The following is a 56704-nucleotide window of genomic DNA, read 5'->3' as shown; positions in this document are numbered from 1 at the left end:
CTTGAACGGCAGCAGCAGGCGCGACAAAAAGCCGCCCTCGGCCGACAGCACCAGCCCGGTGCGCACCAGCACCACACGAATATCCATCGCTTCGGCGCGTTGCGCGGTTTCCTCCCAGGCGATGCACAACTGGCTGGCGAAATCGTCGATCACCGGCGGCGAGTCTTCGGTCAACTCGCGCTCGCCGCCGTCACCGTACCAACCCACGGCCGAACCCGAGATCAGCAGCGACGGTTTCTGCCCGCGATGTTCCAGCCACGCCAGTAACGATTCGGTCAGCGTAATCCGGCTGCTCCACAACAATGCCTTTCGCCGATGGGTCCACGGCCGGTCGGCAATCGGCGCGCCGGCGAGGTTGACGATCACGTCGACCGGCTCGTCGCCAAGTTCTTCCAGACGCGCAATACCACGCACCTGGTCGCCACAGATTTTCGCGACTTTTTCCGGACGACGACTCCAGACCGTCAGGCGATGACCCTGCCCGGACCAGTGCCGGCAAAGCTGACGTCCGATCAATCCAGTACCGCCGGTCAGCAATATGTGCATGACTTCTACCTCGCGTGGCGTTTTACCCCGATCACTAGTCTATTTTTATAAACAGGGATCTTTTCTATCGGGCAGACTCTATTGTTTAACCATAGGCCAAGCTGTCAGAACCAGAACGCTGGAAGTTATACCAAAAAACAGAATTGTACAGGTTTCATCCACGGCGTAGTCTGTACAGAAAGGTAAACGAGGCCCCTATGACTGTACCTATCGCAATCATTGGCACCGGCATCGCCGGACTCTCCGCCGCCCAGGCCCTGACGGATGCCGGGCATACCGTTCAGTTGTTCGATAAAAGCCGAGGCAGCGGCGGGCGCATGTCGAGCAAGCGCAGCGATGCCGGCTCGCTGGACATGGGCGCGCAATACTTCACCGCCCGTGACCGACGCTTCGTGACCGAAGTCCAGCGCTGGCAAAGCAAAGGCTGGGTCGCCGAATGGGCACCGCAGCTCTACACCTTTCATGGCGGGCAATTGAACCTGTCACCGGACGAACAGACCCGCTGGGTCGGCACGCCACGCATGAGCGCCATCACCCGAGGCCTGCTAGACGGACTGGAAGTGCAGTTCGCCTGCCGGATCACCGAGGTCTATCGCGGCGAAGAACACTGGCACCTGCAGGACGCCGAAGGCTTCACCCACGGGCCGTTCAGCCACGTCGTGATCGCCACGCCGGCGCCTCAGGCCACCGCCCTGCTGGCCGCCGCGCCGAAACTCGCCGGTGCCGCCGCCGGGGTAAAAATGGATCCGACCTGGGCGGTCGCCCTCGCCTTCGACACGCCGCTGGATACGCCGATCGAAGGCTGCTTCGTCCAGGACAGCGCCCTCGACTGGCTGGCCCGCAACCGCAGCAAACCGGGACGCGACACCACGTGCGACACCTGGGTCCTGCACGCCACCAGTGCCTGGAGCCGGCAGCACATCGACTTGCCCAAGGAAGCGGTGATCGAACAATTGCACGGCGCCTTCGCCGAATTGCTGCACAGCGCCATGCCGGCCCCGACCTTCAGCCTCGCCCACCGCTGGCTCTATGCCCGGCCGGCCAGCAGTCATGAATGGGGCACCCTGGCCGATGCCGATCTGGGCCTGTACGCCTGTGGCGACTGGTGCCTGTCGGGTCGGGTCGAAGGGGCGTGGCTCAGTGGTCAGGAGGCTGCAAGACGCTTGCACGAACACCTGCAGTGAACCGTATCAATCCGCGCAAATTGCTGCTGTCGAAATGGACAGCAGCCCACCCGCAAAACCGTGAAAAGCATTTTCTGGTGACCGAACTGTTCCGCGACGAAGAAGGTACGGTGCTGGCGATCGAATTGCAGGCGGTGCTGACCCGGCGTACCGAGCAATGCGACTGGCAGGTCCTGCAGGATGACTCACGCTGGAAAATGGGCTGGCGCTAAAAACCTCAAAAAAACTTATACAAACAATTTGACTTGTACACCCATGAATCTATGCTGAAGGCATGTTGTACAGATCAGTTTGTCTGTACAGGTTTAGATTCGAGGTTGCTGCATGTCCGACTCATCGACGTCCCTACCGAAAATCGCCATCAGCGCCTGCCTGATGGGCGCCGAGGTCCGCTACAACGGCGGACACAAGGAATCGCGGCTGTGCAGCCGCACCCTGGCCGAGCATTTTGAATTCGTTCCCGTCTGTCCTGAAGTAGCGATCGGTCTGGGAATTCCCCGCGAGCCGATTCGACTTGTGGGCGACCCGGCCAAGCCTGAAGCGGTCGGCACCGTCAATCCGTCGATTAACGTCACCCAGCCACTGGCCGCTTACGGCGAGAAAATGGCGGGGGAACTCAGTGACATCTGCGGCTACATCTTCATGCAGCAATCGCCCTCCTGCGGTCTGGAGCGCGTGAAGGTCTACCACGCCAACGGTGCACCGGTGAATGGTGGCGGGCGTGGCATTTACGCCGAGGCGTTCTGTGCGCAGCATCCGGATCTGCCGGTGGAGGAAGCCGGGCGCCTGAACGATCCGGTGCTGCGGGAAAACTTCATCACCCGCGTGCTCGCCTACCGCGAATGGCAGCAGGTGCTCGAGCAGGGCTTGAGCCGCCGTGCACTGACCGAATTTCACTCGCGCTACAAATACCTGCTGATGGCCCATAACCCGGTGCAATACAAGACGCTGGGCAATCTGCTGGGCAACATGGGCCAGACAGCGCCGGACGAGCTCGGCCCGCGCTATTTCAGCGAACTGATGGCGGCGCTGAAAAAATGCGCCACCCGCCGCACCCACAGTAATGTCCTGCAGCACATCAGTGGCTACCTGAAACAGGTCATCACCCCCGAAGACAAACAGGAAGTGCAACACATCATCGGCCAGTACCGGCACGGCATCGTGCCGCTGGTGGTGCCGCTGACGCTGCTCAAGCATCACTTTCGCCTCCACCCGGATCCCTACATCGCGCAGCAGGTGTACCTGCAACCGCATCCGGAAAACCTCAGCCTGCGAAACGCCATTTGATGAACGACTCACCCGACACCAGCGCCCGTGAAGACCTCGGCGCCGACTTCAAGAAAGCCCTCGACGAAGGCTGGCTGCCGATCCGCGAAGTCGCGCGCCAGACCGGCGTGAATGCCGTGACCCTGCGCGCCTGGGAAAGACGCTATGGGCTGATCGTCCCGCAGCGCACACCCAAGGGCCATCGCCTGTACAGCGCCGAGCATGTGCAGCGCATCCAGAACATCCTCACCTGGCTCAACCGCGGCGTGGCGGTCAGCCAGGTCAAACCGCTGCTCGACACGGCACAGGCGTTAAACGAACCGGTGGAAGACGAATGGCGTCCGCTGCGCCAGGCTGCTTTGCTGGCGGTCACTCACCTGAACGAGCGCAGCCTCGACGACAGCATCAACCAGGCGATGGCGTTGTATCCGCCACGCACACTCTGCGAGCAATTGCTGCTGCCGCTGCTGAGCGATCTCGAACAGCGCTGGCAGGGCCAGTTCGGCGCGCAGATGGAGCGCGTGTTCTTTTTTGCCTGGTTACGCAGCAAATTCGGCGCACGCATCTACCATAACAACCGTCAGTTGCGCACCGCGCCGCTGCTGCTGATCAATCACTCGGATTTACCGCTGGAGCCGCACCTTTGGCTCTGCGCCTGGCTGATCAGCAGCGCCGATTGCCCGGTGCAGGTGTTCGACTGGCCGCTGCCGGCCGGAGAGCTGGCACTGGCAACCGATACCCTGCAAGCCCGTGGCGTACTGCTGTATTCCAGCAAAGCCCTGAACCTTGCGCAGCTACCGAAACTGTTGAATGGCGTCAGCTGCCCGAAACTGATTGCCGGACCCACGGTGTGCATTCACCACGCCGAGTTGTCCGCAAAGACTTCCGACTTCGCTGATCTGCTCCTGGCCGAAGATCCTCTTTCGGCGCATCGGGTACTCATTCAGCGTGGGTTGATTTAATGATTCAGACAGAGACCGACATGCAATTGATCTGGCTGCGCAGCGACCTGCGCCAACACGACAACACCGCCCTCGCGGCCGCCGCCGAGCGTGGCCCGACCGTGGCTGTGTACCTGTTGAGCCCGCTGCAATGGCAGGAACATGACGACGCGCCGTGCAAGATCGATTTCTGGCTGCGCAATTTGCGCGATTTGAGCAAAAGCCTGGGTGCCCTGAACATCCCGCTCCTGATCCGCACCGCGCCTCACTGGGATCAGGCACCCGCCGTGCTGCTCGAACTGTGCCAACAACTGAAGATCGAGGCCGTGCACGTCAACGAGGAATACGGCATCAACGAAAGCCGTCGCGACGAGGCCGTTGCCGAGGCGTTGCAAGCCGAAGGCATCACCTTCCACAGCTACCTCGACCAATTGCTGTTCAAACCCGGCAGCGTACTGACCAAAACCGGCACTTACTTTCAGGTGTTCAGCCAGTTCCGCAAGGTCTGCTACGAGCGCCTGCACCGCTCGATGCCGTCGCTGAAACAGGCCCCGGGCAAACAGCAAGCGCTGAACATCGCCAGCGATCCCGTACCAGAAGCCATCGAAGGGTTCCCGACACCGGTCGAATCCCTGCGCGCCCTGTGGCCCGCCGGTGAAGCCGAGGCCCGACGCCGCCTCGACACGTTCGCCGATGCGCAGATCGACTACTACAAGAGCGAACGCGACTTCCCGGCCAAACCCGGCACCAGCCAGCTCTCGGCTTGTCTGGCCGCTGGCGTGATCTCCCCGCGCCAATGCCTGCACGCCGCCCTGCAAAGCAATCAGGGCGAATTCGAAAGCGGCAAGGTCGGGGCTGTCACCTGGATCAACGAACTGCTGTGGCGCGAGTTCTACAAACACATCCTCGTCGGTTACCCACGGGTTTCACGCCATCGCGCATTCCGCCCGGAAACCGAGGCCCTGGCCTGGCGCGATGCGCCTGCGGATCTGGCCGCCTGGCAGGAAGCCCGCACCGGTTTGCCGATCATCGACGCGGCCATGCGCCAATTGCTGGAAACCGGCTGGATGCACAACCGCCTGCGAATGGTGGTGGCGATGTTTCTGACCAAGAACCTGCTGATCGACTGGCGCGAAGGCGAGCGTTTCTTCATGCGCCACCTGATCGACGGCGACCTGGCCGCCAACAACGGCGGCTGGCAGTGGAGCGCCTCGACCGGCACCGATTCGGCGCCGTACTTCCGGATCTTCAACCCGGTCAGTCAGTCGGAAAAATTCGACAGCGAAGGCTTGTTCATCAAGCACTGGCTTCCGGAACTGGCCGGCCTGAACAAGAAAGAAGTCCACAACCCGGCCAGTGCCGGCGGTTTGTTCGGCGTGGCGGACTATCCGGCGCCGATCGTCAATCTGAGCGCATCACGGGAACGGGCGCTGACAGCGTTCAAGAACCTGCCGTCACGCGCGTCTCAAGGAGAGAGCGATGAGTGAATTTCTGCGCAGTTTCGCCCAGCGGTTCGCACAGTTGAACAAAGACAACTTGCGCACCCTGGACGAGCTGTACAGCGAGGACATTCATTTCACCGACCCGCTACACGAAGTGCAGGGGCTGACGAACCTGCGCGCTTACTTCAGTGAGTTGTACGCCAACGTCAACGAACTGCGCTTCGATTTCCACGGCTTCGACCAGATCAGCGACGGCGAAGGCTATCTGCGTTGGGTCATGAGCTACCGCCACCCGCGTCTGAGCGGTGGGCAACTGATACGCGTCGCGGGCTGCTCGCACCTGCTCTGGAGCGACAAGGTTTACCGCCACCGGGATTACTTCGATGCCGGAGCGCTGCTTTATGAACATTTACCCGTATTGGGCCGGGTGATCGCCTGGCTGAAAAGGAGATTGGGATGAGTCGTACAGCTCCACGGCGATATTGGCTGACCGGTGCCAGCAGTGGCATCGGTGCAGCATTGGCAGAAGAAATCCTCAAGACCGGTGCACATCTGGCGGTGAGTTCCCGTCAGGTCGCACCGCTCAAAGTGCTGTCGCAACGTTATCCGGGACAGGTACTGGTGGTGCCCGGCGATCTGACCAACAGTCAGACCGTGCGTGAAATCGGCGAACAGATCGCAGCGGACTGGGGCTCGCTGGACTCGGTGATCCTCAACGCCGGCACCTGCGAATACGTCGACGCCCGTCAATTCGACGCGTCGATCATCGAACACGTAGTACGCACCAACCTGCTCGCCAGCAGCTATTGCATCGAAGCCGCCCTGCCGTTGCTGCGCAACGGTACGGCACCGCATCTGGTGGGGATGGCCAGCTCGGTGACCTATGTGCCGTTGCCCCGCGCCGAAGCCTATGGCGCGTCGAAGGCCGGGCTGCGCTATCTGTTCGAATCCCTGCGCATTGACCTGGCGGCCGAAGGCATTGAAGTCACGGTAATCAGTCCAGGCTTCGTCGACACGCCCCTGACCGCCAAAAATGACTTCCCGATGCCGCTCAGTTGGCCTGTGGATAAAGCCGCGCGGCATATCTTCGCCAAGCTGAAGGACCGGCCGCTTGAGATCGCTTTCCCGGCGCTGTTCATCGCGGCCCTGTGGCCACTGTCGAAAATGCCCGCGCGGGTACAACTGGCGATCGGCAAGCGCATGGTGCGCAGCAACCCGCCGCTCAAGGATGCAACATGAAAATCGCCATTATCGGCAGTGGCATCGCAGGATTGACCTGCGCATACCTGCTTGCTCGCCGACATGACATCACCGTGTTCGAAGCCGACGCCCGGGTCGGCGGTCATACGCACACGGTGCCGGTCACCGTGGACGGGCGCGAGTATGCGGTGGACACCGGCTTCATCGTGTTCAACGACTGGACGTATCCGAACTTCATTCGTTTGCTCGGCCAGTTGGGCGTGGCCTTCAAGCCCACCGAGATGAGTTTTTCGGTCAACGATCCGGACACAGGCCTGGAATACAACGGCAACAACCTCAACAGCCTGTTCGCCCAACGCAGCAATCTGCTGTCCCCCGGATTCTGGGGCATGTTGCGCGATATCCTGCGTTTCAATAAAGAAGCCCGGCGCGACCTTGTCGAACAGCGGATCACCGCGGACACCACACTCGACGATTACCTCAAGGCCGGCGCTTACGGCGAGCGCTTCATCCTGCATTACATCGTGCCGATGGGCGCAGCGATCTGGTCGATGCCGATGGCCGAGATGCTCAATTTTCCATTGCAGTTCTTCGTGCGGTTTTTTGAGAATCACGGATTGCTGTCGGTCAGCAACCGTCCGCAATGGCAGGTCATCGAGGGCGGCTCCAGTGCCTACATCGCGCCGCTGACCGCATCGTTCAAGGAGCGTATCCGCCTGAACTGCCCGGTGGGCCGGATCGATCGCGATGCGCACGGCGTGGTTATCCACAGCCCGGCCGGCATCGAACGTTTCGACAAAGTGGTGCTGGCCTGCCACAGCGACCAGGCACTGCGACTGCTGGGAAATCCTGACGATAAAGAACGGGAAATCCTCGGCGCCCTGCCCTATGCCGACAACGAAGTGGTGCTGCACACCGATACCCGCCTGCTGCCCACACGCAAACGGGCCTGGGCCAGCTGGAACTATCGCCTCGGCGGAGCCGGTCATACCCGGGCGGCCGTGACCTACGACATGAACATTCTGCAAGGCATCCAGAGCGACACCACGTTCTGCGTCAGCCTCAACCAGAGCGCTGGCATCACGCCGTCCAAAGTGCTGGCGCGCTTCACCTACGCCCACCCGCAATTCAGCCTCGCGGCGGTGACGGCACAGCAGCGCTGGGCTGAAATCGACGGCGCGCAACACACGCATTACTGCGGCGCCTATTGGGCCAACGGTTTTCATGAGGACGGCGTGGTCAGCGCCCTGCGCGTGGCCGCAGCCTTTGGAGAAAGTCTGTGAACAGCGCGCTCTACAGTGGCTGGATTGCCCATCGGCGATTCGCACCGCGCCGTCATCAATTCCGTTACCGGATCGGCATGCTGTATCTGGATCTGGCTGAACAGGAAGCGGTGCTGGGCCTGTCCCGACTGGCAGGCGCCAGCCGCTTTGCACCGTTTTCATTCCGCGAAACCGATTACCTGAAAACCTTCACCGGCCGGGGCGTGCGCCTGAGCGATGCGGTGCGCCAGCTTGTCGGCGAAGCCCTGGGCCATGCGCCGCAAGGTTCGATCTGCCTGCTGACCCAGCCACGCAGCTGGGGCCTGTCGTTCAACCCGGTGAGTTTTTTCTATTGCCACGAGGCCGACGGCCAACTGGCGGCGATTCTCTGCGAAGTCAGCAATACCCCGTGGCGCGAGCGTTTTCACTACGTGTTGCCGGCCAGAGCGCCCAGCAATCTGCAGGACTTTCACCAGCACTTTGCCGTGGCCAAGGCCTTTCATGTGTCGCCGTTCCTGCCGCCGGATCTGGAATACCGCATGAGCTTCAGCCCTGCCGCGCAGGTCCTGGGTGTGCACATGGCCGACTGGCAAGGCGAGCAAAAACTGTTCGACGCCACCCTCGACCTGCGACGTGAACCCCTTGATCGACACCACTTGCACCGGCACCTGTGGCGCTTTCCCTGGATGACCGCCAAGACCGCGCTGGCGATCTATTGGCAGGCGTTGCGCCTGTTGCTCAAGCGCACCCCGGTGTTTGCCCACCAGCGCGCCGACGACCGTTTTCGAACCGCCACCGTACCGACCGAGGAACGCCACCATGAAATCCACTAGCGTCTCGGCCAGAGCCAGCCTGCTCAGCCCCCATGGCCTGAGCGGTTCGCTGCTGCGCCGGGGAGTACTGCGCCAGCTGGAGCAGCTCAAACAGGGCCAACTGATCGTCATCGAGGACGGCGAGCGCCACGTCTTCGGCACGCCGGGCAGCGCCCTGGTGGGCGAGATTCAAGTTCTGGATCCGGCCGTCTGGGGCCTGGTCGCCGGCAATGGTTCGATCGGTGCGGGTGAAGCTTTCATCCATGGCTACTGGCGCTCGCCGGACCTGACGGCCGTGGTGCGGGTCTTCGTCAGCAACCTTGAAGTGCTCGACGGGATGGAAGGTGGCCTGGCCCGGCTCGGTCGCCCGCTGGTGCGCGGGCTGCACTGGCTCAACCGCAATACGCGCAAGGGCTCGCAGAAAAACATCGCCGCTCATTACGATCTGGGCAATGACCTGTTCGAGCAGTTTCTCGACCCGACCATGATGTATTCGGCCGCGCAGTTCCTCAGCCCTGACGACAGCCTGGAGCAGGCGCAACTGAACAAGCTGGAGCGGATCTGCCAGAAACTCGCGCTCAAGCCCGGCGACCATCTGCTGGAAATCGGCACCGGTTGGGGCAGCATGGCGCTTTACGCAGCGCAGCACTACGGCTGCAAAGTCACCACCACGACGCTGTCGAAGGAGCAGTTCGCCTTCACCGCGGCCCGCATCGAACGCCTCGGCTTGCAGGATCAGGTGACGCTGCTGCTCAAGGATTACCGTGATCTCACCGGCCAGTACGACAAACTGGTGTCGATCGAAATGATCGAGGCGGTCGGCCACCGCTTCCTGCCGACCTATTTCAAGCAATGCGCGCAGCTGCTCAAGAGCAACGGCCTGATGCTGCTACAAGCGATCACCATCCGCGAACAGCGTTACGAACAGGCCCGCCGTGGCGTGGACTTCATCCAGCGCTACATTTTCCCCGGCGGTGCCCTGCCCTGCGTACAGAAAATGCTCGAAATCGTCGGCCGCGACACCGACATGAACCTGCTGCACATGGAAGACTTCGGCCTGCATTACGCCCGCACCCTGCGTCTGTGGCACGAGAACTTTCGCCATGCTCACGGCCGTCTGACCGAACTGGGCTATGACGATTACTTCCTGAGGCTGTGGGAGTTCTACCTGTGTTACTGCGAGGGCGGATTTCTCGAACGCACCATTGGCACTGCACAGCTGGTGCTGGCGAAACCGGCGGCAATGACCGCGCCTTTGCTGGGCCGTTTCGATGCTTGAACGGTTGGCCAACGCGGTGCTATTCCAGATCGGCTGGCTGGCCTGCGTGCTCGGTGGTAACAGTTTGTGGTTGCTGCTGGCGCTGACGGTGCTGGTGATTCATCTGTGCTGGATCAGCAGTTGGGCGCAGGAAGGCCGATTGATCCTCAGCGTGGTGATCATCGGCACGGCGGTGGACAGCGTGTTGCGCGGTTTCGGGGTTTTCGAGTTCAAGGACCTGTCACCGCTGATTCCGCTGTGGCTGATGTTGTTGTGGGCGTTATTTGCCACGACATTGCGTCATTGCCTGCAATGGAGCGCGAGTCCGTGGTGGCTGGCCAGCCTGCTGGGGGCGGCAGGTGGCGCGCTGTCCTATGGCGCCGGCGGACGACTCGCCGGCGTGCAGTTTCCTTTCGGTGAGTTACCGACTCTGATCGGCATCGCGCTGCTGTGGGCGTTGCTGTTTCCGCTGCTGCACCAATTGTCCCGACGGCTGGCGCGCTAAACGCCTGTCAGGCCTTTCACACGCTCACCGGCCACTGCCGTACACTGGCGCCATGAAAACCATTCCCCATCGGCAAATCGCCGAGCCCGTGGTCACCTGCTCGACCTGCGCAGCCTGTTGTTGCCAGCTCGAAGTGATGCTGATCACCGACACCGGCGTACCCGAGCGTTTTATCGATACCGACGATTGGGGTGGTGAGGTGATGCTGCGTCTGGACGACGGCTGGTGCGCGGCGCTGGATCGCGACACGATGATGTGCACGATTTACGAGAAGCGTCCGCTGATCTGCCGCGAGTTCGAAATGGGCGCACCGGAATGCATCGACGAACGCCAGGGAATTGCCACGGCGTATCGCTGAATAAAAAAAGGAGCGCCAGGCGCTCCTTTTTTATGGGGCTTACTTTCTGGGGGCTTATAGCGGCATCGTGTAATGCAATGCGTAGCTTTCGACCCCATCGTTGTCGCTGCTCAGACCGGCGTTGGAATAGTGCGTCGCACGGATCCCCACCTCATGCCCGCCATTGAAGCGCAGGCCGAAACCGATACGGTCTTCGAACTGGAAAGAACCGCCGAGCTTGTTGTCTTCGTACTCGGTGTTGGAGAACAGCGCCACGCCGATCCCCGCCTCGACATACGGTTTGACCGACTGACCGGCAAACTCGTAAACAAACACCGGCGAGAACGACAGGCTGTTGTTGCTGGAGGTCTTGTCACCTTCCCAATAGGTATAGGCGCCGCTCCAGTAACCGGTCAGACGACCGACGTCACTTTGCAGCCAGCTCTTGTCCCAGTCGAAATTCATGCCCAGGCGATAAGTCATCGTCGAATCGCTGGTGGCACCCACTGCAAACTCGACGCCAGCAGCCTGTGCGGTAAAACTTTGCCCCATCAGTGCAGCCGCAATCGCGGCCAAGCAGAATAGTCGCTTCACGTTGAAACTTCCTTTTCCGGAACGATCGTTTGGTTTTTCTAGGTCACTCTGCGCTATAGAAATCTGCGCTTGGTCAGAAGTTCAGCTGACTTTTTAGATATTTCACATTTTTTTTACAAGGTGAATTTTTCGACGTCGCCGGCGACTTGGCCCAACAGGGCCAGCGTGTTGCGCAAAGACTCGGGATCGGCGCTGGTCCAGAATCTGACCGGTCGGTTCGGCCCTTCGGCGAGCAGATCCCGCTCGGCCAGCAGCCGCTGCAATTGGCGGGCTACTGCCGCGCCGGTGTCGATCAGGCTGATGCTCTCGGGGATCATCGACTTGAGCATCGGCTTGAGAAACGGATAGTGGGTGCAGCCCAGAATGATCGTGTCGCAACCGTTCGCCAGTAGCGGATCGACGTAGTGCTTGAGCAATGCACGCAACTCGGGGCTGTGAAGATCGCCGCTTTCAATCCGCTCGACAAGTCCGGGGCACGGCTGCGTGATGACCCGCACATCCGTGGCAAAACGATCGAGCAGCGCTGCAAACTTCGCACTCTGCAAAGTGCCGGTAGTGGCTAGCACGCCCACCACGCCGCTGCGGGTGGCGGCGGCGGCCGGTTTGACCGCCGGCTCCATGCCGACAATCGGCCACTCGGGAAAGTCCCGGCGCAAATCAGCGACGCCGGCCACGGTCGCGGTGTTGCACGCGATCACCAGCGCCTTGGCGCCCTGCTCGCGGAAAAAACCGGCCATCACGCTGCAACGCTGGCGGATGAATTCCGGAGTTTTCTCGCCATAAGGAATATGGCCGCAATCGCCGAGGTACAGCAGCGATTCATTCGGTAGCAGTTGCTGGATTTCCGCCAGCACCGACAGACCGCCGACGCCGGAATCGAAGACGGCAATCGGCGCTTCACGCATGCTGCGAACCACAGACGCTGCAACCCGGATCGCGCTTGACCCGCAGCTCACGGAATCGCGAGCCCAGCGCATCGATCAACAGCAGACGACCCACCAGTGGCTCGCCAAAATCTGCCAGCAACTTCAAGGCTTCCAGCGCTTGCAGGCTGCCGACCAGACCGACCAGCGGCCCGACCACGCCGGCTTCGCTGCAAGTCAGTTCGGCTTCGCTGCCGTGGCCGTACAGGCAGTGGTAGCACGGGCTCTCGGCGCGGCGCGGGTCGAACACCGAAAGTTGTCCTTCGAGGCGAATCGCCGCGCCGCTGACCAATGGCTTGCGCGCGGCCACGCACGCGGCGTTGACCGCTTCGCGGGTGGAGAAATTGTCCGAGCAGTCGAGCACCAGATCCACCGACGCCACGGCTGCGGCGAGAGAATCTTCGTCCAGCGCCTGACGATGGGGCACCAGTTTGATTTCAGGATTGATCGCGCTCAGGCGCTTGAGCGCCGAGTCGACCTTGGTCATGCCGACGCTGTCGGTGTCGTGAATGATCTGGCGTTGCAGGTTGGTCAGGTCGACCGTGTCGAAATCCGCCAGGTGCAATTCACCAACACCCGCCGCCGCCAGGTACAGCGCCACCGGCGCGCCGAGACCGCCGAGGCCGACGATCAATACCCGGCTGTCCTTGAGCTTCAACTGGCCATCGATGTCGATGTGTTGCAGCAGGATCTGCCGACTGTAGCGCAACAATTCCTGATCATTCAGCACGGCAGGCGCCCCAGGCTGATCCGTTGATGGCCGCCCAGATCGGTGCGGCTGTGGACTTCGTCGAAACCGTGCGTCAGCAACAGATCGCGCACGGCTTCGGCTTGATCATAGCCGTGTTCGAGCATCAGCCAGCCGCCGGCTTCCAGATGGGCCGGCGCCTGGGCGATGATCAAGCGCAGATCGTCGAGCCCGTCGATGCCGGCCACCAAGGCGCTTTCCGGCTCGAAGCGCACATCGCCTTCCACCAGATGCGGATCGGCCGCGCGAATGTACGGCGGGTTACTGATGATCAACTCGAAACGCTTGCCTTCGAGGGCGCTGAACCAGTGGCTGCTCAGCACCGTGGCGTTGTTCAAGTGCAGGCGCTGGCGATTGCGTTCGGCCAGGGCCACCGCTTCCAGCACGCGATCCACGGCGGTGACTTTCCACGCCGGGCGCTCGCTGGCCAGAGCCAGGGCAATCGCCCCGCTGCCGGTGCCCAGATCGAGAACTTTGGCCGGGGTCGCCGGCAGCAATTCCAGTGCGGCTTCCACCAGCAGTTCGGTGTCCGGGCGCGGGATCAGCGTGTGCGGCGCGACTTCCAGATCCAGCTTCCAGAAACCCTGCTGACCCAGAATGTAGGCGACCGGCTCGCCGCTGCGACGACGTTGCAGGTACTCGGCAAAAACCAGTGCGGCTTCGCTGGGCACGATGCGCTCGGGCCAGGTGTGGAGAAAACTGCGCGACTTGCCCAGCGCGGCGGCCAGAAGCAATTCGGCGTCCAGACGCGCGGTGGGCGAGTCCGGCAGTTCGGCGGCGCGCAACAGGCTGGCGATGATGGTCATTTACTCACCTATCGCTGCGAGCTGGTCGGCCTGGTATTCGGCCAACAACGGCTCGATCACCGCTTCGACGCCACCGGCGAGGATTTCGTCGAGGGAATACAGGGTCAGGTTGACGCGGTGGTCGGTGACCCGGCCCTGGGCAAAGTTGTAGGTACGGATGCGCTCGGAGCGGTCACCGGAACCCACCAGCAATTTACGTTCGCTGGCGATGGCGTTGGCCGCCGCCGCCGTCTGCTGGTCGTTGAGTTTGGCCGCCAGCCAGGCCATCGCCCGGGCACGGTTCTTGTGCTGGGAACGTTCTTCCTGGCACTCGACAACGGTGCCGGTCGGGATGTGGGTGATGCGGATCGCCGAGTCGGTGGTGTTGACGTGCTGACCACCGGCCCCGGAGGAGCGGTAAGTGTCGACGCGCAAATCCGCCGGGTTGATCTCGATGGCTTCGCGCTCGTCCGGCTCAGGCAATACCGCCACGGTGCAGGCCGAGGTGTGGATTCGGCCCTGGGATTCGGTGGCGGGTACACGCTGTACGCGGTGCGCGCCGGATTCGAATTTCAGCTTGCCGTAAACATTGTCGCCTTCGATGCGGGCGATGACTTCTTTATAGCCGCCGTGTTCGCCTTCGTTTTCCGAGAGTATCTCCACGCGCCAGCCACGCCGTTCGGCGTAACGCGAGTACATGCGGAACAGGTCGCCGGAGAAGATCGCCGCCTCGTCGCCACCGGTGCCGGCGCGGATTTCGAGAAACACGTTGCGCCCGTCGTTGGGATCCTTGGGCAGCAACATGCGTTGCAGGTCAGATTCCAGCGTGATCAGCAACTCCTTGGCTTCGCGGACTTCTTCCACGGCCATTTCACGCATGTCCGGGTCGCTGTCCTTGAGCAGCGCCTGCGCGCCTTCAAGATCGCTTTGTACGCCGAGCAGCTTTTTATAGCCTTGTACCACCGGCTCAAGTTCGGCGTATTCCTTGGAATAGGCGCGGAATTTGGTCTGGTCGGAAATGACTTCGCCGTCGCCGAGCAGCGCGGTCAGTTCCTCGAAACGGTCCTGGAGAATGTCCAGCTTATTGAGCAGTGACGCTTTCATTGCGGTTTTTTATCCGAAAAGCTATCCGGTGAGCCCTCGAGGGCAAAGAGTTCCTGAGCCATGGCCAGCGCATCGAGGCGGCCTTCGGCAGAAAGCTTTTTCAACTGCACGCTCGGGGCGTGCAGGAGTTTGTTGGTCAGGCCACGGGCCAGTTGCCCGAGCACGTCTTCGGCGTTGCCGCCATTGGCCAGCAGGCGCAGGGCCTTTTGCAGTTCTTCGTCGCGCAGGCGTTCGCTCTGTTGACGATAGGCCTTGAGCACGTCGACCGCCGCCAGCTCGCGCAGGCGCACCATGAAATCGTCGGCGCCGACCGAAACCATCTCTTCAGCCGCCTGCGCTGCACCCTGACGGCTCTTGAGGTTTTCGGCGACCACTTCGTGCAGATCGTCGACGCTATAGAGGTAAACGTCGTCGAGTTCGCCGACTTCTGGCTCGATGTCACGGGGAACGGCGATGTCGACCATGAAGATCGGCTTGTGCTTGCGCAACTTCAGCGCGCTTTCCACCGCGCCCTTGCCGAGGATCGGCAACTGACTGGCGGTAGAACTGATGACGATGTCGCTGCGCACCAGTTCGGCCGGGATGTCCGAGAGCAACACCGCGTGGGCACCGAACTGTTCGGCCAGCAGGCTGGCGCGCTCGAGCGTCCGGTTGGCGACCACGATGCGCTTGACCCCCAGTTCATGCAGGTGACGGGCGACCAGGGTGATGGTCTCGCCGGCGCCGATCAGCAGGGCCTGGCTGCGTTGCAAGTCGCTGAAAATCTGTTTGGCCAGGCTAACGGCGGCAAACGCCACGGACACCGGGTTCTCACCGATCGCGGTGTCGGTACGCACTTGCTTGGCGGCGTTGAAGGTCGCCTGAAACAGTCGCCCGAGCAGCGGCCCGATGGTGCCGGCCTCGCGGGCAACGGCGTAGGCCGATTTCATCTGGCCGAGAATCTGCGGTTCGCCCAGCACCAGCGAGTCGAGCCCGGAGGCGACGCGCATCATGTGACGAACTGCCGCATCATCCTCATGCACATAAGCACTCGCGCGCAGCTCATCGAGGCTTAAATGATGATAGTCGGCCAGCCAGCGCAGCACGATATCGGCCGAAAGCTGATCCTGTTCTATATACAGCTCACTGCGATTGCAGGTGGAGAGGATCGCAGCTTCGCGGCTGTCGGTGAGTCGGCAGAGCTGCTGCAAGGCCTCCACCAGCTGCTCAGGGGTAAAGGCCACGCGCTCGCGGACGTCTACTGAAGCAGTCTTGTGGTTGATACCGAGTGCAAGGAAGGCCATTCAAGGTCGCTGATGGTGACGTGAAGCCGGCAATTGTCCTACTTCGTCAGATTCAGAACAACTACCGCTGACTATTGTCCCAATTGTCGGCCCCTATAATGGCCACAATCGAGACTCGGTTATGTTTGGCCGAAGGCTTGTGTCATGATGATCCGACCGCAGGTTAGTCGTCCTCTTCCTATATGAATAGATCTTCCGCGTTGCTCCTCGCTTTTGTCTTCCTCAGCGGCTGCCAGGCCTTGGCCCCCGTTTCGCAGGACGGTGCCTCACCGGTCGAAGACACCACGCCGGCCCCTGAAAAGCCCAAGGTTTACAGCTCGTTCAGCCAGGAAACGGTGTTCAGCCTGCTGAGCGCCGAGCTCGCTGGCCAGCGCAATCGTTTCGACATTGCCTTGGACAACTACGTGACCCAGGCCATCAACACCCAGGACCCGGGCGTTTCCGAGCGTGCGTTCCGCATCGCCGAGTATCTGGGTGCCGATCAGCCGGCTCTCGATACCGCGCTGATCTGGGCGAAAAACGCCCCGGACGACCTCGAAGCGCAACGCGCCGCCGCCGTGCAACTGGCTCGCGCCGGGCGTTATGACGACTCGATGGTCTATATGGAGAAAGTCCTGCAGGGCAAAGGCGACACCCATTTCGACTTCCTCGCGCTGTCGGCCGCCGATACCGATCAGGAAACCCGCAACGGCCTGATGAAAAGCTTCGACCGCCTGTTGCAGCGTCACCCGAACAACAATCAGCTGATTTTCGGCAAGGCCCTGCTGATGCAGCAGGATGGCGACACCAAGGGTGCGCTGACCCTGCTCGAAGACAATCCGCCGGAAGACGGCGAGATCGCCCCGATCCTGCTGCGCGCACGCCTGCTGCAAGGGCTGAATCGTGGCGACGAAGCCTTGCCGCTGTTGCAGAAAAGCATCAAGAAATACCCGGACGACAAGCGACTGCGCCTGACCTACGCGCGGATGCTGGTGGAACAGGACCGGATGGACGACGCCAAGGTCGAGTTCTCCACCCTGGTTCAGCAATACCCGGAAGACGACGAACTGCGTTATTCCCTGGCGCTGGTCTGCCTGGAAGCCAAGGCCTGGGACGAGGCCAAGGGCTATCTGGAAGACCTGATCGCCCGGGAAAGCCATGTCGATTCGGCGCACCTGAACCTGGGCCGCATTGCCGAAGAACGCAACGACCCGCAAGGCGCGCTCATCGAGTACGCCCAGGTCGGCCCGGGCAACGACTATCTGCCGGCGCAGCTGCGTCAGGCCGATATTCTGATGAACAACGGCAAGACCGCCGAAGCCCAGAGCAAACTGGCCGCCGAGCGTGACGAGCAGCCGGATTACGCGATCCAGTTGTACCTGATCGAAGCCGAAACCCTGTCCGCCAACAATCAGGGCGACAAGGCCTGGAAAGTCCTGCAACAAGCGTTGCAGCAATACCCGGACGATCTGAATCTGCTTTACACCCGTGCAATGCAGGCGGAAAAACGCAATGACCTGGCGCAGATGGAAAAAGACCTGCGCCTGATCATCAAGCGCGATCCGGACAACGCCATGGCCCTCAACGCCCTCGGCTACACCCTGTCCGACCGCACCACCCGCTACGCTGAAGCCAAGGCGCTGATCGAGCAGGCGCACCAGATCAACCCGGAAGACCCGGCGGTTCTCGACAGCCTCGGCTGGGTGAACTTCCGCATGGGCAATCTGGAAGACGCCGAGAAATACCTGCGTCAGGCCCTTGAGCGCTTCCCCGATCACGAAGTCGCCGCGCACCTGGGCGAAGTGCTGTGGGCCAAGGGCAAGCAGCGCGAAGCGAAACAAATCTGGGGCAAGTTCCTCAAGGACCAGCCTGACAGCACCATCCTGCGCAGCACCATCAAGCGCCTGACCGGATCCGAGACTCTTTAACTCATGTTTTTGCGCCACGTCATAGTTTTCAGCTTCATCGCCCTGCTCGCCGGTTGCGCGGGTTTCGGCGCTCGTGAATCGGTCGAAGGCCACGGCAATCCGGGCCAATGGCGCGAACACAAACAGCAATTGACCGGCCTCGACGGCTGGCAGATCGACGGCAAGATCGGCATCCGCGCCCCGAAAGACTCGGGCAGCGGCACGCTGTTCTGGCTGCAACGTCAGGACTACTACGACATTCGTCTGTCCGGCCCGCTGGGTCGTGGCGCCGCTCGGCTGACCGGCCGTCCGGGCGCGGTGTCGCTGGAAGTGGCGAATCAGGGCCGTTATGAAGCGCCGACTCCGGAAGCACTGGTCGAAGAACAACTGGGCTGGAAACTGCCGGTCTCGCATCTGGCCTGGTGGGTTCGCGGCCTCCCGGCACCGGACAGCAAAAGCCGTCTGACTCTGGACGGCAACAGCCGTCTGGCCAATCTGGATCAGGATGGCTGGCAGGTCGAATACCTCAGCTATGCCGAACAGAACGGTTACTGGCTGCCCGAGCGGATCAAGCTGCACGGCACCGACCTGGACGTGACGCTGGTCATCAAGACCTGGCAACCGCGCAAATTGGGGCAATAACGCATGACCGCTCCACGCCTCACTCTGCCCTCGCCGGCCAAACTCAATCTGATGCTGCACATTCTCGGTCGCCGTGAAGACGGTTATCACGAGTTGCAGACGCTTTTTCAGTTCCTCGACTACGGCGACGAAATCACCTTCGCCGTGCGTGACGACGGCGTGATTCGCCTGCACACCGAATTCGACGGCGTGCCCCACGACAGCAACCTGATCGTGCGCGCGGCGAAGAAACTGCAGGAACAATCCGGCTGCTCGCTCGGCATCGACATCTGGATCGACAAGATCCTGCCGATGGGCGGCGGCATCGGGGGTGGCAGTTCGAACGCGGCCACCACCCTGCTCGGCCTCAATCACTTGTGGCAACTGGGTTGGGATGAAGATCGCCTGGCTGCACTGGGTCTCACACTGGGCGCGGACGTGCCGGTGTTCGTGCGTGGCCACGCAGCTTTCGCCGAAGGTGTCGGCGAGAAACTGACCCCGGTCGAGCCCGCCGAACCGTGGTACGTCGTGCTCGTTCCGCAAGTCTCTGTTAGTACGGCAGAAATTTTTTCAGATCCATTGTTGACACGTAACACGCCGCCCATTAAAGTGCGCCCCGTTCCCGAGGGAAACAGTCGAAATGACTGCTTGCCGGTGGTCTCGAGGCGTTATCCAGAAGTACGTAACGCATTGAATTTGTTAGGTAATTTTACCGAAGCAAAACTCACCGGAACTGGAAGTTGTGTGTTTGGGGGCTTCCCAAGCAAAGCTGAAGCTGATAAAGTCTCGGCCCTTCTGACAGAGACCCTTACAGGGTTTGTAGCGAAAGGAAGCAACGTTTCGATGTTGCATCGCAAGCTGCAAAGTCTGCTCTAAAGGAACCAAGTGCCCGGCACTTGCAAGCAACAGATACAGGGGCGTCGCCAAGCGGTAAGGCAGCAGGTTTTGATCCTGCCATGCGTTGGTTCGAATCCAGCCGCCCCTGCCATTTTCCTATACTCATCCAGGTATACCCTCAGCCTTCAGGTACTGCGCGTGTCCAAGATGATGGTCTTTACGGGGAACGCTAACCCCGATCTGGCTCGGCGTGTCGTACGTCAGCTGCATATCCCTCTCGGTGACATCTCTGTCGGTAAATTTTCCGACGGTGAAATTACAGCCGAGATCAATGAAAACGTTCGTGGTAAAGACGTCTTCATTATTCAGCCGACTTGCGCTCCGACCAACGATAACCTGATGGAACTGGTAGTGATGGCTGATGCCTTCCGCCGCTCCTCGGCTACTCGTATCACTGCTGTTATTCCTTATTTTGGTTATGCCCGTCAGGATCGCCGTCCGCGTTCCGCACGTGTGGCTATCAGCGCGAAAGTCGTTGCTGACATGCTCACCGTAGTCGGCATCGACCGTGTTCTCACGGTTGATCTGCATGCTGACCAGATTCAGGGTTTCTTCGATATTCCGGTAGATAACATCTACGGCTCCCCGGTTCTGGTGGATGACATCGAAGATCAGCGCTTCGAGAACCTGATGATCGTGTCCCCGGACATTGGTGGCGTCGTGCGTGCACGTGCCGTTGCCAAATCCCTGGGCGTGGATCTCGGGATCATCGACAAACGCCGTGAGAAAGCCAATCACTCTGAAGTGATGCATATCATCGGTGATGTCGAAGGGCGTACCTGCATTCTGGTCGATGACATGGTCGATACCGCCGGCACTCTGTGCCACGCGGCCAAGGCCCTGAAAGAGCATGGCGCAGCCAAGGTCTTTGCCTACTGCACACACCCTGTGCTGTCGGGTCGGGCCATCGAGAATATCGAAAATTCCGTGCTGGACGAGCTGGTGGTCACTAACACCATCCCGCTGTCCGCTGCAGCACAAGCCTGTGCACGTATCCGTCAACTGGATATCGCACCGGTTGTTGCCGAAGCGGTTCGCCGCATCAGCAATGAAGAATCGATCAGCGCGATGTTCCGTTAAGGGCCCTGCCCTTCTCGAAATGTCTCGTTGACGAAAAGCGCCCCGCCCCCGCATTCCTGCGGGGGCGGGGCTTTTTTGCCCATACCGTGTTCGGCGCTGGTCGCAAACGCCACTCGGTCATGGCTATTTTGGAGATACAAAATGAACGATTTTACTCTGAATGCTGAAGCGCGTTCCGACCTGGGGAAAGGTGCGAGCCGCCGCCTGCGTCGTCTCGCTGCCCTGGTTCCAGCTGTTGTTTACGGTGGCGACAAAGCCCCTGAATCCATCAGCATGCTGGCCAAAGAAGTTGCCAAACTGCTCGAAAACGAAGCGGCTTACAGCCACATCATCGAGCTGAACGTTGGTGGCACCAAGCAAAACGTGATCATCAAGGCTCTGCAGCGTCACCCGGCCAAAGGCCACGTGATGCACGCTGACTTCGTACGCGTTGTAGCTGGCCAGAAACTGACCGCTATCGTTCCTGTGCACTTCATCAACGAAGCTGCTCCAGTGAAGAAAGGCGGCGAAATCTCGCACGTTGTTGCCGAGATCGAAGTTTCCTGCCTGCCGAAAGATCTGCCTGAGTTCATCGAAGTCGACCTGGCTAACGCTGAAATCGGCACCATCGTTCACCTGTCCGACCTCAAAGCTCCTAAAGGCGTTGAGTTCGTTGCTCTGGCTCACGGTAACGACCTGGCTGTTGCCAACGTCCACGCTCCACGTGTTGCTCCAGAAGCTACCGAAGAAGGCGCAGCAGAGTAATTCACTCTGTCATGCCTGAGTGAGCAGGTAACATCGCGGACTGGAACGTAGCGAGAAAGCGGGCGGGAACGCGGAGTTTACATCCATGGTAAATGAGCATTTTTCGTCCACTTTCGCCGCCTTCCCTGATCGCGGCGATGTTATCCACCACTCAAAGGAAGGGCCCCTATCGTGACTGCCATCAAACTGATCGTTGGCCTGGGAAATCCAGGCGCTGAATACGAGCAGACCCGGCATAACGCAGGGGCCCTTTTTGTTGAGCGCATCGCCCACGCACAGAACGTGAATCTCGTGGCCGATCGCAAGTATTTCGGCCTGACCGGGCGCTTCTCGCATCAGGGTCAGGATGTTCGTCTGCTGATTCCCACCACCTACATGAACCGCAGCGGCCAGGCCGTGGCGGCACTCGCCGGTTTCTTCCGCATCAAGCCTGAAGAAATCCTGGTGGCGCACGACGAACTCGATCTGCCTCCGGGCGTCGCCAAACTCAAAGTCGGCGGCGGCCATGGCGGTCACAACGGGTTGCGCGACATCATTGCGCAATTGGGCAATCAGAATACGTTCCACCGCCTGCGGCTTGGCATCGGCCACCCGGGCGTCGCCAGTATGGTTTCAAATTTCGTCCTGGGTCGTGCGCCACGCGCCGAACAGGAAAAACTCGATGCCAGCATCGACTTTGCCCTCGGCGTGCTGCCGGATATCCTCGCCGGTGAATGGAACCGCGCGATGAAAAACCTGCACAGCCAGAAGGCCTGACTCTAATCCGAGGGGAAACACCATGGGATTCAATTGCGGCATCGTCGGCCTGCCTAACGTCGGCAAGTCCACCCTGTTCAACGCCCTGACCAAATCCGGGATCGCGGCCGAGAACTTCCCCTTCTGCACCATCGAGCCGAACAGCGGCATCGTGCCGATGCCGGATCCGCGTCTGGACGCTCTGGCGGCCATCGTCAATCCAAAGCGCATCCTGCCGACCACCATGGAATTCGTCGACATCGCAGGCCTGGTTGCCGGCGCGTCGAAAGGTGAGGGCCTGGGCAACAAGTTCCTGGCCAACATCCGCGAAACCGACGCGATCGCTCACGTCGTGCGCTGCTTCGAAGACGAAAACGTGATCCACGTTTCCAATAGCGTCGACCCGAAGCGCGACATCGAAATCATCGACCTGGAACTGATCTTCGCGGACCTCGACAGCTGCGAGAAGCAACTGCAGAAAGTCGCGCGCAACGCCAAGGGTGGTGACAAGGACGCAGTGGCCCAGAAGGCCCTGCTCGAGCAACTGATCCCGCACTTCACTGAAGGCAAGCCTGCACGCAGCCTGATGAAGAACATGAGCGCCGACGAAAAAGCGATCATCAAGGGCTTCCACCTGCTGACCACCAAGCCGGTCATGTACATCGCCAACGTCGCTGAAGACGGTTTCGAGAACAACCCGCACCTGGACGTGGTCAAGGCCATCGCCGAAGAAGAAGGCGCCATGGTCGTTCCGGTCTGCAACAAGATCGAAGCGGAAATCGCCGAGCTGGACGACGGTGAAGAGAAAGACATGTTCCTCGAGGCCCTGGGCCTGGAAGAGCCTGGCCTGAACCGCGTGATCCGCGCCGGCTACGAAATGCTGCACCTGCAGACCTACTTCACCGCCGGTGTCGAAGAAGTCCGCGCCTGGACCGTCCGCGTCGGTGCCACCGCACCGCAAGCCGCTGGCGTGATCCACACCGACTTCGAGAAAGGCTTCATCCGCGCCGAAGTGATCGCCTACAACGACTTCATCCAGTACAAGGGCGAAGCGGGCACCAAGGAAGCCGGTAAATGGCGTCTGGAAGGCAAGGACTACATCGTCAAAGACGGCGACGTGATGCACTTCCGCTTCAACGTGTAAAAGCTGCACCCATGAAAAAGCCGCGTTTGATACGCGGCTTTTTTGTGCCTGAAATTCGGCCCGTCAGGCCTTTTTGGTTCTCGGCAGGAAGATCGCCAGCACCCCGAACAGCGGCAGGAACGAGCACAGGAAGTACACGTATTCGATGCCGTGAATGTCCGCGAGATGACCGAGCAACGCCGCGCCAATCCCGCCGAAGCCGAACATCAGACCGAAGAACACCCCGGCAATCATCCCGACATTGCCCGGCACCAGCTCCTGCGCGTACACCACGATCGCCGAGAACGCCGAAGCGAGGATGAAGCCGATCACCACGCTCAGGACAGTGGTCCAAAACAGATCGACATGCGGCATCAGCAGCGTGAACGGTGCCACGCCGAGGATCGAGAACCAGATCACCGCCTTACGCCCGATCTTGTCGCCAATCGGCCCGCCGAAGAACGTGCCCGCCGCCACTGCTCCGAGGAACAGGAACAGATGCAGCTGGGAACTGGCCACCGACAGGTCGAACTTCTCGATCAGGTAGAAGGTGAAGTAACTGGTCAGGCTGGCCATGTAGAAATACTTGGAGAACACCAGCAACCCGAGCACCACCAACGCGCTGATCACTCTGCCCTTCGACAGTCCATGAGTGGCGGCCTGGCCAGCCTTGAGCTTGAACAGGTTCAGGTGATGGGCGTACCAGCGGCTGATGCGATAGAGCACGAACAGCGCAAACACCGCGAACAGCCCGAACCAGGCCACGTTGCCCTGGCCGAAAGGAATGATGATCGCCGCTGCCAGCAACGGGCCGAACGCCGAACCCGCATTACCACCGACCTGGAACGTCGATTGCGCCAGACCGAAACGTCCACCCGATGCCAGCCGCGCGATACGAGAAGCTTCCGGGTGAAAGGTCGAGGAGCCGATACCAATCAGCGCCGCTGCCAGCAGAATCAACGGGAAACTGCCAACCATCGACATCATCACAATGCCGATCAGCGTGCACACGGAACCTGCCGGCAACAGCCACGGCTTCGGATGCCGGTCGGTGTGATAACCGACCCACGGCTGCAGCAGCGAAGCGGTCAATTGGAATGTCAGGGTAATCAGGCCGACCTGGGTGAAACTCAGGCCATAGTTGGCCTTAAGCATCGGATAGATCGACGGCAGCACTGACTGGATCAGGTCGTTGATCAAATGCGCCAGCGCCACCGCGCCGATGATGCGCATCACCAAAGGGCTGCTTTGTGAAGGAGCGGACGCCGAGGCAGCGGCGGTCTGAACGTTGCTGATAGCCATGGGAGTTTCCGGACTGCAGATGGATGCACGCGGGCAGGTGCGTCAATGTGCCATTTTTCGGTGCGCCAGCGCCATCCCCTTAGCCAGCTAACGAACTATTCAGTCGTCGCGCTACAAGTGATAGCGCAACGCCATGGTCTGAATCTTGCCTTGCTTATCCGCTTGAACGCGGCGCCCTTACAAAGGGCATCGAGAATGGGAAGTTTCGCTACAGAGCCTGCCTACAGAGCGGGCAAGGGTGAACTTTCGAGGCCTTTTAGCAGGGCACCAATCCCGGTCGCAACGACCGCGATGCACGCCGATGGTGCGTGGTGTCCAGAGGAGTCATGGGGCATGCAGGCTTTCTTATCACCGGGGATCAGGTTGCTGGGGCGGTTTGGCTTCGCGCGTAAATTCCAGTTGTTGTTTCTGCTGTTTATCCTGCCATTGGCCGGCAGCCTGTTGATGATCGGCCAGGACTATCGCGACAAACTCAACCTGATCGCCGGCGAACGTGCCGGTGTGCGGCAGTTGCTCGCCCTCGATGCTCTCGACAACCTGCTCGCCGCCCAACGCGACCGCGCCGCCCGCTGGCGCGCCACGGAAACCAACCGCCAGCCGACGCCAGCGACCCTTGCCGCGATGGCTGCGTTCGATGGCGTACAACCTGCTGCTGCCCAGGCGACGCTGGACTTGGGCAATGCCTTGCAAGCCGAAGGCGCGGAAGGTGAAACCCAGACCCGCTATCAGGCCCTGCAAGCCGCGCTGAATGGCCTGGACTCGAAAAGCCTTTCCGGTGTCGGTTGGTGGCCGGACGGTTACGACCGTTTCACCAACGCCCTCAGCGCCCTGCAAGCCTTGCGCGAACAGATCGCGATGGACAATCGCCTGATCCTCGCGCCGTGGCTGGAGACCTATCTGCTGACGCAGATTTCCACCCAGCACGCACCAGACCTGATCGAGCGGGTCGGTCGGCTGGCAGCCGTCGGCCAGGCGTCCGTGGTTTCCGGCCAGTTCACCCTGCAAAGCCGTCTGCAACTGCGCGACCTGCGCAGCCGCATCGGCGATGCCCGCGAGCAGCTGGTGAAAACCGCGAGCCTGCTCGAAGCGCGTCTGCCGCCAGCCCTGCAAGGCTGGGCCGGGCAATATCACGACAGCCTTAAACAGCTGGACGCCGGGTTGAAAGTGCTGGATGACGGCGTGTTCGGCGGCAGCATCAATCTCAAGCCTGAAGAATTCGAGCGCACTCTCGATGCCCTGCTCGGCAACCTCGCCACGCTGCGCCAGCAATCGCTGATGTCGCTGGATCAGCGGCTGGATGACTACCACGGATCGGCGATTCGTCAGTTCATCGTTGTCGCGTCTGTGTTCGGTTTCCTGTTGCTGGCGGCGCTGTATTTGTTCGTCTGCCTGCAAGCCTCGATCCGTCGTAGCGCCAGCGGCATCACCGTGCTCGCCGAAGCGCTGCGCGACGGCAATCTGAGCCTGCAGGTGCCGGTCGTGGGTCGCGATGAACTCGCCTCGATCAGCACCGCACTCAACGTGGCCGTAGTGCAACTGCGCACCAGCCTGCTGGGAGTCGATCACGAGACGTCGCAACTGAGCAACGCGGTGCGCAGCCTCAACGATCACTCCAGCGGCGCTCTCAGCGAAGTCGAAGCGCAGCAATTGCAGATCAGCCAGATCGCCGCAGCGGCCACGCAACTGGCGGCGACGTCTCAAGGCGTGGCGCAGAGTTGTGAACAGGCTTCCGGCAGCGCTCAGCACACCCGGCGCATTGCCGCCGACAGTAGCCGTGACAGTCAACGGACCACGGCGAGCATCCAGCAGCTCAATCAGCGCCTGAACGAAACTGCCGCAGCGCTCGGCCGGGTCAGCGAGCAAGGGCAGCAGATTCAACTGGTGGTCGATACCATTCGCGGCGTCGCCGAGCAGACCAACCTGCTGGCGCTCAACGCGGCTATTGAAGCAGCTCGCGCCGGCGAACAAGGTCGTGGTTTTGCCGTGGTAGCCGACGAGGTACGCAGCCTGTCGCAACGTACGCAATCGTCCACAGCGCAGATCGCCGGTACAGTCGACAGCCTGCGCAACACGGTCAATGAAGCCGTGAGCCTGATGGAGGCTGCCTGCGGCCAGGCACAATCGGACGCGGAAGCGGTCACGGGACTTGGCGAACGCCTGGGGGAGATCGCCAGCGCCGTGCAGAGCGTCACCGACACCCTCGCGCAAATCGCCACGGCGGTCGAGGAACAGGCGAGCACCGCCGATGAGGTCAGCGGCAATATCCAGCAGGTCGATCAAGCGGCGGTTCGTCTGCTCGAAGGCGCGCGGGCCGTGAATCTCGCGGCGGACACCTTGAGCCAGGGCAGCCATGCCTTGAGTGCCAACACCGGAAGATTTCAGCTGCGTTGAAAGCCCCTCCCGCCCCGATTTTCGGCGCGGGAGGATAAGCGGTTGAAAATAAGAAGAAATATTTTGAATTTACGCTTGACGCTTTTCCATTTCAGGGGAATAATGCGCGCCACTTGGCTACATAGCTCAGTTGGTTAGAGCATAGCATTCATAATGCTGGGGTCCGGGGTTCAAGTCCCTGTGTAGCCACCAAGTACTAAAAACGGCTTACCGAAAGGTAGGCCGTTTTTTTATGCCTAGAGAAAAGTGCCCTTCCTCAGTGAATCGGCTGGCTCCGTAGGAACCGGGTGCGAAAAGCGTACGAAGAGGATTTTTCGTTCGATCAGGCCCCTGCATCCCTACCAGTCGATTTGATCGCCATCCCCACTGACCCACAAGCTCCCCTGTCTCGATCCAACGACAGACAGGGAGTTGTCATGGACCTGGACCAAGACCTTTTCGATGATATCTGGCGCCGAAAGCTTCCAAACGGCGGCGCCTCATGGGCAGCATGGAATCCGCCCCGAGAGCCAGAGCCCGTCTACGTTCCAACAGATGAATGGCCAACCCCAAAGCCCCGCGACGATCTGGTATTTGCCAAGTCCTGCACACCGGACAACTGGTGTCGAACGGATGCCGGCACAACACCTGAGCCCGCCTCCAGTTTCGGCAAGATCATGGTGGCGGGCGCCATACGCTTTCCCGCAGCCAGTAAGGTCGTAGCGAAAGCAATCGGCGTCGATCTGGCCTTGGGGCGCATGGCGGGCGGTGGAATTCTGCAGCAACGTCTCAACTGGGCAATCCGTGGTGCGACAGGCCCGGCCAGTGTTTTCATCCTAGGGATGCTGCCGGCCAGAATGGGCGACGGCACCCTTTATACCGACGAACAACTGCGCACCCTACCCCGCGCCACCACTCGCGTGCGCTTCCAGTTCCGACGTGATGCCGGAGGGGTCATGCAGGTCTACGGCATCCACACCGGCGTCTCGGGCGACGACTCGGTGCGTACCGTAAAAGTCGAGTGGAACAGCGACAAGAGCGCCATGGAGGCGAAGCTCAACGGCATCACGATTTTGTGGACGCCGCAACGCGGGCCGCTGGGATCGATGCCGCCGCTGGTTCACCCGGAGCACGGCGAAGCACTGAGTACGATCCTCGTCCACCCGATCGCCGCGAACACCGACAGCCAGATTGAAATCCTGCCCGGCGAAGACATCACCGCCGAGGATTGTATTCTGGTGTTTCCGGCTGAGACCGGGCTGAAGTCGCTGTATGTGGTGTTTTCGAAACCGGCGAGATTGATGCCGGGGACGGTGACGGGGGTTGGGGAGGATGTTTCCGGTGTATGGCTTGACCATGCCCGGGGGGGATCTGGTGCGCCAATCCCAACCAGCATTGCCGATTCGCTAAGAGGGCGTGAATATTCCAGCTTTGATTCATTCAGGCGCGCCTTCTGGGCCGAAGCATCAAAAGATACCAGGCTAGCCGGGCAACTCAGCGAAGATAGCTTGGAGCGTATGCGCAACGGAAAGGCGCCTCGCGCCCGATTAGCTGATGCGGCTGGTAAAAGAATCTCTCACGAAATTCATCATGTGGAACTGATATCTCAAGGCGGCGAGGTCTATAACGTTGACAACCTGAGGGTCCACACTCCTAAAAATCACGTCGAAATACACCAGGATTGAGGCAACTGCATGAGCGACCCCTTCATCAAAAGCAATTTCTCTGATTACACCGAACAAGACTTCGTTGAGTTCATTGACGAGATCAGAAAGGAAGACAAGGCACCTACAGATGACCGTGCAGATATTCTATTGCTGCACTTCAACAAGATCGTTGGGCATCCGAGCAAGATGGATCTTATCTACTACCCTGAGCCAGGTGCTGACACGTCGTCATCTGGCATAGCCCGTACAATCGCGACATGGCATGAAGCAAACGGACTGCCAGGATTCAAGAAGTGAAGATTCATGGTCAATCACTGAAATGACTTCACACCACTAAGTATTAAAAACGGCTTACCAAAAGATAGGCCGTTTTTTTGTGCCTCGAGAAAAGTGGCCTCCTCTGCAGATCAGCCAGATTCCGTAGGAACCGGGTGCGAAAAGCGTACGAAGAGGATTATTCGTTCGATCAGGCCTCTGCATCCCGGCAAGTCGATTTGATCGCCATCCCGATTGACCGACACGCTCCCCTGTCTCGATTCCCGGACAGACAGGGAGTGGTCATGGACCTGAACAAATTCCTTTTCGACGATGAGTGGCGTCGAAAACGCCCGAGCGAAAACGCGACATGGACCGGATGGATTCCGCCCCCGCCGCCAGAACCCGTTTATATCCGGACAGACGAATGGCCATCGCCAAAGCCTCGCGACGATCTGGTATTTGCCAAACCCTGCACACCGGATAACTGGTGTCGAACGGATGCCGGCACAACACCTGAGCCCGCCTCTCACTTCGGCAAAGTCATGGTGGCAGGCGCCCTGCGCATTCCCGCTGCCAGTCACGCCGTAGCGAAGGCCATCGGCGCCGATCTGGCGTTGGGGCGCATGGCCGGTGGTGGAATCCTGCAGCAGCGCCTTAATTGGGCAATCCGCGGTGCGGGAGGCCCGGCCAGTGTGTTCATCCTCGGGATGCTGCCGAACCGAATGGGCGACGGCACGCTCTACACCGACGATCAGCTACGCACCTTGTCTCGCGCAACCACTCGCGTGCGGTTCCAGTTCCGACGCGATGCCGAAGGGGTCATGCAGGTCTACGGCATCCACACCGGAGCCTCGGGCGACGACTCGGTGCGTACCGTAAAAGTCGAGTGGAACAACGACAAGACCTCCATGGAGGCGAAGCTCAACGGCATCACGATTTTGTGGACGCCGCAACGCGGGCCGCTGGGATCGATGCCGCCGCTGGTGTATCCGGAACACGGCGAACCACTCAGCACGATTCTCGTCCACCCGATCGCCGCGAACACCGACAGCCAGATTGAAATCCTGCCCGGCGAAGACATCACCGCCGAGGATTGTATTCTGGTGTTTCCGGCTGAGACCGGGCTGAAGTCGTTGTATGTGGTGTTTTCGAAACCGGCGAGATTGATGCCGGGGACGGTGACGGGGATTGGGGAGGATGTTTCCGGTGTATGGCTGGCAGGAGCTGGAACAGGGATTGGAGTGCCGATTCCGACGCGGATTGCGGACAGACTCAGAGGGAGGGAGTTTTCAAACTTCGACGCGTTCAGAAAAGCATTCTGGCAAGCCGTGCGGGATGATCCAGAACTTTTCGATCAGTTCAATTCGGATGCCCAAGATCGTTTAATGTCGGGCAACGCACCAGCGGTTCGAGACAGGGAGTCTGTAGGCACAAGAGGGGTATTTGAAATACATCACGTCGAGCGGATCACTGATGGCGGCGCTGTCTACGACATAGACAACCTCCGAATCAACACCCCTAAAAACCACATCTTTCAACACAAAAAACAGTGAACGCACATGGAAAAAATATCTGAATACACTGAAACCGAATTTATCCGTTTCATCGAAAAAATACGTGCCACCAATAAAAGTGGATCGGACACGGAGCTTGGCGAGCTGCTGGCACAATTCAGAAAGCTTACCGGTCACCCGGACGGCACCGACTTGATTTTTTATCCCGAACCAGGAGAGGACAACTCTGCCATGGGCATTACGAAGACCGTAAGAGAATGGCGCGCCGCCAACGGGCTGCCAGGATTCAAGCAGTAACCCTCCGGCATCCATAGTCAAAACCGATGCGCATCACCAGGCAGTCAAAACGGCTTACCGAAAGGCAAGCCGTTTGTTTATACCTCTTCCCCCAAGGCCAAGAGCCCTTTCGCCCAAATCTGCCGCGTCCGTAAACCGACCATCGCCCGCCAGTCCGGATCCGCCGGATAAAACTGCTCCAGCAGATTCAACTTGATCGCCCGCCCCGTCGCATCCAGCGGATCGCCATGCAGATGCAGCCAGTGATCGTCGCGCAGATAACGATGCACGTCCGGCCCCGGATAAGTCCCGCACTCGATCACGAACGGCATCAGTTGCACATTCGGCAACGCGTTGAGCAACGCCTGCGAGGTGTAACCGGTAGCGGTTGCCGCGACACCGGTTTCGCTCAGGGTTTCGGCGCCGGTGTGCAGCGTGTAGAGCCACGGGCCGTAAATCGATTGCGCTTGGGCCAGTGCTGGATACGGCGCTTGGGTAATCGTCAGCAGCATCGGATGCCCGTACTCCCCGGCGCCGGTGTGCAGGTCGAAACACATCACGGTTTCAGCACCGGCCAGATGATTCTCGATGATGGAATGCAGCGTGCGATTCGACCAGCTCGGCGCGAGTCCGCCAAAGAACAATCCGTCGGGATGACTGTGCTGACCGCCCTCGACAATCGACATGACAGCCGGCCAGCCGTGCTCGGCAATTTGCGCATCCAGCAAGGCATCAGCCTTTTGCCGCTCGGCGCCATTCAAATCGGTGCAGGCGTAAATTTCATGGAGCGCCGCGTAAACGCGGTTGTCCGGAAGCAGTCGGTTGAAATCCAGGTGATTGCGGTTGAGGTCGATGTTGTCTTCATTGACCCGCCACAGCCACGCCGTGCCCCACGGGTTGATCAGGTGAACCATCACCACCGCGACGTCCTTCGGCAGTGAGTCCGGCGTGAAATGCTTCAGCCAGTCGATCTGGCACTCCGAGCCGTAATATCCCTCAACCCCGTGGGTGCCGCTGAGCGCCACCAGGCGCCGTTTGGCCGCTGGATCCCCCAGCACCGCAACATCGGTACTCAAAGACTCGCCAAACGGCCCATTGAGCGGATGCGCGTACGAAGAGAGCGTTGCACCCGCCACCTTCGCGGCGGCTAAAAAGCGCTCGCGCTGTTCGCGATAGCTGGGCTGGGTCGGAAACTCGTTGTGCATGGCGGCCTCTTGTTGATTGTTCTGGCTTCACGTTTGCCCATGACCCTACAGAAATTCCGCCAAGGCATGAAGGACAAAGGTGCCTGCGGTTTGCGTCGTACACGGTCGGCCGATACAGTCCGTCAGACCTTTATCCCACGGACGGAGAGCCCCGCGTGTTTCCAGCCCTGCCCCTGAACCGGTTTCGCCTGCCCGCCCTGACGCTGATCGTCAGCGCCATCGCCCTCACGGCCTGCAACGCCCCGCCTTCCTCGACCTTGCCGCTGGCACCGGAAGCCGCCTCCGGTTACCGCACCGGCCTACAAGCCAGCCACGCCGAAAAACACATGGCCGCCGCTGCCAATCCGCTGGCCGCCGAGGCCGGTCGCGAAATGTTGCGTCAGGGTGGTTCCGCCATCGATGCCGCCATCGCGATGCAAGCCGTGTTGACCCTGGTCGAACCGCAATCCTCCGGGATCGGCGGCGGCGCGATGATCGTGCTGTGGGATGGCAAACAGGTGCGCACCTACGACGGTCGTGAAACGGCACCGGCGGGTGCGACCGAGAAACTGTTTCTGCAGGCCGACGGTAAACCGATGCCGTTCCCGCAGGCGCAGATCGGTGGACGCTCTGTCGGCACACCGGGGGTGATGCGTGCATTGGAGCTGGCGCACAAAAAGCACGGCCGCTTGCCGTGGGCAACATTGTTCGAGCCGGCGATCAAACTGGCCGAGCAGGGTTTTGCGATCTCTCCGCGCCTGCATTCACTGCTGGAATCCGACCCGGTGATTCGCCGTTCGCCGGACATGGCCAGGTACTTTCTGAACAGCGATGGCAGCGTCAAAGCCGTCGGCACGCGACTGCAAAACCCGGCGCTGGCCGCCGTGCTCAAACGCATCGCCAACGAAGGTGCGGACGCGCTGTACAAAGGCCCGATCGCCGAAGAAATCGTGGCCAAGGTTCAGGGCCACGCCAACCCCGGCAGCCTGTCGCTGAACGACCTTCAGCACTATCAGGCCAAGGAGCGCGCGCCACTGTGCACCGACTACAAGCGCTGGCAGGTTTGCGGGATGCCGCCGCCATCATCGGGCGGGATTGCGGTGGCGCAGACTCTCGGCACCTTGCAGGCGCTGGAAACCCGCGATCCGCGTCTGGCTCTGACGCCGCTCAAGCCAGTGAAAACCGATAAACCCGCCGGCATCGAACCTGCGCCGCAAGCCGTGCACCTGATCGCCGAAGCCGAGCGCCTGGCCTACGCCGACCGCGCGCAATACGTAGCCGATACCGACTTCGTGCCGGTGCCGGTCAAAGGTTTGGTCGACCCGGGTTACCTGGCCAGCCGCGCCAGCCTGATCGGCGAACGCAGCATGGGCACCGCCAAACCCGGCACACCGCCGGGCGTACAGGTCGCCTACGCGCCGGATCGCTCGCCGCTGCGCATTTCCACCTCGCAAGTGGTGGCGGTCGATGACTTCGGTGGCGCCGTGTCGATGACCACCACCATCGAAGCAGCGTTCGGCTCGCACCTGATGGTTCAGGGTTTCCTGCTCAACAACCAGATGACCGACTTCTCGTTCATCCCCGAAGAGAACGGACAGAAAGTCGCCAACCGCGTGGAGCCCGGCAAACGCCCGCGCTCGTCGATGGCGCCGACCCTGATCTTCGACCGCAAAAGCGGCGAGTTCGTCGCCACCGTCGGCTCTCCCGGCGGCTCGCAGATCATCGAGTACGTGGCCAAAACCACCGTCGGCCTGCTCGACTGGAACCTCGACCCGCAAAGCGCCATCAGCCTGCCCAACTTCGGCAGCCGCAACGGCCCCACTGAACTGGAACAGGGCCAGTTCAGCCCGACGCTGATCCAGGCACTCAAGGACAAGGGCCACACCGTCAACGAAATCGACATGACCAGCGGCACCCAGGCCATCGTGCGGGTCAAGGATGCTCAAGGGAAGGCAACGCTGGCAGGCGGGGCAGATCCTCGGCGTGAAGGGGTAGCGTTGGGGGATTGAATCAGCACTGCCAACTGAAAAAGGCTTACCGAGAGGTAAGCCTTTTTTGTATGTCCATGAATTCATTTCCAGCGCCAACTGAAACCCTCAGGCGTCACCCTCCTCCCCCGCCACCCGAACCAGCAGATCCCCGGGCTGACAGTTGAGGTACTCGCAGATGGCATCCAGGGTCGCCAGTCGCAGCCCTTTGACCTTGCCCTGTTTGAACAGCGACAGGTTGGCCTCGGTGATGCCGATGGCGGCTGCAAGGTCTTTGGATTTGACCTTGCGCAGCGCGAGCATCACATCCAGTTGAATCACGATAGGCATGAGGACCTCAAATAAACGTACGGTTTTCCCGATCCACTTCGCTGGCCTGCGCCAGAATCCGCGCGATGATCGAAATGCACGCGGCCAGAAACAACGCGACGAATGAGGCCGCCGTGATGCTCAGGGTAAACAACCGCTCACCGACCGGCGCGTTCTGGGTGACCCACAGGCTGAGCATCGGCTCACAGAGGAAATCCAGCAGCACCCAGATCGCCACGGCTCGCCCGACCTTGCCCAGATGCTCCGCTGTTTCCCGGGCAAAATACTCACCCCGCGCATAACTCTGAAACAGCCGGCGCAAATGGTTCAGGCCCGATGCCAGCGCCAGCAGGGGAATGCTCGACAGCACGATCCCGCCCAGCTTCTGCCACCATGGAAACAGCGTGGCGGCGTCGGCCATGTGTGACAGCTGGCGCTCGGTCAGCGCAAACCCCAATCCCCAGCCTTCCTTTTCCGCCAACGGTGGGTAAACCCAAATGACAGCATTGAGCAGCAGCATCACGACGATCAGGATCAACGTCACCGTCGCCATGCGCCGACTGAATTGCACGAGCCCGTGGGTGGTCATGGGAAAGCCTCACAAGAATGAATGTGAGCACCACCCTAACGATTAAAATTATCTAATAACAATAATTAATTGCTGCAAAACATTAATAACCGTCAGACATCAAGATTTTTACCGACCACCGGATCACCGATCTTCAGAAAGTTGCCACCGGCCACGTGATGCAGCGTGCGCAGCTCATCGTGCCCTTCAAAATGCCAGCGTCCATCGCTGAACACCCGCGAATCAGCCTGCGCCGCGATCACCTCGGCGAGGAACAGATCGTATTGCTCGTGATTGTGCGGCTCCGGCAGCAACCGGCATTCGAGCCAGGCCACGCAACCATCCAGCATTGGTGCCTCGACCTGCTCGCCAGCAAAGCTCTGCAAGCCGTACGCCTGAAACTTGTCCTGACCTTGATCGCGATTGATTTCCAGGCCCGATGTCGAGCCGACGGTCTGCACGATGTCGGCCTGATTCACACAAGGAACGTTGAGAACAAAGGTGCCCGAAGCCTCGAGCAATTGTCGGGTCCAGGTGGATTTGTCGAGCACTACCGCGACTTTCGGCGGTTCGAAATCCAGCGGCATGGCCCACGCAGCCGCCATGATGTTGCGCTGCCCGTCATGAGCGGCGCTGACCAGCACGGTCGGCCCGTGATTGAGCAGACGGTAGGCTTTGTTCAGGGAAACCGGGCGACGGAAGGACTCGCTCATGGGATCTGCTCCGGGAAAAAGAGCCGATTGTAGCGGGATAAAAACAACGAAGGGATGGCCGTGTACCATCCCATCGCCTGGCAGGCATCAGTTGGATAACTGGTTGGCGAACTGGCCGACTGCATCCACCACTTTCTGCGCGCCGTCCTGAATCTCGACGATCACCGTACCGGCCTCCGCCGCCAGCGCCAGCCCTTGTTCGGCCTGTTGCTTGCCGTCGGTCATCAGGGCCACGGCGTTGCGCGCCATGTCCTGGTTCTGGCGCACCACACCGACGATTTCTTCGGTCGCCTGGCTGGTGCGCGAAGCCAGTTGCCGCACTTCGTCGGCCACCACCGCAAAGCCTCGGCCTTGCTCACCGGCGCGAGCAGCTTCGATGGCCGCGTTAAGCGCCAACAGGTTGGTCTGTTCGGCAATGCCGCTGATGGTCTTGACGATGGTGCCGATTACCTGGGATTGCTCGTTCAACGCCTCGATGCCTTCGCCGGCGGTCTGCATGTGCTTCGACAGATCGCGCATCACGTTGACCGCTTCAGTCACCACACGAGTGCCGCGCTGGGCGGTGCTGTCGGTCTGCAGGGACGTGCTGTAGGCGATGTTGGCGGCGTCGGCGACGGCCTGTTCCTGATTGACCTGATCGGTGATCACCGTGGCGAACTTCACCACTTTGTAGAGCTTTTCGTTGGCGTCGAGCACCGGGTTGTAGGACGCCTCCAGCCAGACCGTCCGGCCATGGCTGTCGACCCGCTTGAAACGGCCGGCAACGAATTCGCCGTTGTTCAGGCGACGCCAGAAGTTCTGGTATTCGGCGCTGTTGTACTCCTCCGGCTCGCAGAACTGGCGGTGATGTTTGCCCTTGATCTGCGCCAGGCTGTAACCCATGCCTTGGAGGAACCGTTCGTTGGCGCTCAGCACGTTTCCGCTGAGGTCGAACTCGATCACGGCGGTCGAACGCACCAGCGCGCCGATCAGGTTTTCGTGTTCGCGGGAGGCCTCGATAGTGCGGGTCAGGTCGCTGGAGAAAATCGAGAAGTGCTTGATCCGGCCATCCGATGAGCGAACCGGTTGGACGATGGAGCGCAACCACGCCTCTTCGCCGTTACCGCGTGAAAGGCGCACAGCGCCGGCGAAATGCTCGCCACGGGTCAGGGCGGCCTTGAAGCGGTGATGAAACTCGTCCGACTTCACATGGGCCGGCACGATGTCTTCGATGGCGCGGCCGATCAGATCGTGACTCTTGTAGAGCATTTCGTTGAGGAAGTTCTGGTTGACCGACTGAATCCGTCCGTCGGGCTCAAGGGTGAGCACCAGCATCTCGCTTTCCAGGCTCTCCTTCACTTGCAGAAGGCTGGAGAGTTCTTCACGAAGAGCCGCCAGCTCTTGCTTCAGGCGTTTGTTGAACATGGGAAAGCACCGATGGACTGGATGGAGAGCGGGTATGCAGCCTAACCATCGGCCTTGGAAATCTTTTCTGAAGAGCGCTTGAGGCGTGTCCTACAAAAATAGTTACGCCTCGACAATTCAGGCGGTGCCGGCCACCGGGCACTGTTCTGCGCGCGGCATGCGCGAGCCGAAATACGCCGCGCTGACGACGCCCACCGCGCCCATCACCGTGCAGAACATCACGCAGATCCACGGACTCCACGGCATCAGACCGATCAGCAGCAACGGTGTGACACTGGCCCAGGCGGCGTAGGCAATGTTGTAGGTGAAGGAGATCCCGGAAACGCGGATCCGCGCCGGGAACAGGCTGACCATCACCGACGGCACCGCACCGACCACGCCACAGCACAAGCCGGCGATGGCGTAGGCCAGACCGACCCAATCCCCGCCGCTGATCAGGCAGCTATAAAGCAGACCGATGCCCAGCGGCAGCAGCAGACTGTAAAGCATGACCGTGCGCCAGGCGCCGATGCGATCGACCAGCCGGCCGGCGATCACGCAGCCGATGTTCAGGAAAACAATGCCCAGCGCGCTCAGCGCGAAGGTGTGGCCGGCGGTCATGCCGAAGGTTTTTTGCATCATGGTCGGGGTGATGACCACGAACACCACCACTGCCGAGGTCAGCACGCAGGTCAGGAGCATCGCCGGCAACATGGCCAGCCGATGATCGCGCAGCACGGTGCGCAACGGCAGTTCGACCCGCGCCTCGCGCTGCGCTTCCATGGCCATGAACACCGGGGTTTCGCTCAGCCAGCGGCGCAGCCAGACACCGATCACGCCGAACACACCACCAAGCAGGAACGGATAACGCCACGCGTAATCCAGCACTTCGGCCGGGGTGAACACTTGCGCCAGAAAAGTCGCGGTCAATGCGCCGATCAGATAACCGAAGGTCAGCCCGGCCTGCAGAAAGCCCAGGGCATAACCGCGATGCCCGGCCGGAGCATGCTCGGCCACGAATACCCAGGCGCTCGGCACTTCACCGCCCACCGCCGCGCCTTGCAGGATGCGCAGCGCCAGCAGCAGCAACGGTGCGAAATAACCGATCTGTGCATAAGTCGGCATGATCCCGATCAGCAGGCACGGCAGCGCCATCATCAGGATGCTCAGGCTGAAAACCTTCTTGCGCCCCAGCCGGTCGGCGAAATGCGCCATCAGGATCCCGCCCAGCGGGCGCGCCAGATAGCCGGTAACGAAGATCCCGAAGCTTTGCAGCAGGCGCAGCCACTCGGGCATTTCCGGCGGGAAGAACAGCTGGCTGAGGGTCAGGGCGAAGAACACGAAAATGATGAAATCGTAGATCTCCAGCGCCCCGCCCAGGGCCGCGAGGCCGAGGGTCTTGTAGTCGGAACGGCTGAACGGCGCCGGTCGGGCAGTGGAATGGGCAGTCATGGCAAAGAACTCTGGCAGGCAAAAAACCAAGGCGCCCATGGTCTACGCAAACGGGCCGCCGGACAACCCGTTAGACCATAGTCTGATTCAGCAAAACACGGTCACAAAAATCCGCCGGTTGATTTACTGTTGGCACCTGTCCAGACGGGCCGGCCAAGCCCCGAAGACCACAATAAACATAAAAATCCGAGGTACTCCCGTGGCCGTTGATATCGAAGATAGCCGCTCTGCGCGCTTTGCCTTGCGCTGTTCAAGTTTCGCCGAACGCTGGTTTCCCGACTCCTGGGTATTCGCCGCGCTGGCGGTGATCATCGTCGCGCTGGCGACCCTGGCCATGGGCGCCAAACCCACCGACGCGGCCATGGCCTTCGGTGACGGGTTCTGGAGCCTGATCCCGTTCACCATGCAGATGGCCTTCGTGGTGATCGGTGGTTATGTCGTGGCCAGTTCGCCGCCCGCCGTAAAACTGATCGATCGCCTGGCGCGGATCCCGAAGAACGGTCGCTCGGCCGTGGCCTGGGTCGCGCTGATTTCGATGGTCGCGTCCTTGTTGAACTGGGGCCTGTCGCTGGTGTTCGGCGGTCTGCTGGTGCGCGCTCTCGCCCGCCGCACCGATCTGAAAATGGACTACCGCGCCGCCGGTGCCGCCGCCTATCTTGGCCTCGGCGCCGTTTGGGCGCTGGGCCTGTCGTCGTCCGCCGCGCAGTTGCAGGCCAACCCGGCCAGTCTGCCGCCGTCGATTCTGTCGATCACCGGGGTGATTCCGTTCACCCAGACGATTTTCCTCTGGCAGTCGGGAGTCATGCTGCTGGCACTGATCGTGATTTCGATCATCATCGCCTACGCCACCGCGCCCGGCCCGAACTCGGCGCGTGACGCCAAGGCCTGCGGCATCGACCCGGCCTTCAACCTGCCACCGCTGCAACCGCGTACCCGCCCAGGCGAATGGCTGGAACACAGCCCGTTGCTGATCATCCTGCTGGTGCTGCTGGCGGCCGGATGGCTGTTCCACGAGTTCTCGACCAAACCGGCGATCACCGCGATTTCCGGGCTCAACACCTACAACTTCCTGTTCATCATGCTCGGCGCGTTGCTGCACTGGCGCCCGCGCAGTTTCCTCGATGCGGTGTCGCGTGCCGTGCCGACCACCACCGGGGTGCTGATCCAGTTCCCGCTGTACGGTTCGATTGCCGCGCTGATGACCACGGTCAAGGGCAGTGACGCCCAGACCCTGGCCCATCACATCTCGACGTTCTTCGTCAGCATCGCTTCCCACGACACCTATGCACTGCTGATGGGCGTGTACTCGGCGATTCTCGGTTTCTTCATTCCGTCCGGCGGCGGCAAGTGGATCATCGAGGCGCCGTACGTGATGCAGGTGGCCAACGATCTGAACTATCACCTCGGTTGGGCGGTGCAGATCTACAACGCCGCCGAAGCCTTGCCGAACCTGATCAACCCGTTCTACATGCTGCCGTTGCTGGGCGTGCTGGGGCTGAAGGCGCGGGATCTGATCGGTTTCTCGTTCGTGCAATTACTGGTGCACACGCCGTTGGTATTGGTGCTGCTGTGGGCGCTGGGCACGACGCTTTCGTACTTGCCGCCGGTCATGCCTTAAACGATGACCACAGGGCGCCGGCTCCGGCGCCCTGTCTTTCCCTTCGACAAAAAGCGACCCGGACCATCCCTCCTGCGGTTGCCTGTCGTAAATAATGGCTCAGAGCCATCATCTTTCTTTACCGCGCCACTGCCTCGGTAATATTCTTGCGCGCCCAATATCTGTTTCATTTTTTGTCTGAGCGCAAAGGGAGTTCGTTGCAATGATCGTCGGGATTGACCTGGGAACCACCAACAGCCTTGTTGCCGTATGGCGCGGCGATGCCACTGAGTTGGTGCCTAACGCCCTGGGGCAGTTCCTGACACCCAGCGTGGTGGGCCTGGACGATCAGGGCCGGATTCTGGTCGGGCAAGCTGCTCGCGAACGCCTGCACACTCATCCGCGCCTGACCGCTTCGCTGTTCAAGCGCCATATGGGCAGTGCGACGGAGGTCTACCTCGGGGATAAAAAATTCCGTCCGGAAGAGCTGTCGGCGCTAGTGCTCAAGAGCCTGAAAGAAGACGTCGAGCGCACTTACGGCCAGACCGTCACGGAAGCCGTGATCAGCGTTCCGGCCTATTTCAGCGACGCCCAGCGCAAGGCCACGCGCATTGCCGGTGAACTGGCGGGTCTCAAAGTCGAAAAGCTGATCAACGAACCCACCGCGGCTGCACTCGCCTACGGCTTGCATCAACGGGACAAGGAAACGTCGTTCCTGGTGTTCGACTTGGGCGGCGGTACGTTCGACGTGTCGATTCTCGAACTCTTCGATGGGGTCATGGAGGTGCGCGCCAGCGCCGGTGACAACTTCCTCGGCGGCGAGGATTTCGACAACGTGCTGCTTGAGCACTTTATCGATCAGCATCGCAACGTGTCGGACTTCCCCGAGCGCTCGACCATCCTCCAGCCGCTGCGCCGCGAGGCAGAACGTGTGCGCCGTGCACTGGGTCAGGACGCCAGCACCGAATTCAGATTGCAGGTTGGCGAAAAGCAATGGACCCAGACCATCACTCAGGCGCAAATGGCGACGCTGTACATGCCGCTGCTCGAACGTCTGCGCGCGCCGATCGAACGGGCCCTGCGTGACGCACGCATCCGCGTCAGCGACCTCGATGAAATCCTGCTGGTCGGCGGCACCACCCGCATGCCGCTGGTGCGCAAACTGGCTGCCGGGCTGTTCGGCCGCTTCCCGTCGATCAGCCTCGATCCGGATCAAGTGGTCGCTCAGGGCGCGGCGATTCAGGCAGCGCTCAAGGCCCGTTCGGCCGCGCTGGAAGAAGTGGTGCTCACTGATGTCTGCTCCTACACCCTGGGGATCGAGACTTCCACGCAGGTCGGTCGTCAGTATGAAAGCGGTCATTACCTGCCGATCATCGAGCGCAACAGCATCGTCCCGGTCAGCCGGGTCAAAACCGTGCAGACCCTTCACGACAATCAGGAACAGGTGGTCGTGAAAATCTTTCAGGGCGAAAGCCGCCTGGTCAAAGACAACGTGGCGCTCGGCCAACTGGACATCAAGGTGCCCAAGCGCAAGGCCGGCGAAGTCGAACTGGATGTGCGTTTCACCTACGACAACAACGGTTTGCTCGAAGCCCAGGTCAGCATTCCCCTGACCGGTCAGCAACATTCGCTGGTCATCGAAAACAACCCCGGCGTGCTGACGCCGGAGGAAATCCAGCAGCGTCTGCAAGCCTTGGCGCAATTGAAGATCCATCCGCGCGAGCAACAGGTGAACACCCTGCTCAGTGCACGGCTGGAACGTCTGTATCAGGAAAGCCTGGGCGACCTGCGCGATCAGATCGGTTACTGGGCCAAGCAATTCCAGCAGGCGCTGGATTCCCAGGACGAGCGGCAGATCCGTGAAACCCGTACCGAACTGAGCAAGCAGTTGAGCGCCCTCGACCGTAACCCCTGGCAGTAAGGAAGCACGACATGGAATGCTGGTCCGTCCTGCAACTGCCCGAAGACGCCGGGCTGCGCGATATCAAGCGCAGCTATGCGCGCCTGCTGAAAGTCTTTCGGCCCGATGAAGATGCCGCAGGCTTCCAGCGCCTGCGCGAGGCTTATGAGCGTGCTCTGTCGATTGCCCAGTGGCGCCTTGAAAACGAGGAGAGCGAGGAGCACGGCGACGTCATGCTGGCTCCTGGGATCGCCGCTCTGGCGGTGCAAGAGCAATCCATGGTTCAGCCGCTGCAGAAGACCGGGACCGATGCGTGGGATTACCCTGCGGCGCTATTCGAACCGGTGACCCCGGCCGCGCCCGAAGCACCGCTCGAGTCGCAGACCTTGCGGGTACAGCCCCTGAGTCCGGAGCCTCTTAACCTGGAACCCGAGCAGCCGACTGCCGACCCGGCCATTGAAGCCGCATCGCAATTGCTGAACGGCCTCTCGGACACCAATCTGGACCAGCGCTGGGAGCAAGCGCGCCAGCAGGATTGTGCGCAAGCGTTCCAGGCGCTGTTGCTGACGTTGTGCTTCGATCATCCCGCCCTGCGCCTTCCGATTGCCCGCTGGGCGGTACAGCACCTGGGTTGGCTGGGGCCGTGGCAGGAGATCGTCATCGGCGACGGGCAGCGCAGCATTATCGCCAACGAGTTGCTGACGGATTACCGGCAATCGCTGGAAACGCTGCTCGCCTCGCAAAACGAGCGTGAATGTCTCGCGCAGCTCAAGACTTACACGGTCCAACCCTGGCTCCAGGTGTTCGACCGTCGGGAACATTGGCAGCAGATCATCCTGCAACTGCTGCAGGACACAGAGTGGAGCGTTCCGCTGTTCGACCGTATCTCCCAATTATTTGGCTGGGACGACACCAAGGGTATTCATCCGCAACCGGACTGGCTCTGGCAGGCGCTGATCGAGCGCTGCAACCAGGAAAGCCTCTACGACACCCTGTGCGCCCGGGCCGAAGATCAGCGCAACGGGTCGCCCGACGCTCTGGCCGCGCGGATGCTGATCAGCCCGATGAAGCCGCGACAGCAGAAAGACATGACCGACCGGTTCATCCCGGCTGACTGGCAGGCCTGCCAGCAGTTGTCGGAAACCCTCAAGTGGCGCTTTCCCGACCTGCTCGCCCGCCTGCCCTACGCCGATGTTTTCTACTGGCGACGGTTTCTGCCGCGCTACATCGCCGCCGAAACCTGGTTGCGCTCATGGGCCGCGATTGCGCTGGCGCTGTGGCTGTTCTATCTGCCCGCCGAGCACAAGACCACGGCGATGAGCATCGTCATTCCCCTGGCCTTCGCCTGTGTTCCTGTCTGGTTTTTCCGGATCGGCTTGAGTTATTGGTTTCTGATCAGCGCCCATTTGATCGTTCAGGATCTGTGGTTGACCGAAAGGATCATTCCGCGCCGATGGAACCCTGATACCCGCTGGCTCGTGCTGCGCCATGGCGTACCGCAAGCCGTCATGATCCTGCTGTTCTCGGTCATGCTCGGTGGGCTGGGAGCCTTCACCTATATCGGAGTGATCCTGATCGGGCTCTGGCACAAGCGGCGCATCGGTACGCTCGACCCGGAGTTCAGCGACAAGCACCCGTGGCTGACCGCGCTGCACTGGGCGCATTTCAGCCCGTTGCAACTGCTGTTTCTGGTGGTCATGACCGGCGTGATTCTCGCCAGTCAGCTTGGTTATTCGCTGAAACACCTGTTCCCCGGCTAGGCTGGACGCGGGCCGGATTGCCCTCCACCAAGGTTTTACCCTCGCTGAAAAGGATCTGAGCATGTTGAAACTCGCAGGCCTCACCCTCGCGGCGCTCACGTTGAGCGCCCCCGCCCACGCCGATGTCGACCTGAAACTGGGCAGCACCGAACGCGTCACCCGCCTCTTCGCCTACCCCAACAATTGCAGCGTGATCTGCTTTCGCAACTGGACGCTGGAGCAGACCGTCGCCCATTACCTGAGCCAGAGCGTGCAGCGCGACGGCTACACCAACGCCAAAGTGCTGGTGAAAAACGACAACGATCAGCTCTACGCCGAAATCAGCGGCGTACCGAAGGGCTACGACAAGCCGCTGACCGCGCTGCTGGACGCCGGCGATCTGGCCTACAAAGGCGCCAGCAAACTCAATGCCGACGGCAAATGGGCATACAGCTGGTACCTGTTCCTGCCGCTGGGCATGGCCTTGGAAAACCGCAAAAGTGTCGAGCTGTTGCACTTCCCGCCGGATTACTCACTGACCCAGGCCCAGGATTACCTGCGCTCGAACACCACCGACCGCTGGGCCGCGCTGCTGACCGACAATGGCATCCCCGCCGACCAGACGCCGGCCTACCAGACCATCATCGACATCGCCCCGATCGCCGCGCCCGCCAGCGCCGGCAAGGATCTGGAAGGCGTGTACGACTACTTCAAGGATTACCAGACCACCATGGTCAAGCAGGTCAGCCAGAACGCCAGCGGCGCCGTGCTGCCGATGGTTGCCTTCGGTGCGCCGGTGCGTAACTGGATCAAGCAGCAATACGGCGCGACCGTGAATGTACTGGGTCTGGCAACCATCAGCCCGAGCACGGGAGTGAACGTGCCGGTGCTGGGTTCGAACCACCCGAGCTACATCTGGTACGCCGCCGACCCGAGCAACTACACCGGCGACGATGCCCAGGCCAAGGCCGATGCAGCCGGTCTGAAGGTAATGGGGCAAGACCTGAGCGCCGCCTGCTGGCAGGCCGGGATGGGCAGCAAACCGGGCACCGATCCGAAGACACTGCTCAACAGCTGCACCCAGACCTGGCAAGTGACGCAGAAAGCCAAGACCTGCGAGCTGTTCTACACCACGATCCGCAACCAGACCGTGGCACAGGCGGACAAGACCTGCTCGACCGCACCAGTCAAATCCCAGTTGCAACAGCTCAAAAGCCCATTGCCGGACATGGCCGCGCCCGCCGCCCATCTCTGAAAGGACATGCGATGTTCCCGTGTCAGCCTTGGCTGACCCGGGAAAGCGTCTATTTCGCCTGTCAGATCTGACAGTAGACCGCTAATGTGATTTACGGGATCTTGGATCCAATGATCGTGTTGCAGGACTGACAGGACGTCAGCTCGGGAAAGTCGCGACACCTGGCCAACAGGGAACGTTATGAACACTCACGCATTACCGGGTAAACCGGCACGCGATACCGAGGGCATTTATCCTTTTGCCGGACTCCCCGTGCGCATGGGATTTCCGTCAAAACAGGATTTCGAGATTGTTCACGATCCCGAGGGCGTAGCCACCGCTGTCGTAGCGTGCCGGGAGTTCCTGCGCATCACCCGAATGTGCCGGGTTTCAGGCCAGTTGCTGCCCTATCGCTGCCGGCAGACCCGGCAACTGATGCCAGGGATTCATATCTACGATCCACGCTTTTGCGGACTTTTCGAACACTCATGCGATCCAAACACCTTCTTTGACGCAGTAGAATTATGGTTCTGGGCTCTGCGCGACATTGCCGAAGGTGAACGATTGACCATGGACTACACCGCCACCGAAGACAAACTGCTGCGGCAGTTCGCCTGCGGTTGCGGATCCTCGCGCTGCCGTGGGTGGATCACCGGTTACGACGAATCACCCAATCTTGAAGGCCAGCGCTACTTGCTGAGCTGGCGCCGCCGGCAAGGTTTACGCTGAACGATCGATCAAGGCGCGCCGACCGGACGCAAACGGTATTGCGGCGGCAATTGCTCGAAACCGCTGATCGTGGTGTTCAGGCTCTTCCAGCGACCATCCTTGATGCCGTAGATGCAGCCGTGGATCGACAGGCTCTGCCCGCGATGCCAGGCGTTCTGGATGATGCTGGTGTGGGCGACGTTGGCCACTTGCTGGATCACGTTGAGCTCGCACAGACGGTCGACCTGCTCTTCTTCGGTCGGCAGCCTGGCCAGTTCTTCGCGTTTTTCGTAGTAAAGGTCGCGGATCGAACGCAGCCAGCCGTCGATCAGGCCGAACTGACGATCCTGCATCGACGCCCGCACACCGCCGCAGCCGTAGTGCCCGGTCACCAGAATATGTTTGACCTTGAGCACGTCCACCGCGTACTGGATCACCGACAGGCAGTTGAGGTCAGTGTGCAGCACCACGTTGGCAACGTTGCGGTGAACGAACAGATCGCCCGGCAGCATGCCGACGATTTCGTTGGCCGGCACCCGTGCGTCGGAGCAGCCGATCCACAGATATTCAGGCGTCTGCTGACGGGCCAGCTTGGCGAAGAAATCCGGGTCTTCCTTGGTGATCGCGTCAGCCCAACGCTCGTTGTTATCAATCAGGTCTTGTAAGTCATGCATGCTGTAAGGCCTCAAGAAAGATGCGCTGGTATGACAGTCGACCGCCCGTCGGGGTCACGCGGGGGTCGTGGGTGATTTGCTTTGAATTTCTCGTGCACCCGGTGAGTCCATCCCAGTAAGGCCCACAGTATGAGGAATTGCCATGACTGATTCACGACGCCCCTTCGATGCGGTGCAACCGGAGCCCATCGATGATAACGAAGACCGCATGGGTTCGGTGCACGAGCTGGACTTCGACGACGAACAGCCCAGTGCGAAGATCGGCGATGAGCTGCCCGAGCGCGAGCGCGAACAGTTGATGCCCCGTGACCGCGTGCGTGAGACCGGTTTCACCGGGGCATCGACCGCCGATCACGAACCCACCGACGATGACCTGAGCCCGGAAACCCTGATCCGTGAAGATGGCGCCCGGGATGCCCAGGAGCTCGGGGAAGGCAATCAGGCCGATTGGGATCTGAGCGTGGTCGACGAGGACGATATCGGCGGCGGCAACGGGCTGGATGAAGCGGAACTGGCGCGTCGCGATCCGCTGGATCGCAAGCGCTGAGGACACCTGCCGCGATCAGTCGACGAGCGTGCAGGCCATGACTACGGCATCTTCACGCCCGCCGACCGCCGGGTAGTAATCCCGGCGCCGGCCGATCTCGTTGAAGCCATAGCGCTCGTAAAGGCGAAAGGCCGACGTGTTGCTGTCGCGCACTTCCAGGAAACATTCCCGGGCATCGGCGGCGTAGGCGCGGGACATCAGGTATTCGAGCAGGGTCAGCCCGAGCCCGCGACCCTGGTTTTCCGGTTTGACCGTGATGTTGAGCAGATGCGCTTCATCGAGAATGATCTGCACCACCCCGTGGCCCACCTGCTGCTCACCTTCGAACATCAGCCAGATCTGGTACTTGCCCAGGCCGTCGAGAAAAATCCCGCGGGTCCACGGATGACTGTACGCGGCATATTCAATCTTCAGCACAGCGTCCAGGTCCGCCTCGGTCATCGGGCGAAACGATACAGCGTCACTCATTCGATTCTTTCCAGCGCGCCATCAGCCGACGCATGGCTTGCCACACGGCGGCCTTGCGCTGTGGCTCTTCCATCAACAATTCCAGCCCGGGCACGGCCCACGCCAGGCCAAGCCCCTCGATTTGCAATTCACGGTTGAACGCCTCGGCCTCCGCTTCGCCGGCAAAACGCACCGCCGGCAGGCCGATCAGCCACAGACAGGCGCACGGCGACGCCTCCATCTGCACCGACAGGAAACCCTGGACGAAATCCCGGGCCGCCTCCGGGCCCTGATCCATCGTGCCGCGGTTCAGCCATGGCCAGCGTACCGGCTCACCGACAATCTGTGGCGCGTCCGGCAGACCGGCGGCACGCAGCATGTCCTTGAGCAGCAGATAAGCCGGATCGCGGGACTGGAAGGCTTCGCCTGTGGGTAACTCCACCAGCAACAGGCAACGGCCGGCGCGCAGCAATTGCAGGGCAAAGCGCGGTGGCGGCACCGGCGCCGGCCTGGCCACCACAGGTGTTTCGTCGACTTCTTCGACCGGTTTGGCGCCCGTGCGGGTGCTGGCCAGCGAAGGACGCGGAACCTCGATCTTCGGCCGTTCGACCGGACGTGCAGCCGGCTGCACCGGCGCTTCGGCCGGGGTTGCCGGCATTACCGGCGCGGCAATCTCGGGCTCGGGCATGTCCAGCAGCTCGGGCCGCGACGGCGCGGCAAAGGGCAATTCGGTGCGCGGCAGCCAGTTGACCACCTGCATGGCGTTCAAATAGGCGCGGCGGCGGGACTCGATTAGCAAGGGTCGGCCACTTGTGGATAACTGAAGTGCGCTGATTCTACCGCCCTTCGCTCAAGATCGCGCGCTGTTGATCGATAGTCTTGACCGATACCTTGACGCAAAGAAAAGCGACAGCCCGTCCCGAGAGTGAATCGCATCCTTCGTGATGCAGTACAATCGCGGCTTTTAATCGCCAACCAGCCGGCCATTCCGATGATCGAACCCAAGCGCGTCTTGCGCGCCCTCGCTGAACACTGGGCACTTCTGGAGCCACTGTGCGAGCACTTCGACCAGGGCACCCTGAGCCTCAACGAACTGCGCACGCAACTGGCCGCCCAGCAACTGGACAGCACGCCGCAGGACATCACCAGCCTGCTCGACGTGTGGATCCGCCTCGACATTCTGGTTCCCGTGGCGAAAAGCCCGAACCGTTTCGAGCTGAACGCGCAGATTCACGACTTCCTCGCCTATCTGCGTCGGGAACACCGTCTGGGCCTGTGCCTGGAAATCGAAGCCTATCTGCGTCACCTTGAGCGTCTGGCCGGTTATATCCAGGATGCGTTCGACGTCCGTGACGGCAATGACCTGGCGCGTCAGTTGCGCCTGCTCGACATGCGCGTGCGCGACGTTCTGAAGAAACTCGACAACGACGAACAGGCGCTGGTGGCCGTGGCCGAACGGGCCAAGACCAGCGACCGGCAGATTCCGCTGCGTCAGCGTTACGCCGAAGTGCTGGCGACCTGGGACGAATACGTCGAGCCGATGATCGATCTGGTGAACGCCGACGGCGCCTTCGAGCAAGGCGTGCGCAAGGTCGAAACCGTGCTGCTGAAGATGCTCAGCGAACAGCAGCGCCTCGGCCATCTGGTCGATGACGACATGCTGCTGCGCACCCACGCGCGCATCCTCGAAATGCAGACCAGCGCCCAGTTGACCCTGCGTCACGCTCGGGAATTGCTGCTGCCGCTGCGTGAAGAAGCGCGCCGGCACAACGCCGTGACCCGTGGTGCCGCACTTGCGCTGGCCGCGATCCGCCGCAAAGGCATCGACGCCGTGCCGCAAGCCGCGATGCCGCTGTTCACCCGGCCGCAAAGCACCTTTCTCGGCAGCGCCAGTCAGGTTGAAGCCTACGTCTATGCCCTGGCCCGTTTCGAGCCAAAACCGGCGCGTTTCCCCAAGGCGCACAAATCGCAGAAGACTGGCGATGCCCCGCGCGCACCGCGCACCGTCCGCGAGATGGTCGACCGCTGCGAAGAATCCCTGCCGATGCCGGACCTGATGACCTGGCTGCTGGAGCAGGAACCGGACGGCGCGACCGACGAATTGCTTTACTGGTTCTCGCGCCTGTCGCGGGAAAAACGCTTCAAGCGCGAGCGTCTGGAACGCCGCGAATACCACACTCACGAGCACCAGGTCAGCCTGCGCTCCTTCGCCCTGCTCTCGGCCGGCGACACCGCCGCCGAGGATTCTGCGAGCATCCCCAATGCATCTTGATCTATCCGAACTGTCTCAGCTGGCGCCGATCTTTCGCGAGCTGTTCAAGGGCTACCACGTCAGCCGCCGCGACCCGGAGCTGTACGCGCAACTGTCGAACTTCCAGGACCAGTACCGCACGCTGTTCAAGGCACTGGGCTTCGAACTGGTCTGCGACACCCGTGGTTTCTACTACTTCGTGCCGGACATGGCCGCTGCGGCAGTGAACAAGACCGCACAGCGTCTGGCGCTGTTCACCTTCATCCTCGTCGAGCATCTGGCCGATCAGGGCCGCGACCCGATCGCCGTGCTCGACGGCGGCAGCCTCGGCCGCGAAGAACTGCCGTCGCTGCTGGAAAAGTACCGCGACCTGTTCATCCAGGCCGAAGTGCAGACCGTTGAAGAACTCGAAGAAAAGATCATGCGCCGCATGACTCAGCTCGGTTTCGCCAGCGAAGAAAACGGCGTATACCGTTTCCTGCCGCCGATGCACCGTTTCCTCGACGTCTGCCTGTCGGTTCAGCAGGACCGCGATCTGGCGGCCAGTGTGCACAGCGTCCTGCCGCTGCCGGCACCGGTGCTGATCGACGAAGCCGCCGAGGCCAAATTCCTCGCAACCGACGATCCGCTCGATCTCTCCGAGTTTGATGAAGAGAGCGAAGAAGACGCACTGGCCCGCGCCATTGCCGAAGAACAGGAGTCCGACGCATGAGCCAGGAACGCTACGGCATCCGCCGCTTTGCCCTTTTGAACACCGCCGGTTACAGCCTCGGCCTGTTCCCGCTGGAAGAACCGCTGTCGGTCTACGGCGCGAACAACCTCGGCAAATCCGCCTCGATCAACGCCTTGCAGTTCCCGATTTTGGCGCGCATGTCGGACATGAGTTTCGGCAAGTACAGCCTGGAACAATCCCGGCGTTTCTACTTTGCCTCCGACACCAGCTATATCCTCGTCGAAGTGAACCTGCCCCACGGCCCACACGTGATCGGCGTGGTCGGTCGCGGCCCGGGCGGCGGTTTCGGTCACCAGTTTTTTGCCTATGCCGGCAAGCTCGATCTGGCGCATTACCAGAAGAACGACACCTGCCTGCGGCAGAAAGAGCTGTTCAGCAACCTTGAGAAAGAAGGCCTGAAAGCCTACGAACTCAAGCCGGATGAGCTGCGCCGATTGCTGGTGGGCGGTCATACGTCGATCCCGCTCGATTTGACGCTGATTCCGCTACGCTCCACCAGCGAGCAGAGCCTGAAGACCTTCCGCGCGCTGTTCATCAACCTGCTGCACATGCGCGAAATCACCGCAGCCAAGCTCAAGCAGCTGTTCCTCGATGCCTTCGAACACAGCTTGCGTTCCGGCAGCGTCGATTACATCGCCGCGTGCGAAGAAGCCTTCCGCGACGTGCGTCGCATGGAACAGGACTACAACTCGCTGGTCGCTGCCGGCCCGTTGGTCGAAGCCTTGGCCAACGGCGTGAAACAGCGCGACGTGCTGCGCGGCAAACTGCATCGCCTGTCGCCGCTCCTCGACTCGTTGCTCGGCACCTGGTCGGACTACGCCACGGCACGCAAGGAAGAACTGACCATTCAGGCCGAGCACTACCGTCGCGAGCAGGACGACCTGCAAAACGATCAGCGTGGCGGCACTCAGGAACTGATGCGTCTGGAGCGGGAAATCTCCGGCATCCAGCGCTGGCTCGGCGAGTTGTCGGTGCTGAAGAACCGCTTCGCGCTGGTCGATGACGTCAAAGTCCTGGAGCAGCAACTGCTGGCGGCCAAAGACGCTCACGACGAAATGGCCGGTGCGCTGGCGCAGTCCCGTCAGTTCAGTGCCGAGGATCTCGAAGAACGTCTTCGCGATCTGGAAAAACGCCTGAAGTCGGTGAAGCAACAACTCGATCACGCCGACAACAACAGCTATGCACGCCTGCGCGAAGAGTTCTCGCAACAGGATGTCGAGCGCCTGATGCGCCTGTTCAACAGTGCGCTGTTCAGCCTGCCGCTGGGCGAACACGGCATCACCCTCGACGACGATGGCGAATGGGTGAAATCGGTCGAGCTGATCCTCGACGGCTTCAAGGGCGAGCGTTTCGAAGTGCCGGGCCTGTCGATCGACATCTCGCACATCGAGCCACCGGCTCTTCAAGCGCTGGCCGACCGTGCCGCGCTGCGCGATCAGAAAGAACGTCTGGAAAAAGAGCTCAAGCAACTCAAGACCCAGCAAGCCGTGGCCGCCGACCGCGCCGCGAGCAAGACCCAGACCGAAGCGCTGTACCAGCAGGTGCTGGATGCGCAGAAAGCGCTGGAAGATTTCCGCCGCACTCAGACCCTGAGCGCCGAAGAAAGCGACAAGCTCGAGCAACTGGCGCAGATGGAAGCCGCGCAGGACGAACTCAAGCGCTCCAGCGATGCGTTCACCGAGCGCGTACAGCAACTGTCGGCCAAGCTGCAACTGGTCGGCCGCCAGATCGCCGACATGGAAGCCAAGCAACGCACCCTCGACGACGCCCTGCGTCGTCGTCAGTTGCTGCCGGCAGACCTGCCGTTCGGCACGCCGTTCATGGATCCGGTCGACGACTCCATGGACAACCTGCTGCCGCTGCTCAATGACTATCAGGACAGCTGGCAAGGCCTTCTGCGCGCCGATGGCCAGATCGAAGCGCTGTACGCGCAAGTGCGTCTGAAAGGCGTGGCCAAGTTCGACAGCGAAGACGACATGGAGCGCCGTCTGTCGTTGCTGATCAACGCTTACGCGCACCGTACCGACGAAGCCCTGACCCTCGGCAAGGCGCGTCGCGCAGCCGTGACCGATATCGCGCGGACCCTGCGCAATATCCGCAGCGACTACGACAGCCTCGAGCACCAACTGGCGCTGTTCAACCGTGAGATCAACAAGCGTCAGGTGTCCAACCTGCAGAGCTTCCGCATCGTGCTCGCGCCGAACAAGGAAGCGCTCAAGCACATCGACCAGATCATCCACAGCGCCGGTCAGTACGAAGAAGGCGAAACCCTGTCGGTGTTCGACCTGAGCCAAAGCGCCGAGCAGGACAACAAGAACGAAGAGGCCAAGGAATACCTGGCGCGGCTGGTGGCGGCAAACCACAACCAGCTCGGCCTCAAGGACTTGTTCGAACTGGCGTTCGAGATCACAAAGGTCAACGGCCAGCCGGTGATCCACACCGACATCGATGGCGCGGCGTCCAACGGCACCACGATGACCATCAAGGCGCTGACCAACATGTATTTGTTGCTGCACTTGATGGACCGCGACCTGGCCGGTCGCGTGCGCCTGCCGTACTACCTCGACGAGGCGGCGGACATCGACGAGAAGAACCAGGCTGCGCTGCTGGAAACCAGCCTGCAACTGGGCTTCGTGCCGATTCTGGCGAGTGTGAAGCCGCAGGTCTGCGCCAGTGTCGCCATCGACCTGGAAGGCGGCAGCGGCCCGGCCGGAATCTATATCGACGAGGCGGACTGGAAGTACATCCGCCGCCACGATGTGGTGAAAGCCACCGTCAATGTCGAAGCGGACGAGCCGGAACTGGATGCGGTTTGATGCATAACTGACGGGCACAAAAAAGGGCCGCGATCCATTGGATCGCGGCCCTTTTTCATGGGCTCTCGATTATTTACCGAGGGGGATTTTCGGTGCCCAGTTCAGCCACTCGTCTTCGAACTTGTCGAACAGCGGGAAGGTTTGTTCGGCGCGGGCCGGATTGCCCATCTTCTCGCCGTCCGGTGTGGCGAAGGCGATACCTCCCTGAATAACGGTCTCGAGCGACTCAGTGCGCACCGTTACACCCTTGAACAGGCCAATGTCGAAACCGACGCCGCTAGTGTTCCAGAAGCGACTTCCGCTGCGCACCAGTGGCGCGTATTTCGGTTCGATCAGGATGTGCACCAGTACGCGATCCGCTGTCTGGCCCAGTTCGTAACCGGTGACTTTGCCTACGGTGATCTCTCGGTAGGTCACCGGAACACCCGGTTTCAGCGAGCCGCGACGGGCAGCGCTCAACACAAGGCTCAAGCCTGCCTCCTGCTTGGTGACTTCCGGCGGATTGGCCAGGGCCACGAAGTTCTTCTGCGGGCCGAGGTTCTTGGCCGCAGGTTGCACTTCGATGTACTGGCCGGTGACCAGGGTCTCCAGGTTCGAGGTCTTGATCAGACCCAACTCCGGTTTGACCACCCAGAACTGACTGCCGACTCGAGCAATCTTCTCCGGCACTTCAGTGATGCGCGCGGTGAGGATTACCGATTGCAGATCATCGGTCAGGTCGACACTTTCGATCTTGCCGACGTCCAGTCCCTTGAAGCGCACCGGGGTGCCGCTGCGCAGACCGTCCGCGCGATCGACCTTGATGGTGACGACGGCGCCTTTCTGATTCGCTTCATCATGGTTGGCGAACAGACGGAAGCGCGGGATGCGTTTTTGTAACGGTGCTTTGGCTTGTGGCGTTTCGAAGGCAATGCCGCCGGCCATCAGGGTCTGCAGCGATTCACTCTTGACCTGAATCCCGCCGGTCAACCCGCCGGTCAGCGTGACACCGCTGACGTTCCAGAACCGGGTCGAGGCGTTCACCAGGTTTTCGTATTCCTTCTCGATGTGGACGCCAATCACCAGTTGTTTGCGGGTCTTGGAGAACTGATAGCTCTGCACCGAACCGACCTTGACCTGCTTGTAGAGGATCGGGCTGCCGACGTCGATCGAGCCTAAGGTATCGGTGAACAGGACCAGGTGCAGGCCGGGTGCGCGCAGATCCAGCGGCGGGGCTTTTGGCCGGGCCTCGAATTCACGTTGTGGCGCACCACCCTTGTCGCCCGGACGTACGGCGATGTAGTTACCTTTTACCAACGCTTCCAGACCGGTAATGCCGGCCAGGGAGATCGAAGGTTTGACCACCCAGAATTGCGTGCCGGTGACCAGATAGTCTTCGGCCAGCGGATCAAGGGTCAGTTCGGCGGTTGCGCTGGACAGGTCCGGGTCAATCTTCAGCGCTTTCAGGTTACCGACCTGAATGCCCTTGTACATCACCGGGGTGCGCCCGGCTTGCAGGCCCTCGAAATCGCTGAGTTTGACCTTCACGCGGATACCGGCGGCGGCCGCATCGAAGTCTTCGTAGAGACGGAACGGCAGGCTTGGATCGGTGGGCGGGCTGTCCTTGCGGTTCTCCGGGGTGGCGAAGGCGATACCGCCGGCGACGATGCTGGCCAGGGATTCGCTGCGCACTTTCACACCGGACAGGTTGGCGTCGATGCTGATGCCGCTGGCGTTCCAGAAACGGGTGTGTTTGCGCACCAGTTTGGCGTAGGTCGGTTCGATGAACACCTTGAGCTCGACCGTACTCTGGTCTTCCGACAGCACGTAACTTTTGATCTGACCGACTTTGATCTGCTTGTAGAACACCGGGCTGCCGCGATTCAACGAACCCAAACGGTCGGCCTTGATCGTCAAGTGCAGACCGGGCTTCGAATCCGATAGCGGCGGCTCTTCGGCCAGTGCCTTGAACTTGCGGGTCGGCTCGCCTTCGCCGGGACTGATGGCGACGTAGTTACCCGATACCAGGGTTTCCAGGCCGGTGATACCGGCCAGGGTCACGCTCGGTTTGACCAGCCAGAAACGGGTGCTGGTCTTCAGGTACTGATCGACATCCTTATTCATCTCGATGGTCGCGATGACACCTTTGGAGTTGCCTTCATCATCGAGCTTGAGGGTTTTCACCTTGCCGACCGGCATGCCTTTGTAGACCACTTCGGTCTTGTTGGCCTGAATGCCTTCACCGCTTTCAAACCGCACCTGAATCTCGATACCGGTTTCGGTGTAGGCACGCCAGCCGAGCCAGCCGCCGATAATCAGGGCGATCAGGGGCAGCACCCAGATGGCAGACCAGTTCGAAGCCGGTCGGGTTTTCGCTACAGGCAAATCAGTCATGGTCGGCGTCCGACTCCGTGTTATCCCAAATCAGTCGGGGATCGAAAGTGACAGCGGCGAGCATCGTCAGAATCACCACACTGGCGAAGGCGATGGCGCCAAGATTGGCTTCGACACTGGCAAGCCGGCCGAAGTTGACGACCGCCACCAGAATGGCGATCACGAAAATATCGAGCATCGACCAGCGGCCGATGAACTCGATGAAGCGGTACATCCAGATCCGTTGACGGGCGGACAACGGCTGGCGGCGCTGTACGGAAAACAGCAGCAGCGCGATGCCCACCAGTTTGAAGGTCGGCACCAGGATGCTGGCGATGAACACCACGGCAGCGATCGGAATCATGCCGTGCTGCACCAGCTGGATGACGCCGGACATGATCGTACTCGGGTCACCCTGGCCCAGAGAGCTGACGGTCATGATCGGCAGAACATTGGCAGGGATGTAGATAATCGCGGCCGTGATCAGCAGCGCCCAGGTTCGCGCGAGACTATTGGGCCGCCGGGCGTGAACCAGCGCACCGCATCGGGTGCAGGTCTGGACATCGCTGTCGGTATCCTGCCTGTTCAGTTCGTGGCATTCGGTACAGATCAGAATGCCTGCATCAATCGCCCGCATGGGCATCTTCTCCTGATAACGCCTGCCAGATCTGGTGCGGCGACATCACCACTTCGAGCCAGACCTGAACCAGTAACAAGCCGATGAAACACGCCAGACCGAGGCCCACGGTGATAGCCGCCATGTCCGCCAGTTTGACGATCGCGACCAGGACGCCCATGAGATACACCTCGAGCATGCCCCAGTCTTTGAGGTGGTGATAAATGCGGTAGAGCAGCAGGCCATAACTGCGTCCAATGTTGAAACGGATCGTCAGCAACACGATCAGCTGACACAGCAGTTTCAACAGTGGAATCGCCATGCTGCAAAGGAATACGACAACCGAAACACCGCGCATATCGGTGTTGAACAGACCGATAACACCGCTCCAGACGGTGTCCTGCGACGATTGCCCGAGAACATTGAGCTGCATGATGGGTAAAAAGTTCGCCGGCACGTAGAGCAACAGCGCGGCAATGACCAGGGCGAGGCTGCGCTGCACCACGTTATGACGGTGAGCGTACAGTTCGTAACCGCAGCGTGGGCAGAGGGCTTTTTCGCCGTGAGCAAGCTTGGGCTTGCGCATCAGCAGATCGCACTCATGGCAGGCCACCAAGTCATCCAGCGGTAAATCTGACAGCCCGGGGGCGTCAACCGAATCCGACATAAGGGCTCTGGCTCCGAGAAAGTTGGGATCTATTCTAGTGTTCTGATTCGAAAATAACTGTGCAAATTTGTTCGCTGACGCGAGCAAAAAACTTTCCTGCGGGCAAAACAAAACCCCAACTGCTTTCGCAATTGGGGTTTCGGAATTTAATCTTGACGATGAC

Annotated in this window: 53 protein-coding genes, 2 tRNA genes and 2 pseudogenes (1 of these 57 cut by a window edge); 36 read left to right on the top strand and 21 right to left on the bottom strand. The window is 60.8% G+C overall.

Features of this window, described 5'->3' with window-relative positions; genetic code table 11:
- A protein-coding gene (locus AC07XZ_RS21775) for a TIGR01777 family oxidoreductase (protein ID WP_102687538.1) crosses the window boundary here: on the bottom strand, positions 1 to 546 show its 5' portion. The gene continues 357 nt to the left of window position 1, outside the view; only the first 546 of its 903 coding nucleotides appear in the window; it begins with the start codon at positions 544 to 546; its stop codon lies beyond the left edge, outside the window.
- A 197-nt stretch (positions 547 to 743) separates the two neighbouring features.
- On the opposite strand from AC07XZ_RS21775, the gene AC07XZ_RS21770 reads away from it, so the two are divergent.
- The 12 genes from AC07XZ_RS21770 to AC07XZ_RS21715 all read left to right on the top strand — a co-directional run bounded on the left by AC07XZ_RS21770 (position 744) and on the right by AC07XZ_RS21715 (position 10774).
- Entirely contained in the window at positions 744 to 1730 is a 987-nt protein-coding gene (locus tag AC07XZ_RS21770; RefSeq protein WP_085745378.1) for an NAD(P)/FAD-dependent oxidoreductase, read from the top strand.
- Positions 1727 to 1942, top strand: a complete 216-nt coding sequence (locus AC07XZ_RS21765) for a TIGR02450 family Trp-rich protein (RefSeq protein WP_085745379.1) — start codon at positions 1727 to 1729, stop codon at positions 1940 to 1942. Before AC07XZ_RS21770 ends, AC07XZ_RS21765 begins: the two co-directional genes overlap by 4 nt.
- Before the next feature lie 112 nt (positions 1943 to 2054).
- Positions 2055 to 3017, top strand: a complete 963-nt coding sequence (locus AC07XZ_RS21760; RefSeq protein ID WP_085745380.1) for a YbgA family protein — start codon at positions 2055 to 2057, stop codon at positions 3015 to 3017.
- Entirely contained in the window at positions 3017 to 3958 is a 942-nt protein-coding gene (locus tag AC07XZ_RS21755; protein WP_085745381.1) for a MerR family transcriptional regulator, read from the top strand. The genes AC07XZ_RS21760 and AC07XZ_RS21755 overlap by 1 nt, the downstream gene beginning before the upstream one ends.
- 20 nt (positions 3959 to 3978) lie before the next feature.
- On the top strand, positions 3979 to 5424 hold the full coding sequence (phrB, locus tag AC07XZ_RS21750) for a deoxyribodipyrimidine photo-lyase (protein WP_102687537.1): 1446 nt from the start codon (positions 3979 to 3981) through the stop codon (positions 5422 to 5424).
- Positions 5417 to 5839: a nuclear transport factor 2 family protein gene (locus AC07XZ_RS21745; RefSeq protein WP_102687536.1), complete on the top strand. Its 423-nt coding sequence runs from the start codon at positions 5417 to 5419 to the stop codon at positions 5837 to 5839. Before phrB ends, AC07XZ_RS21745 begins: the two co-directional genes overlap by 8 nt.
- A complete protein-coding gene (locus AC07XZ_RS21740; protein ID WP_102687535.1) occupies positions 5836 to 6618 on the top strand; it encodes an SDR family NAD(P)-dependent oxidoreductase in 783 nt (260 codons plus the stop codon). Before AC07XZ_RS21745 ends, AC07XZ_RS21740 begins: the two co-directional genes overlap by 4 nt.
- Positions 6615 to 7862, top strand: coding sequence for an NAD(P)/FAD-dependent oxidoreductase (locus tag AC07XZ_RS21735; protein WP_102687534.1), 1248 nt, complete (start codon positions 6615 to 6617; stop codon positions 7860 to 7862). Before AC07XZ_RS21740 ends, AC07XZ_RS21735 begins: the two co-directional genes overlap by 4 nt.
- Positions 7859 to 8674 carry a DUF1365 domain-containing protein gene (locus AC07XZ_RS21730; RefSeq protein WP_102687533.1) on the top strand — a complete coding sequence of 272 codons (816 nt, stop codon included), beginning with the start codon at positions 7859 to 7861 and terminating at the stop codon, positions 8672 to 8674. Before AC07XZ_RS21735 ends, AC07XZ_RS21730 begins: the two co-directional genes overlap by 4 nt.
- Positions 8661 to 9932 (top strand): SAM-dependent methyltransferase, encoded by a 1272-nt coding sequence (locus AC07XZ_RS21725; protein WP_102687532.1) that lies wholly within the window; start codon positions 8661 to 8663, stop codon positions 9930 to 9932. The genes AC07XZ_RS21730 and AC07XZ_RS21725 overlap by 14 nt, the downstream gene beginning before the upstream one ends.
- Positions 9925 to 10416 carry a DUF2878 domain-containing protein gene (locus tag AC07XZ_RS21720; RefSeq protein ID WP_102687531.1) on the top strand — a complete coding sequence of 164 codons (492 nt, stop codon included), beginning with the start codon at positions 9925 to 9927 and terminating at the stop codon, positions 10414 to 10416. Before AC07XZ_RS21725 ends, AC07XZ_RS21720 begins: the two co-directional genes overlap by 8 nt.
- A gap of 52 nt (positions 10417 to 10468) precedes the next feature.
- Positions 10469 to 10774 (top strand): YkgJ family cysteine cluster protein, encoded by a 306-nt coding sequence (locus AC07XZ_RS21715; protein WP_011335918.1) that lies wholly within the window; start codon positions 10469 to 10471, stop codon positions 10772 to 10774.
- Positions 10775 to 10828: 54 nt separating this feature from the next.
- Here the strand turns inward: AC07XZ_RS21715 and AC07XZ_RS21710 are convergent, their stop codons facing one another.
- The 6 genes from AC07XZ_RS21710 to hemA form a co-directional block, all read right to left on the bottom strand.
- Positions 10829 to 11347 carry an acyloxyacyl hydrolase gene (locus tag AC07XZ_RS21710; protein WP_039766327.1) on the bottom strand — a complete coding sequence of 173 codons (519 nt, stop codon included), beginning with the start codon at positions 11345 to 11347 and terminating at the stop codon, positions 10829 to 10831.
- Between the two features lie 113 nt (positions 11348 to 11460).
- Positions 11461 to 12252: a glutamate racemase gene (gene murI / locus AC07XZ_RS21705; RefSeq protein ID WP_102687530.1), complete on the bottom strand. Its 792-nt coding sequence runs from the start codon at positions 12250 to 12252 to the stop codon at positions 11461 to 11463.
- On the bottom strand, positions 12245 to 13000 hold the full coding sequence (locus AC07XZ_RS21700) for a molybdopterin-synthase adenylyltransferase MoeB (RefSeq protein ID WP_102687529.1): 756 nt from the start codon (positions 12998 to 13000) through the stop codon (positions 12245 to 12247). Before AC07XZ_RS21700 ends, murI begins: the two co-directional genes overlap by 8 nt.
- Positions 12994 to 13824: a peptide chain release factor N(5)-glutamine methyltransferase gene (gene prmC / locus AC07XZ_RS21695; protein WP_102687528.1), complete on the bottom strand. Its 831-nt coding sequence runs from the start codon at positions 13822 to 13824 to the stop codon at positions 12994 to 12996. Before prmC ends, AC07XZ_RS21700 begins: the two co-directional genes overlap by 7 nt.
- Positions 13825 to 14907 (bottom strand): peptide chain release factor 1, encoded by a 1083-nt coding sequence (gene prfA / locus AC07XZ_RS21690; RefSeq protein ID WP_007951714.1) that lies wholly within the window; start codon positions 14905 to 14907, stop codon positions 13825 to 13827.
- Entirely contained in the window at positions 14904 to 16190 is a 1287-nt protein-coding gene (gene hemA / locus AC07XZ_RS21685) for a glutamyl-tRNA reductase (RefSeq protein WP_007951716.1), read from the bottom strand. Before hemA ends, prfA begins: the two co-directional genes overlap by 4 nt.
- 182 nt (positions 16191 to 16372) lie before the next feature.
- Here hemA and AC07XZ_RS21680 point away from each other — a divergent pair, with 182 nt between their 5' ends.
- The 8 genes from AC07XZ_RS21680 (at position 16373) to ychF (ending at position 23297) form a co-directional block, all read left to right on the top strand.
- Positions 16373 to 18097, top strand: coding sequence for a tetratricopeptide repeat protein (locus AC07XZ_RS21680; RefSeq protein ID WP_085606997.1), 1725 nt, complete (start codon positions 16373 to 16375; stop codon positions 18095 to 18097).
- 3 nt (positions 18098 to 18100) lie between these two features.
- On the top strand, positions 18101 to 18718 hold the full coding sequence (lolB, locus tag AC07XZ_RS21675; protein WP_039766346.1) for a lipoprotein insertase outer membrane protein LolB: 618 nt from the start codon (positions 18101 to 18103) through the stop codon (positions 18716 to 18718).
- A 3-nt stretch (positions 18719 to 18721) separates the two neighbouring features.
- Positions 18722 to 19573, top strand: a complete 852-nt coding sequence (ispE, locus tag AC07XZ_RS21670) for a 4-(cytidine 5'-diphospho)-2-C-methyl-D-erythritol kinase (RefSeq protein WP_007951723.1) — start codon at positions 18722 to 18724, stop codon at positions 19571 to 19573.
- Positions 19574 to 19610: 37 nt separating this feature from the next.
- Positions 19611 to 19685, top strand: a tRNA-Gln gene (locus AC07XZ_RS21665).
- Between the two features lie 47 nt (positions 19686 to 19732).
- Positions 19733 to 20674, top strand: coding sequence for a ribose-phosphate pyrophosphokinase (locus AC07XZ_RS21660; RefSeq protein WP_003171603.1), 942 nt, complete (start codon positions 19733 to 19735; stop codon positions 20672 to 20674).
- Between the two features lie 141 nt (positions 20675 to 20815).
- Complete coding sequence (locus AC07XZ_RS21655; RefSeq protein WP_102687527.1) at positions 20816 to 21418, top strand: 50S ribosomal protein L25/general stress protein Ctc; 603 nt, start codon at positions 20816 to 20818, stop codon at positions 21416 to 21418.
- A 171-nt stretch (positions 21419 to 21589) separates the two neighbouring features.
- Positions 21590 to 22174, top strand: coding sequence for an aminoacyl-tRNA hydrolase (pth, locus tag AC07XZ_RS21650; RefSeq protein ID WP_007951726.1), 585 nt, complete (start codon positions 21590 to 21592; stop codon positions 22172 to 22174).
- Positions 22175 to 22196: 22 nt separating this feature from the next.
- Entirely contained in the window at positions 22197 to 23297 is a 1101-nt protein-coding gene (gene ychF, locus AC07XZ_RS21645) for a redox-regulated ATPase YchF (protein ID WP_085607001.1), read from the top strand.
- 63 nt (positions 23298 to 23360) lie between these two features.
- On the opposite strand, the gene AC07XZ_RS21640 is transcribed toward ychF, so the two are convergent.
- Complete coding sequence (locus AC07XZ_RS21640) at positions 23361 to 24578, bottom strand: MFS transporter (RefSeq protein ID WP_102687526.1); 1218 nt, start codon at positions 24576 to 24578, stop codon at positions 23361 to 23363.
- A 333-nt stretch (positions 24579 to 24911) separates the two neighbouring features.
- On the opposite strand from AC07XZ_RS21640, the gene AC07XZ_RS21635 reads away from it, so the two are divergent.
- The 6 genes from AC07XZ_RS21635 to AC07XZ_RS21610 all read left to right on the top strand — a co-directional run bounded on the left by AC07XZ_RS21635 (position 24912) and on the right by AC07XZ_RS21610 (position 30684).
- On the top strand, positions 24912 to 26969 hold the full coding sequence (locus AC07XZ_RS21635; protein WP_102687525.1) for a methyl-accepting chemotaxis protein: 2058 nt from the start codon (positions 24912 to 24914) through the stop codon (positions 26967 to 26969).
- Positions 26970 to 27084: 115 nt separating this feature from the next.
- Positions 27085 to 27161 (top strand) — tRNA-Met (locus AC07XZ_RS21630).
- 224 nt (positions 27162 to 27385) lie between these two features.
- On the top strand, positions 27386 to 28633 hold the full coding sequence (locus AC07XZ_RS21625; RefSeq protein WP_102687524.1) for an S-type pyocin domain-containing protein: 1248 nt from the start codon (positions 27386 to 27388) through the stop codon (positions 28631 to 28633).
- A 9-nt stretch (positions 28634 to 28642) separates the two neighbouring features.
- Positions 28643 to 28912 carry a bacteriocin immunity protein gene (locus AC07XZ_RS21620; protein ID WP_011335930.1) on the top strand — a complete coding sequence of 90 codons (270 nt, stop codon included), beginning with the start codon at positions 28643 to 28645 and terminating at the stop codon, positions 28910 to 28912.
- A gap of 263 nt (positions 28913 to 29175) precedes the next feature.
- Positions 29176 to 30426, top strand: coding sequence for an S-type pyocin domain-containing protein (locus AC07XZ_RS21615; RefSeq protein ID WP_102687559.1), 1251 nt, complete (start codon positions 29176 to 29178; stop codon positions 30424 to 30426).
- Between the two features lie 6 nt (positions 30427 to 30432).
- Positions 30433 to 30684 (top strand): bacteriocin immunity protein, encoded by a 252-nt coding sequence (locus tag AC07XZ_RS21610; protein WP_085745399.1) that lies wholly within the window; start codon positions 30433 to 30435, stop codon positions 30682 to 30684.
- A 77-nt stretch (positions 30685 to 30761) separates the two neighbouring features.
- On the opposite strand, the gene AC07XZ_RS21605 is transcribed toward AC07XZ_RS21610, so the two are convergent.
- Complete coding sequence (locus AC07XZ_RS21605) at positions 30762 to 31868, bottom strand: DUF2817 domain-containing protein (RefSeq protein WP_102687523.1); 1107 nt, start codon at positions 31866 to 31868, stop codon at positions 30762 to 30764.
- Between the two features lie 155 nt (positions 31869 to 32023).
- Between AC07XZ_RS21605 and ggt the strand changes: the two genes are divergently transcribed.
- Positions 32024 to 33856: a gamma-glutamyltransferase gene (gene ggt, locus AC07XZ_RS21600; protein WP_102687522.1), complete on the top strand. Its 1833-nt coding sequence runs from the start codon at positions 32024 to 32026 to the stop codon at positions 33854 to 33856.
- An 87-nt stretch (positions 33857 to 33943) separates the two neighbouring features.
- On the opposite strand, the gene AC07XZ_RS21595 is transcribed toward ggt, so the two are convergent.
- The 6 genes and pseudogenes from AC07XZ_RS21595 to AC07XZ_RS21570 form a co-directional block, all read right to left on the bottom strand.
- Positions 33944 to 34165, bottom strand: a complete 222-nt coding sequence (locus AC07XZ_RS21595) for a helix-turn-helix domain-containing protein (RefSeq protein WP_102687521.1) — start codon at positions 34163 to 34165, stop codon at positions 33944 to 33946.
- Positions 34166 to 34172: 7 nt separating this feature from the next.
- On the bottom strand, positions 34173 to 34733 hold the full coding sequence (locus AC07XZ_RS21590) for a DUF2975 domain-containing protein (protein WP_102687520.1): 561 nt from the start codon (positions 34731 to 34733) through the stop codon (positions 34173 to 34175).
- A gap of 92 nt (positions 34734 to 34825) precedes the next feature.
- Positions 34826 to 35425: a flavin reductase family protein gene (locus AC07XZ_RS21585; RefSeq protein ID WP_102687519.1), complete on the bottom strand. Its 600-nt coding sequence runs from the start codon at positions 35423 to 35425 to the stop codon at positions 34826 to 34828.
- An 87-nt stretch (positions 35426 to 35512) separates the two neighbouring features.
- Positions 35513 to 35944, bottom strand: a pseudogene (locus AC07XZ_RS21580) (methyl-accepting chemotaxis protein); the annotation flags it as partial.
- Between the two features lie 156 nt (positions 35945 to 36100).
- Positions 36101 to 36739, bottom strand: a pseudogene (locus AC07XZ_RS21575) (PAS domain-containing protein); the annotation flags it as partial.
- A 207-nt stretch (positions 36740 to 36946) separates the two neighbouring features.
- On the bottom strand, positions 36947 to 38260 hold the full coding sequence (locus tag AC07XZ_RS21570; RefSeq protein WP_085745407.1) for an MFS transporter: 1314 nt from the start codon (positions 38258 to 38260) through the stop codon (positions 36947 to 36949).
- Positions 38261 to 38459: 199 nt separating this feature from the next.
- Between AC07XZ_RS21570 and AC07XZ_RS21565 the strand changes: the two genes are divergently transcribed.
- The 5 genes from AC07XZ_RS21565 (at position 38460) to AC07XZ_RS21545 (ending at position 45459) form a co-directional block, all read left to right on the top strand.
- Positions 38460 to 39878 (top strand): short-chain fatty acid transporter, encoded by a 1419-nt coding sequence (locus AC07XZ_RS21565; RefSeq protein WP_085745408.1) that lies wholly within the window; start codon positions 38460 to 38462, stop codon positions 39876 to 39878.
- Positions 39879 to 40080: 202 nt separating this feature from the next.
- Entirely contained in the window at positions 40081 to 41778 is a 1698-nt protein-coding gene (locus AC07XZ_RS21560; protein WP_085745409.1) for a molecular chaperone HscC, read from the top strand.
- 11 nt (positions 41779 to 41789) lie between these two features.
- Positions 41790 to 43517, top strand: a complete 1728-nt coding sequence (locus AC07XZ_RS21555) for a J domain-containing protein (protein WP_102687517.1) — start codon at positions 41790 to 41792, stop codon at positions 43515 to 43517.
- Positions 43518 to 43578: 61 nt separating this feature from the next.
- Positions 43579 to 44751 carry a hypothetical protein gene (locus AC07XZ_RS21550; protein WP_102687516.1) on the top strand — a complete coding sequence of 391 codons (1173 nt, stop codon included), beginning with the start codon at positions 43579 to 43581 and terminating at the stop codon, positions 44749 to 44751.
- Between the two features lie 180 nt (positions 44752 to 44931).
- Entirely contained in the window at positions 44932 to 45459 is a 528-nt protein-coding gene (locus AC07XZ_RS21545; protein WP_102687515.1) for an SET domain-containing protein-lysine N-methyltransferase, read from the top strand.
- Between the two features lie 8 nt (positions 45460 to 45467).
- Here the strand turns inward: AC07XZ_RS21545 and can are convergent, their stop codons facing one another.
- Positions 45468 to 46112 (bottom strand): carbonate dehydratase, encoded by a 645-nt coding sequence (gene can, locus AC07XZ_RS21540; RefSeq protein ID WP_011335942.1) that lies wholly within the window; start codon positions 46110 to 46112, stop codon positions 45468 to 45470.
- A gap of 142 nt (positions 46113 to 46254) precedes the next feature.
- On the opposite strand from can, the gene AC07XZ_RS21535 reads away from it, so the two are divergent.
- Complete coding sequence (locus tag AC07XZ_RS21535) at positions 46255 to 46659, top strand: serine kinase/phosphatase (protein ID WP_102687514.1); 405 nt, start codon at positions 46255 to 46257, stop codon at positions 46657 to 46659.
- 15 nt (positions 46660 to 46674) lie between these two features.
- Here the strand turns inward: AC07XZ_RS21535 and rimI are convergent, their stop codons facing one another.
- Together rimI and AC07XZ_RS21525 are read right to left on the bottom strand one after the other, a co-directional pair.
- A complete protein-coding gene (gene rimI / locus AC07XZ_RS21530; RefSeq protein ID WP_102687513.1) occupies positions 46675 to 47127 on the bottom strand; it encodes a ribosomal protein S18-alanine N-acetyltransferase in 453 nt (150 codons plus the stop codon).
- Positions 47120 to 47866: an energy transducer TonB gene (locus tag AC07XZ_RS21525; RefSeq protein WP_102687512.1), complete on the bottom strand. Its 747-nt coding sequence runs from the start codon at positions 47864 to 47866 to the stop codon at positions 47120 to 47122. The genes rimI and AC07XZ_RS21525 overlap by 8 nt, the downstream gene beginning before the upstream one ends.
- A gap of 231 nt (positions 47867 to 48097) precedes the next feature.
- Here AC07XZ_RS21525 and mksB point away from each other — a divergent pair, with 231 nt between their 5' ends.
- From mksB to mksF, 3 genes are read left to right on the top strand one after another with little or no spacing between them, the layout of a single operon-like run.
- Positions 48098 to 49378, top strand: coding sequence for an Mks condensin complex protein MksB (gene mksB, locus AC07XZ_RS21520; protein ID WP_162803847.1), 1281 nt, complete (start codon positions 48098 to 48100; stop codon positions 49376 to 49378).
- Positions 49368 to 50069, top strand: coding sequence for an Mks condensin complex protein MksE (gene mksE / locus AC07XZ_RS21515; protein WP_102687511.1), 702 nt, complete (start codon positions 49368 to 49370; stop codon positions 50067 to 50069). Before mksB ends, mksE begins: the two co-directional genes overlap by 11 nt.
- Positions 50066 to 52906 (top strand): Mks condensin complex protein MksF, encoded by a 2841-nt coding sequence (gene mksF, locus AC07XZ_RS21510; RefSeq protein WP_102687510.1) that lies wholly within the window; start codon positions 50066 to 50068, stop codon positions 52904 to 52906. Before mksE ends, mksF begins: the two co-directional genes overlap by 4 nt.
- Before the next feature lie 69 nt (positions 52907 to 52975).
- On the opposite strand, the gene AC07XZ_RS21505 is transcribed toward mksF, so the two are convergent.
- Genes AC07XZ_RS21505 through AC07XZ_RS21495 form a run of 3 tightly spaced genes read right to left on the bottom strand, consistent with a single transcriptional unit; the run spans position 52976 to position 56541 of the window.
- Positions 52976 to 55279 carry a PqiB family protein gene (locus tag AC07XZ_RS21505; RefSeq protein ID WP_102687509.1) on the bottom strand — a complete coding sequence of 768 codons (2304 nt, stop codon included), beginning with the start codon at positions 55277 to 55279 and terminating at the stop codon, positions 52976 to 52978.
- On the bottom strand, positions 55272 to 55895 hold the full coding sequence (locus AC07XZ_RS21500) for a paraquat-inducible protein A (RefSeq protein WP_007951771.1): 624 nt from the start codon (positions 55893 to 55895) through the stop codon (positions 55272 to 55274). The genes AC07XZ_RS21505 and AC07XZ_RS21500 overlap by 8 nt, the downstream gene beginning before the upstream one ends.
- On the bottom strand, positions 55882 to 56541 hold the full coding sequence (locus AC07XZ_RS21495; RefSeq protein WP_007951772.1) for a paraquat-inducible protein A: 660 nt from the start codon (positions 56539 to 56541) through the stop codon (positions 55882 to 55884). The genes AC07XZ_RS21500 and AC07XZ_RS21495 overlap by 14 nt, the downstream gene beginning before the upstream one ends.
- Between the last annotated feature and the right edge of the window lie 163 nt (positions 56542 to 56704).

It is taken from the genome of Pseudomonas sp. GW458-11-26-14-LB4, assembly GCF_059423925.1.
This window is presented reverse-complemented; position numbering and strand designations above follow the sequence as displayed.

What these genes read in the sequence shown, in the direction of transcription:
- AC07XZ_RS21770 (WP_085745378.1), top strand. Translation starts at nt 744, where the DNA reads ATGACTGTACCTATCGCAATCATTGGCACCGGCATCGCCGGACTCTCC.
- AC07XZ_RS21760 (WP_085745380.1), top strand. Translation starts at nt 2,055, where the DNA reads ATGTCCGACTCATCGACGTCCCTACCGAAAATCGCCATCAGCGCCTGC.
- AC07XZ_RS21755 (WP_085745381.1), top strand. Translation starts at nt 3,017, where the DNA reads ATGAACGACTCACCCGACACCAGCGCCCGTGAAGACCTCGGCGCCGAC.
- phrB (WP_102687537.1), top strand. Translation starts at nt 3,979, where the DNA reads ATGCAATTGATCTGGCTGCGCAGCGACCTGCGCCAACACGACAACACC.
- AC07XZ_RS21745 (WP_102687536.1), top strand. Translation starts at nt 5,417, where the DNA reads ATGAGTGAATTTCTGCGCAGTTTCGCCCAGCGGTTCGCACAGTTGAAC.
- AC07XZ_RS21740 (WP_102687535.1), top strand. Translation starts at nt 5,836, where the DNA reads ATGAGTCGTACAGCTCCACGGCGATATTGGCTGACCGGTGCCAGCAGT.
- AC07XZ_RS21735 (WP_102687534.1), top strand. Translation starts at nt 6,615, where the DNA reads ATGAAAATCGCCATTATCGGCAGTGGCATCGCAGGATTGACCTGCGCA.
- AC07XZ_RS21725 (WP_102687532.1), top strand. Translation starts at nt 8,661, where the DNA reads ATGAAATCCACTAGCGTCTCGGCCAGAGCCAGCCTGCTCAGCCCCCAT.
- AC07XZ_RS21720 (WP_102687531.1), top strand. Translation starts at nt 9,925, where the DNA reads ATGCTTGAACGGTTGGCCAACGCGGTGCTATTCCAGATCGGCTGGCTG.
- AC07XZ_RS21715 (WP_011335918.1), top strand. Translation starts at nt 10,469, where the DNA reads ATGAAAACCATTCCCCATCGGCAAATCGCCGAGCCCGTGGTCACCTGC.
- murI (WP_102687530.1), bottom strand. Translation starts at nt 12,252, where the DNA reads ATGCGTGAAGCGCCGATTGCCGTCTTCGATTCCGGCGTCGGCGGTCTG.
- prmC (WP_102687528.1), bottom strand. Translation starts at nt 13,824, where the DNA reads ATGACCATCATCGCCAGCCTGTTGCGCGCCGCCGAACTGCCGGACTCG.
- prfA (WP_007951714.1), bottom strand. Translation starts at nt 14,907, where the DNA reads ATGAAAGCGTCACTGCTCAATAAGCTGGACATTCTCCAGGACCGTTTC.
- hemA (WP_007951716.1), bottom strand. Translation starts at nt 16,190, where the DNA reads ATGGCCTTCCTTGCACTCGGTATCAACCACAAGACTGCTTCAGTAGAC.
- AC07XZ_RS21680 (WP_085606997.1), top strand. Translation starts at nt 16,373, where the DNA reads ATGAATAGATCTTCCGCGTTGCTCCTCGCTTTTGTCTTCCTCAGCGGC.
- lolB (WP_039766346.1), top strand. Translation starts at nt 18,101, where the DNA reads ATGTTTTTGCGCCACGTCATAGTTTTCAGCTTCATCGCCCTGCTCGCC.
- ispE (WP_007951723.1), top strand. Translation starts at nt 18,722, where the DNA reads ATGACCGCTCCACGCCTCACTCTGCCCTCGCCGGCCAAACTCAATCTG.
- AC07XZ_RS21655 (WP_102687527.1), top strand. Translation starts at nt 20,816, where the DNA reads ATGAACGATTTTACTCTGAATGCTGAAGCGCGTTCCGACCTGGGGAAA.
- ychF (WP_085607001.1), top strand. Translation starts at nt 22,197, where the DNA reads ATGGGATTCAATTGCGGCATCGTCGGCCTGCCTAACGTCGGCAAGTCC.
- AC07XZ_RS21640 (WP_102687526.1), bottom strand. Translation starts at nt 24,578, where the DNA reads ATGGCTATCAGCAACGTTCAGACCGCCGCTGCCTCGGCGTCCGCTCCT.
- AC07XZ_RS21635 (WP_102687525.1), top strand. Translation starts at nt 24,912, where the DNA reads ATGCAGGCTTTCTTATCACCGGGGATCAGGTTGCTGGGGCGGTTTGGC.
- AC07XZ_RS21625 (WP_102687524.1), top strand. Translation starts at nt 27,386, where the DNA reads ATGGACCTGGACCAAGACCTTTTCGATGATATCTGGCGCCGAAAGCTT.
- AC07XZ_RS21620 (WP_011335930.1), top strand. Translation starts at nt 28,643, where the DNA reads ATGAGCGACCCCTTCATCAAAAGCAATTTCTCTGATTACACCGAACAA.
- AC07XZ_RS21615 (WP_102687559.1), top strand. Translation starts at nt 29,176, where the DNA reads ATGGACCTGAACAAATTCCTTTTCGACGATGAGTGGCGTCGAAAACGC.
- AC07XZ_RS21610 (WP_085745399.1), top strand. Translation starts at nt 30,433, where the DNA reads ATGGAAAAAATATCTGAATACACTGAAACCGAATTTATCCGTTTCATC.
- AC07XZ_RS21605 (WP_102687523.1), bottom strand. Translation starts at nt 31,868, where the DNA reads ATGCACAACGAGTTTCCGACCCAGCCCAGCTATCGCGAACAGCGCGAG.
- AC07XZ_RS21595 (WP_102687521.1), bottom strand. Translation starts at nt 34,165, where the DNA reads ATGCCTATCGTGATTCAACTGGATGTGATGCTCGCGCTGCGCAAGGTC.
- AC07XZ_RS21590 (WP_102687520.1), bottom strand. Translation starts at nt 34,733, where the DNA reads ATGACCACCCACGGGCTCGTGCAATTCAGTCGGCGCATGGCGACGGTG.
- AC07XZ_RS21585 (WP_102687519.1), bottom strand. Translation starts at nt 35,425, where the DNA reads ATGAGCGAGTCCTTCCGTCGCCCGGTTTCCCTGAACAAAGCCTACCGT.
- AC07XZ_RS21570 (WP_085745407.1), bottom strand. Translation starts at nt 38,260, where the DNA reads ATGACTGCCCATTCCACTGCCCGACCGGCGCCGTTCAGCCGTTCCGAC.
- AC07XZ_RS21560 (WP_085745409.1), top strand. Translation starts at nt 40,081, where the DNA reads ATGATCGTCGGGATTGACCTGGGAACCACCAACAGCCTTGTTGCCGTA.
- AC07XZ_RS21555 (WP_102687517.1), top strand. Translation starts at nt 41,790, where the DNA reads ATGGAATGCTGGTCCGTCCTGCAACTGCCCGAAGACGCCGGGCTGCGC.
- AC07XZ_RS21550 (WP_102687516.1), top strand. Translation starts at nt 43,579, where the DNA reads ATGTTGAAACTCGCAGGCCTCACCCTCGCGGCGCTCACGTTGAGCGCC.
- AC07XZ_RS21545 (WP_102687515.1), top strand. Translation starts at nt 44,932, where the DNA reads ATGAACACTCACGCATTACCGGGTAAACCGGCACGCGATACCGAGGGC.
- can (WP_011335942.1), bottom strand. Translation starts at nt 46,112, where the DNA reads ATGCATGACTTACAAGACCTGATTGATAACAACGAGCGTTGGGCTGAC.
- AC07XZ_RS21535 (WP_102687514.1), top strand. Translation starts at nt 46,255, where the DNA reads ATGACTGATTCACGACGCCCCTTCGATGCGGTGCAACCGGAGCCCATC.
- rimI (WP_102687513.1), bottom strand. Translation starts at nt 47,127, where the DNA reads ATGAGTGACGCTGTATCGTTTCGCCCGATGACCGAGGCGGACCTGGAC.
- AC07XZ_RS21525 (WP_102687512.1), bottom strand. Translation starts at nt 47,866, where the DNA reads ATGCAGGTGGTCAACTGGCTGCCGCGCACCGAATTGCCCTTTGCCGCG.
- mksB (WP_162803847.1), top strand. Translation starts at nt 48,098, where the DNA reads ATGATCGAACCCAAGCGCGTCTTGCGCGCCCTCGCTGAACACTGGGCA.
- mksE (WP_102687511.1), top strand. Translation starts at nt 49,368, where the DNA reads ATGCATCTTGATCTATCCGAACTGTCTCAGCTGGCGCCGATCTTTCGC.
- mksF (WP_102687510.1), top strand. Translation starts at nt 50,066, where the DNA reads ATGAGCCAGGAACGCTACGGCATCCGCCGCTTTGCCCTTTTGAACACC.
- AC07XZ_RS21505 (WP_102687509.1), bottom strand. Translation starts at nt 55,279, where the DNA reads ATGACTGATTTGCCTGTAGCGAAAACCCGACCGGCTTCGAACTGGTCT.
- AC07XZ_RS21500 (WP_007951771.1), bottom strand. Translation starts at nt 55,895, where the DNA reads ATGCGGGCGATTGATGCAGGCATTCTGATCTGTACCGAATGCCACGAA.
- AC07XZ_RS21495 (WP_007951772.1), bottom strand. Translation starts at nt 56,541, where the DNA reads ATGTCGGATTCGGTTGACGCCCCCGGGCTGTCAGATTTACCGCTGGAT.